At 52.6% G+C, this 57671-nt stretch carries 45 protein-coding genes (2 of these 45 only partly in view); 33 read left to right on the top strand and 12 right to left on the bottom strand.

Annotated elements, in window-relative coordinates; all coding sequences use genetic code 11:
* Positions 1-1692, bottom strand: the 5' portion of a protein-coding gene (locus tag D8U18_RS22215) for a hypothetical protein (RefSeq protein ID WP_131108414.1). 2442 nt of this gene lie to the left of the window's left edge; 1692 of the gene's 4134 nt are visible here — the first part of the coding sequence; it begins with the start codon at positions 1690-1692; the stop codon falls past the left edge of the window.
* Positions 1693-1912: 220 nt separating this feature from the next.
* Here D8U18_RS22215 and D8U18_RS22210 point away from each other — a divergent pair, with 220 nt between their 5' ends.
* Positions 1913-4369, top strand: a complete 2457-nt coding sequence (locus D8U18_RS22210; RefSeq protein WP_130904146.1) for an EAL domain-containing protein — start codon at positions 1913-1915, stop codon at positions 4367-4369.
* Between the two features lie 44 nt (positions 4370-4413).
* The gene (locus tag D8U18_RS22205) at positions 4414-5208 is read left to right on the top strand and encodes an iron-containing redox enzyme family protein (protein WP_130904145.1); all 795 of its coding nucleotides are present in this window, start codon (positions 4414-4416) and stop codon (positions 5206-5208) included.
* A gap of 74 nt (positions 5209-5282) precedes the next feature.
* Here the strand turns inward: D8U18_RS22205 and D8U18_RS22200 are convergent, their stop codons facing one another.
* The 5 genes from D8U18_RS22200 to D8U18_RS22180 all read right to left on the bottom strand — a co-directional run bounded on the left by D8U18_RS22200 (position 5283) and on the right by D8U18_RS22180 (position 10271).
* Entirely contained in the window at positions 5283-6209 is a 927-nt protein-coding gene (locus D8U18_RS22200; RefSeq protein ID WP_056856464.1) for a GGDEF domain-containing protein, read from the bottom strand.
* Between the two features lie 364 nt (positions 6210-6573).
* Complete coding sequence (locus D8U18_RS22195; protein ID WP_056856463.1) at positions 6574-7314, bottom strand: YciK family oxidoreductase; 741 nt, start codon at positions 7312-7314, stop codon at positions 6574-6576.
* Positions 7315-7503: 189 nt separating this feature from the next.
* Positions 7504-8175 (bottom strand): N-acetylmuramic acid 6-phosphate phosphatase MupP, encoded by a 672-nt coding sequence (gene mupP / locus D8U18_RS22190; protein ID WP_056856462.1) that lies wholly within the window; start codon positions 8173-8175, stop codon positions 7504-7506.
* A gap of 4 nt (positions 8176-8179) precedes the next feature.
* Entirely contained in the window at positions 8180-8878 is a 699-nt protein-coding gene (gene ubiG / locus D8U18_RS22185) for a bifunctional 2-polyprenyl-6-hydroxyphenol methylase/3-demethylubiquinol 3-O-methyltransferase UbiG (RefSeq protein WP_056856461.1), read from the bottom strand.
* Between the two features lie 58 nt (positions 8879-8936).
* Complete coding sequence (locus tag D8U18_RS22180) at positions 8937-10271, bottom strand: TRZ/ATZ family hydrolase (protein ID WP_131108413.1); 1335 nt, start codon at positions 10269-10271, stop codon at positions 8937-8939.
* A gap of 105 nt (positions 10272-10376) precedes the next feature.
* Here D8U18_RS22180 and mtnA point away from each other — a divergent pair, with 105 nt between their 5' ends.
* The 12 genes from mtnA to D8U18_RS22120 all read left to right on the top strand — a co-directional run bounded on the left by mtnA (position 10377) and on the right by D8U18_RS22120 (position 25938).
* On the top strand, positions 10377-11453 hold the full coding sequence (mtnA, locus tag D8U18_RS22175) for an S-methyl-5-thioribose-1-phosphate isomerase (RefSeq protein ID WP_056856459.1): 1077 nt from the start codon (positions 10377-10379) through the stop codon (positions 11451-11453).
* 425 nt (positions 11454-11878) lie between these two features.
* On the top strand, positions 11879-14533 hold the full coding sequence (gyrA, locus tag D8U18_RS22170) for a DNA gyrase subunit A (protein WP_131108412.1): 2655 nt from the start codon (positions 11879-11881) through the stop codon (positions 14531-14533).
* A 252-nt stretch (positions 14534-14785) separates the two neighbouring features.
* Positions 14786-15871, top strand: a complete 1086-nt coding sequence (gene serC / locus D8U18_RS22165; RefSeq protein ID WP_056856457.1) for a 3-phosphoserine/phosphohydroxythreonine transaminase — start codon at positions 14786-14788, stop codon at positions 15869-15871.
* On the top strand, positions 15871-16965 hold the full coding sequence (gene pheA / locus D8U18_RS22160) for a prephenate dehydratase (protein WP_007939916.1): 1095 nt from the start codon (positions 15871-15873) through the stop codon (positions 16963-16965). The genes serC and pheA overlap by 1 nt, the downstream gene beginning before the upstream one ends.
* Before the next feature lie 13 nt (positions 16966-16978).
* Positions 16979-18091 (top strand): histidinol-phosphate transaminase, encoded by a 1113-nt coding sequence (gene hisC, locus D8U18_RS22155; RefSeq protein WP_056856456.1) that lies wholly within the window; start codon positions 16979-16981, stop codon positions 18089-18091.
* 28 nt (positions 18092-18119) lie between these two features.
* A complete protein-coding gene (locus D8U18_RS22150; protein WP_241664348.1) occupies positions 18120-20327 on the top strand; it encodes a bifunctional prephenate dehydrogenase/3-phosphoshikimate 1-carboxyvinyltransferase in 2208 nt (735 codons plus the stop codon).
* Positions 20324-21013, top strand: coding sequence for a (d)CMP kinase (cmk, locus tag D8U18_RS22145; RefSeq protein ID WP_131108410.1), 690 nt, complete (start codon positions 20324-20326; stop codon positions 21011-21013). The genes D8U18_RS22150 and cmk overlap by 4 nt, the downstream gene beginning before the upstream one ends.
* Positions 21014-21132: 119 nt before the next feature.
* Complete coding sequence (gene rpsA / locus D8U18_RS22140) at positions 21133-22824, top strand: 30S ribosomal protein S1 (protein WP_034151020.1); 1692 nt, start codon at positions 21133-21135, stop codon at positions 22822-22824.
* Positions 22825-23071: 247 nt separating this feature from the next.
* Positions 23072-23350: a hypothetical protein gene (locus tag D8U18_RS22135; protein ID WP_056856453.1), complete on the top strand. Its 279-nt coding sequence runs from the start codon at positions 23072-23074 to the stop codon at positions 23348-23350.
* 150 nt (positions 23351-23500) lie between these two features.
* The gene (gene ihfB, locus D8U18_RS22130; RefSeq protein WP_056856452.1) at positions 23501-23797 is read left to right on the top strand and encodes an integration host factor subunit beta; all 297 of its coding nucleotides are present in this window, start codon (positions 23501-23503) and stop codon (positions 23795-23797) included.
* A gap of 28 nt (positions 23798-23825) precedes the next feature.
* Positions 23826-24053 (top strand): LapA family protein, encoded by a 228-nt coding sequence (locus D8U18_RS22125; protein WP_131108409.1) that lies wholly within the window; start codon positions 23826-23828, stop codon positions 24051-24053.
* A gap of 286 nt (positions 24054-24339) precedes the next feature.
* Entirely contained in the window at positions 24340-25938 is a 1599-nt protein-coding gene (locus tag D8U18_RS22120; RefSeq protein WP_131108408.1) for a hypothetical protein, read from the top strand.
* 517 nt (positions 25939-26455) lie between these two features.
* On the opposite strand, the gene D8U18_RS22115 is transcribed toward D8U18_RS22120, so the two are convergent.
* Positions 26456-27457, bottom strand: coding sequence for a Wzz/FepE/Etk N-terminal domain-containing protein (locus D8U18_RS22115; RefSeq protein WP_082557662.1), 1002 nt, complete (start codon positions 27455-27457; stop codon positions 26456-26458).
* 792 nt (positions 27458-28249) lie between these two features.
* On the opposite strand from D8U18_RS22115, the gene D8U18_RS22110 reads away from it, so the two are divergent.
* The 7 genes from D8U18_RS22110 (at position 28250) to D8U18_RS22080 (ending at position 37250) form a co-directional block, all read left to right on the top strand.
* Positions 28250-29452, top strand: a complete 1203-nt coding sequence (locus D8U18_RS22110; protein ID WP_131108407.1) for a hypothetical protein — start codon at positions 28250-28252, stop codon at positions 29450-29452.
* 56 nt (positions 29453-29508) lie between these two features.
* The gene (asnB, locus tag D8U18_RS22105) at positions 29509-31377 is read left to right on the top strand and encodes an asparagine synthase (glutamine-hydrolyzing) (protein ID WP_131108406.1); all 1869 of its coding nucleotides are present in this window, start codon (positions 29509-29511) and stop codon (positions 31375-31377) included.
* 5 nt (positions 31378-31382) lie between these two features.
* The gene (locus D8U18_RS22100; RefSeq protein WP_131108405.1) at positions 31383-33275 is read left to right on the top strand and encodes a heparinase II/III family protein; all 1893 of its coding nucleotides are present in this window, start codon (positions 31383-31385) and stop codon (positions 33273-33275) included.
* On the top strand, positions 33272-34489 hold the full coding sequence (locus D8U18_RS22095; RefSeq protein WP_056856446.1) for a glycosyltransferase family 4 protein: 1218 nt from the start codon (positions 33272-33274) through the stop codon (positions 34487-34489). Before D8U18_RS22100 ends, D8U18_RS22095 begins: the two co-directional genes overlap by 4 nt.
* A gap of 272 nt (positions 34490-34761) precedes the next feature.
* Positions 34762-35358, top strand: coding sequence for a sugar transferase (locus tag D8U18_RS22090; RefSeq protein WP_056856445.1), 597 nt, complete (start codon positions 34762-34764; stop codon positions 35356-35358).
* Entirely contained in the window at positions 35355-35972 is a 618-nt protein-coding gene (locus D8U18_RS22085; protein WP_056856444.1) for a NeuD/PglB/VioB family sugar acetyltransferase, read from the top strand. The genes D8U18_RS22090 and D8U18_RS22085 overlap by 4 nt, the downstream gene beginning before the upstream one ends.
* A gap of 99 nt (positions 35973-36071) precedes the next feature.
* Positions 36072-37250, top strand: a complete 1179-nt coding sequence (locus D8U18_RS22080) for a DegT/DnrJ/EryC1/StrS aminotransferase family protein (protein ID WP_131108404.1) — start codon at positions 36072-36074, stop codon at positions 37248-37250.
* 226 nt (positions 37251-37476) lie between these two features.
* Here the strand turns inward: D8U18_RS22080 and D8U18_RS22075 are convergent, their stop codons facing one another.
* The 4 genes from D8U18_RS22075 to wecB form a co-directional block, all read right to left on the bottom strand.
* On the bottom strand, positions 37477-37938 hold the full coding sequence (locus D8U18_RS22075) for a DapH/DapD/GlmU-related protein (RefSeq protein ID WP_082557660.1): 462 nt from the start codon (positions 37936-37938) through the stop codon (positions 37477-37479).
* Positions 37939-37954: 16 nt separating this feature from the next.
* Positions 37955-39199 (bottom strand): hypothetical protein, encoded by a 1245-nt coding sequence (locus D8U18_RS22070; protein ID WP_131108403.1) that lies wholly within the window; start codon positions 39197-39199, stop codon positions 37955-37957.
* A 123-nt stretch (positions 39200-39322) separates the two neighbouring features.
* A complete protein-coding gene (gene wecC, locus D8U18_RS22065) occupies positions 39323-40588 on the bottom strand; it encodes a UDP-N-acetyl-D-mannosamine dehydrogenase (protein WP_056856441.1) in 1266 nt (421 codons plus the stop codon).
* 9 nt (positions 40589-40597) lie between these two features.
* On the bottom strand, positions 40598-41725 hold the full coding sequence (gene wecB / locus D8U18_RS22060; protein WP_131108402.1) for a UDP-N-acetylglucosamine 2-epimerase (non-hydrolyzing): 1128 nt from the start codon (positions 41723-41725) through the stop codon (positions 40598-40600).
* Positions 41726-42962: 1237 nt separating this feature from the next.
* On the opposite strand from wecB, the gene D8U18_RS22055 reads away from it, so the two are divergent.
* From D8U18_RS22055 to rffA, 8 genes are all read left to right on the top strand, one after another.
* On the top strand, positions 42963-44957 hold the full coding sequence (locus tag D8U18_RS22055; RefSeq protein WP_056856892.1) for a nucleoside-diphosphate sugar epimerase/dehydratase: 1995 nt from the start codon (positions 42963-42965) through the stop codon (positions 44955-44957).
* Between the two features lie 95 nt (positions 44958-45052).
* On the top strand, positions 45053-45745 hold the full coding sequence (locus D8U18_RS22050) for a WbqC family protein (RefSeq protein WP_131108401.1): 693 nt from the start codon (positions 45053-45055) through the stop codon (positions 45743-45745).
* Complete coding sequence (locus D8U18_RS22045; RefSeq protein ID WP_056856439.1) at positions 45742-46683, top strand: glycosyltransferase family 2 protein; 942 nt, start codon at positions 45742-45744, stop codon at positions 46681-46683. The genes D8U18_RS22050 and D8U18_RS22045 overlap by 4 nt, the downstream gene beginning before the upstream one ends.
* Positions 46680-47342: an acetyltransferase gene (locus D8U18_RS22040; RefSeq protein ID WP_056856438.1), complete on the top strand. Its 663-nt coding sequence runs from the start codon at positions 46680-46682 to the stop codon at positions 47340-47342. The genes D8U18_RS22045 and D8U18_RS22040 overlap by 4 nt, the downstream gene beginning before the upstream one ends.
* A gap of 30 nt (positions 47343-47372) precedes the next feature.
* Positions 47373-48293, top strand: coding sequence for a hypothetical protein (locus D8U18_RS22035; protein ID WP_056856437.1), 921 nt, complete (start codon positions 47373-47375; stop codon positions 48291-48293).
* Between the two features lie 5 nt (positions 48294-48298).
* On the top strand, positions 48299-48709 hold the full coding sequence (locus D8U18_RS22030; RefSeq protein WP_056856436.1) for a GtrA family protein: 411 nt from the start codon (positions 48299-48301) through the stop codon (positions 48707-48709).
* Positions 48710-48777: 68 nt separating this feature from the next.
* Complete coding sequence (locus D8U18_RS22025) at positions 48778-49572, top strand: class I SAM-dependent methyltransferase (RefSeq protein ID WP_201783982.1); 795 nt, start codon at positions 48778-48780, stop codon at positions 49570-49572.
* A 76-nt stretch (positions 49573-49648) separates the two neighbouring features.
* Positions 49649-50791: a dTDP-4-amino-4,6-dideoxygalactose transaminase gene (rffA, locus tag D8U18_RS22020; protein WP_131108420.1), complete on the top strand. Its 1143-nt coding sequence runs from the start codon at positions 49649-49651 to the stop codon at positions 50789-50791.
* A gap of 981 nt (positions 50792-51772) precedes the next feature.
* On the opposite strand, the gene D8U18_RS22015 is transcribed toward rffA, so the two are convergent.
* The gene (locus D8U18_RS22015) at positions 51773-53794 is read right to left on the bottom strand and encodes an acyltransferase family protein (RefSeq protein WP_131108400.1); all 2022 of its coding nucleotides are present in this window, start codon (positions 53792-53794) and stop codon (positions 51773-51775) included.
* 113 nt (positions 53795-53907) lie between these two features.
* Here D8U18_RS22015 and D8U18_RS22010 point away from each other — a divergent pair, with 113 nt between their 5' ends.
* The 4 genes from D8U18_RS22010 to D8U18_RS21985 all read left to right on the top strand — a co-directional run.
* Complete coding sequence (locus D8U18_RS22010) at positions 53908-54330, top strand: cell wall hydrolase (protein WP_347237908.1); 423 nt, start codon at positions 53908-53910, stop codon at positions 54328-54330.
* 741 nt (positions 54331-55071) lie between these two features.
* A complete protein-coding gene (locus D8U18_RS22000; protein ID WP_131108399.1) occupies positions 55072-56340 on the top strand; it encodes a right-handed parallel beta-helix repeat-containing protein in 1269 nt (422 codons plus the stop codon).
* 518 nt (positions 56341-56858) lie between these two features.
* The gene (locus D8U18_RS21990) at positions 56859-57194 is read left to right on the top strand and encodes a helix-hairpin-helix domain-containing protein (RefSeq protein ID WP_056856433.1); all 336 of its coding nucleotides are present in this window, start codon (positions 56859-56861) and stop codon (positions 57192-57194) included.
* Between the two features lie 208 nt (positions 57195-57402).
* A protein-coding gene (locus tag D8U18_RS21985; protein ID WP_131108398.1) for an SDR family oxidoreductase crosses the window boundary here: on the top strand, positions 57403-57671 show its beginning. Its footprint extends 526 nt past the window's final position; the window shows 269 of its 795 coding nt (coding positions 1-269); the start codon lies at positions 57403-57405; its stop codon lies off the right edge, out of view.

Genomic DNA, 57671 nt, shown 5'->3' with positions numbered 1-57671 from the left:
GCGGACGCCTTCGACGGTTGAAAACCTCAAGTGGTCTCTGCGACGAATCATGCCGGCACTGGGTATCAATTCGTAGTAGGTGATTTCATGATTGTGGGTCACCTGTAGAACGAAACCTTTTCGTGGCCGGATATCGCCGCTTGCTTCGATGCGTGCCTGCTCCAGATGCAGGCTCAGCAGGCGGACGTCACCTTCTACGAGGGCCTGGCGGTCGGCCAGTGGCAGCGAGGTCAGCAGACTGGCGATCAGAGTCTGATAGGCCGTCCTGATTTTCGAGAGGTAGTGTGCAAAGTCCGTTGCAAACTGCTGGTTGATATCAGGCAGCGTCTTGCCCCCGTATCGGGTTAGCACAGGCCTTTCGATGCCCCTGTGGTCTTTGCGAAACGGCTCATGATGCACGGTTCGCATGTCGTCGATTTTGATCCAGAGACTGGTTCGTGTCTTGCCATCGGATTGGGTGACAAAAAATTTTCTGCCGTCATCGAGCTGACCATCGGCATAGACATCGAGGAATGCATCGCCTGGCAGGTTCAACGAGGGCATATCCTTGGAGCCCAGGCTGCTTGGTGGATCATCGCGCAACAACTTGCGCCCGTCCGATTCGAACATTGCTTCGCCAAACACATCATCTTTCGCCTGCTTGGCCATTTTCAGCCTTTCAGGGGGTGGCAAATCGAGGGTCATGACAGCTTTGTTCAGGCTCTCGCTGTGGCTTTCCAGGGCGGCCGTCGCCCGCGTCATATCGTTCTCGTCGTAATCCGAGTTTGCGCGCGATTGAACGATGCCACAGCAGATCGCCCATTCCAGTGCCGGTCCCATCCTCAGTCGAGTAATCTGCTCAAGTTGTTCGGACGAGGCGTCGGCGCTCCGGGATAGGGGCAGGTCGACGAGCTGTTGAAAGGACAGGGTTTGCGATCGATTCAGGCCGAGTTCATCTGCCAGCAGCACGCCGTGCATGAAGTTCACCCACACCACCGAACTTTTGTAGGGAAGATCGGGCGGGATGTCGCGCACAGCGAAGTCCTTCGAGAGGCGGGTCTGGTACACGCGCGCCAGTAATATCGCATCCTTGATATTGGTGAGCCGCCGGGTGTGCAGCAAGTGCTGTTCGAATTCGCTGCGCAGGCTCTGGTAGCTTTTGCCCCAACGTGCCGGATCTTGCCAGCGGAAGCCGGCGAGTACATGCGAGTCGTCAGCCGACGACTCCTGAAAATAGAGGCATATGGCTTTGCAAATCAGTTGATTGCGTACGGACGTCGACGTCTGTTCGCCGGGGTGCGCGCCATACCACTTGAGTTTCTTCAGCAGTTGGTCTGCAAGTTCCTGTGTTCGGGGCGCGCTCAAGATTTCCTGGAGAATTACCGAGGGCGTTGTACGCAATTGCTCTTCGGAGGCCAGACGCAGTACATCGCCGCCCAAATGACGGATCAGCGACGATTCACTGCTGATAAAGGTTTTAACGGTATCGACGATTTGAGCATTGATGAGTTTTATCTTGTACTGGTTGATGGTCAGAGACTGTGCAAGCGTGGGGGCGTTGCGTTGCAAGGTCTTGAAGCGTTGTTGATCCTGAGCTGTAGGGCGGGCAATGAAATAATCGATATCCGGACCGTCATCCAGTCCCAACTCTTGTCGGGCACGAACTTCTTTGGCAGCCGGTGTGTCGGGTTTAGCTAAAGGTGTCGATGTCATGTGGCACTCCTCGTGAAATCAATTCCCGCAACAACACGTAGGGGAATTCTCGAGTGCCCAGTAAATCGATCTCGAAATCTGCTGTGGCTGTACATATTTATGGCTGTGTTTAGAGTGACCGAGGCTGAACCTCCGCTTGCCGGAACCTTGAACTCACCCTAGTCTAGCTACAGCGAATTCGTCCGGATGACGGTCAAGCAGTGCTATTACAAGGGAACACATGAATCAAACGCGGACACTCGGATCGCCACGGCTGTTGGGCATCGTCTGGCCTTTTATCGCCGTTGTGCTGTTCCAAGCCTTGTTGGGCGGCGTTAGCCTGTATGTGCTGTCGGCGGTTCGCGGCTATGTTGCCGGCGAAAGCCTCTGGTCCAAGGGCCAGAAAGACGCCATCTATTACCTCAATCTCTATGCCGACAACGGCGATCAGGACATTTTCCGCAAGTATCAGCAGGCCATTTCCGTTCCTCAGGGCGGTCATGAATTGCGCGTCGCGCTGGATCAGCAGCCGCCCGATATCGAAGCAGCGCGGCTGGCCATTCTCAAGGGCGGTAACCACCCGGACGACGTCTCCAGTCTGATCTGGCTGTACCTCAATTTCCGTCATTTCAGTTATCTGGAGAAAGCCATCGACCTGTGGACGGTGGGTGACGATTACCTGGTCAAGCTCGACGACGTTGCACGTGACATGCACGAGCACATCACCGCCCACCCGACTTCGGCGGCGGACATCCAGCGCTGGAAAGCGCAGATCTTTGCCATCAATGATGAAGTGACACCGGCGGCGAAAGCCTTCAGTGACGCGCTGGGCGAAGGCTCGCGGATGATTCTTCGCTTGTTGCTGCTGACCAACCTCGCCACCGCCCTGGGCTTGATCGTGCTGGCGTTGATGCGTACTCACAAACTGCTCAAGCAGCGCCATGAATTTGCCGATGCCTTGCAGCTGGAAAAGGACCGGGCGCAAATCACCCTGCAATCGATTGGCGACGGGGTGATTACCACGGATGTGGATGGCGCCATCGCCTACATGAATCCGGCCGCCGAGGCGTTGACTCACTGGAAGGCCGAGCAGGCCGCAGGATTGCCGCTCGCGGCGTTGTTCAATCTATTGGATGAAAACGCCCAGTCCGATGGTTTTACCTTGATCGAACATATTCTCAGTGGGCAACTCAGCGGTGGCAGCGAGCATTCAAAACTGATTCAACGCCTCGATGGCAGCACGGTTTCGGTGACGCTGGTGGGGGCGCCGATCAGCAATGCCGGCAAGGTCAGCGGCACGGTGCTGGTGTTGCACGACATGACTCAGGAGCGGCAATACATCGCCAATCTGTCCTGGCAGGCGACTCATGACGCCTTGACCGGCCTCGCCAATCGCCGTGAATTCGAATATCGCCTGGAGCAGGCGCTGCATAACCTCACGCGCCAATCAGGGCGGCATGCCTTGATGTTTCTCGATCTGGACCAGTTCAAACTGGTCAACGATACCTGCGGCCACGCCGCGGGTGACGAGTTGCTGCGGCATATCTGCGCGCTGCTGCAATCGGGTTTGCGTGAAGGCGATACGCTGGCCCGGCTGGGGGGGGACGAGTTCGGCATCCTGCTGGAAAACTGCGGGCCAGAGGCCGCGGAGAAAATCGCCGAGTCGCTGCGCCAGACTGTGCAGAATTTGCACTTCGTCTGGAAGGGCCGGCCATTCGTGACCACCGTGAGTATCGGTCTGGTGCACGTTTCGCAGAATCCGACCACGCTTGAAGCCTCGCTGCGCGCTGCCGACATGGCGTGCTACATGGCCAAGGAGAAGGGCCGCAATCGGGTTCAGGTCTATCACCCCGATGATTCGGAATTGTCCCTGCGCTTCGGCGAAATGGCCTGGGTGCAGCGCCTGCACATGGCGCTGGAAGAGGACCGCTTCTGTCTGTACGCACAGGAAATCGCGCCCCTGGGCGTCGACTCGGGCGGCGGGCACATAGAGATTCTGCTGCGTCTGCATGATGAAGCCGGGCGCATGATTCTGCCCGACAGCTTTATTCCGGCGGCGGAACGTTACGGCCTGATGAGTTCGATCGATCGCTGGGTCGTACAGAACGTATTCAAGATCATTGCCCAATGCCGGGCCGAGCCGCATTGCGGGCCGCTGGCCATGTGTGCGATCAATCTGTCAGGCACAACCATCGGAGATGAGGCGTTTCTCGACTTCCTGCGCGAACAGTTCGTGACGTATTCAATTCCCGCTGAAATGATTTGTTTTGAAATCACCGAAACCAGCGCCATTTCAAATCTTGGCAGTGCAATCAGATTCATCAATGAACTCAAAGGCTTAGGTTGTCTGTTTTCGCTCGACGATTTTTGCGCCGGTATGTCCTCATTCGCGTATCTGAAACATTTGCCTGTAGACTTCCTGAAGATTGACGGGAGTTTCGTAAAGGACATGCTGGACGACCCGATTAACCGCGCCATGGTCGAGGTGATCAACCACATCGGGCATGTCATGGGTAAGCGCACAATTGCCGAGTTTGTCGAAACGACTCAGATCGAACAGGCTTTGCTGGAGATTGGTGTAGATTATGCTCAAGGGTATGTCATTGAACGCCCGCAGTTGTTTACCTGCGATAGTCTCCAGAGTCGTCCGGCCAGGCCTCAGCCTTTGTTGTTCAAGGCCCCTGGCACGTTCCGTTGAAATCTCTCGCTGATCTAATAATCACAATCAAAAGGAGCTCGACAGTGATCGACACATTCAACCGAACCGGACCGCTCATGGAAGCTGCGAGTTACCCTGAATGGGCTCAGCGCCTGATCAAGGACTGCAGCGAGAGCAAGCGCCGGGTGGTCGAACACGAACTGTATCAACGCATGCGAGATAACAAACTCAGTGCGAAGACCATGCGCCAATACCTGATCGGTGGTTGGCCGGTGGTCGAACAGTTCGCGTTATACATGGCCCAAAACCTGACCAAGACCCGATTTGCCCGCCATCCGGGCGAAGACATGGCGCGTCGCTGGCTGATGCGCAACATTCGGGTCGAATTGAACCACGCCGATTATTGGGTGAACTGGAGCCGTGCACACGGCGTCAGCCTGGAAGATCTGCAGGCACAACAGGTTGCCCCGGAACTTCACGCCCTCAGCCATTGGTGCTGGCACACCAGTTCTTCGGATTCGCTGATCGTTGCCATTGCCGCCACCAACTATGCCATTGAAGGTGCGACCGGCGAGTGGTCGGCGGTGGTTTGCTCCAACGGCGTGTACGCCGCTTCTTTCCCTGAGGAAGAGCGCAAGCGTGCGATGAAGTGGCTGAAAATGCATGCCCAGTACGACGATGCCCATCCTTGGGAAGCGTTGGAAATCATTTGCACTCTGGCGGGGATGAATCCGAGCAAAGCCCTGCAGGTGGAGCTGCGTCAGGCAGTGTGCAAGAGCTACGACTACATGTACCTGTTCCTGGAGCGCTGCATGCAGCTTGAGCACGCAGAGAAGGCACCGGTAACCCGTGAGCGACTGGAATTGGCCGAAAGCTGATCCCGAGAAGCCGCTGTAGAACTGTGGGAGCCAGCTTGCTGGCTCCCACAGTCTTTTGTGCAGCGAGCAACGGCTCAGCCCGCCATCGCCAACCGATTGCGCCCCTCGCGCTTGGCCACATACAGCGCATTATCAGCCCGTCGCACCAGGCTTTCGGCAGACTCGCCAGGCAGCAGGGTCGAGCAACCGAGGCTGACGGTCAGTTGAATCGAGCGCCCATCGGCGATGTATTCCTCGCTCTGAGCGGCAAACCGCAGGCGTTCACCGACCAGGGCAGCAGCTTCCCGGCTGGTGTTCGACAGCAGAATCAAAAACTCCTCGCCGCCGAAACGAAACACCATGTCGACGTTGCGCAACTGATGTTTGATCGAAGCAGCAACTGCCTTGAGCACGTCATCACCCGCACTATGACCATGGGTATCGTTGATCTGCTTGAAATGATCGATGTCCAGCATCAACAACGACAACGGTTGCAGATGGCGCCGTGACAGATCGATTTCCCGCTGCAACGTCTGATCCATCGCGATGCGGTTGCCGGTGCCGGTCAACGGGTCGCGTAACGCGCTTTGAGTGGCTGCGCGGTACAGCAGGGTATTGCGCATCGGATACAGCAACGTCGCCAGCAGCGATTCCAGGTTGCCCTGTTCCTGCTCGCTGAAGCGCTGGTTGCGGCGAAACACCAATTCACCCAGATGTTCACCCTCATGGCTGAGGCTGTAGCTGATCGAGTGGTGGCCGCGTTGACCGAACTCAAGGCGCAGGTCGCTGCTCTTGTGCTCGTAGCTCAAGGCATCCAGCGGGACCAGGCGCTGAACTTCAACAAAGAACAGGCCGAGAATGCGTTGGGGTTCAAGACTGGTTTGCAGTTGCAAGCTCAACTGCTGGCGGAGTTTCGCAAGGCTGGCAGGTCTTTCTGGAGAGGGTTGCTGCTGACCAAAACCCAGGCGCTGCAATTTGGCGCTATCGAAGTCAATTGCGTTGGTCTGGGAAGGTGATTTCATATGGCGTGCGCCCTTGAGCAGTAAGGCTGTGTCTTACAAGCTGGGTGAGAGCGGCTTTAGGCTGCGCGTCAGTACTGGTCCGTCAGCCCCGTAGGACATTTCGTACAAGTTTAATCGGCTTTGTAGAAGATTTGGAGCCTGTCGACTGCAGCTCCGCCCGGTTCGCGTTCACACGGCGTATGTGAGCAAGTGCAGAGCGAAAGTCGTGCCAAATCAGGGGGTGTTGATAAATTCTTATAAATCAATTGTTTAGAAGATTTAAGAACGGTTGTGGTGCATACGCTGACATAAGTTTGACTGGAGTTTCACTTCGGCCTCGGTGCCGCGACGGAAATTCGCCGCGGCACAAAAGCGACGTACGGCATTACTGGGCGTTAAAAGCTTGCCCGTTGATGCCTGTGCTGTCCGGACCCATCAAATACAGGTAGACCGGCATGATCTCCTCGGGCGTCGGATTGTTGAGTGGGTTTTCTCCCGGATAGGCCTGGGCGCGCATGCTCGTGCGGGTGGCGCCCGGGTTGATGCTGTTGGAACGCACTGGCGCCACGGTGTCGACTTCGTCTGCCAGGGTTTGCATCAAGCCTTCAGTGGCAAACTTGGAAACGCCATAGGCGCCCCAGTACGCGCGGCCCTTGCGTCCAACGCTGCTGGACGTGAATACCACTGAGGCGTCCTTGGACAGCTTGAGCAGCGGCAACAATGTGCTTGTGAGCATGAACATGGCGTTGACGTTGACTTGCATGACCCGCATGAAGTTTTCGCCTGACAGTTGTTCAATCGGCGTGCGCGGGCCAATGATCGATGCGTTGTGCAGCAGGCCGTCGAGGTGACCGAACTCGGTCTCGATCATCGCCGCCAGCTCATCGTATTGATGGGGCAGGGCGGTTTCCAGATTGAACGGAATCACCGCCGGTTGCGGGTGACCTGCGGCTTCGATTTCGTCGTAGACCTGAGTCAGGTTGGCTTCGGTCTTGCCCAGCAACAGCACGGTTGCGCCGTGAGCCGCATAGGTTTTAGCGGCGGCAGCGCCGATGCCACGGCCAGCGCCGGTGACCAGAATGACCCGATCCTTGAGCAAGTCGGGGCGGGCGGAATAATCGAACATAAAAAACCTCACGACAATTCAACAATAAGGCCGGCACTGAACCTGTGGCGAGGGAGCTTGCTCTCGCTCGGCTGCGAAGCAGTCGTAAAACCTGCAAATTCAGTGTGCCTGATAGATTGCAGTGGCAGATTAAAGGGCCGCTTCGCAGCCCAGCGGGAGCAAGCTCCCTCGCCACAAAAGCATCTCTACTCAGCAGCTACACAAAGCGCTATCAAGCACTTTGCGTAACTCCAGTGGATGATCGACCACCACATCCGCTCCCCAGTGCCGCGGGTTGTCGTCCGGGTGGATATAGCCGAACGTCACTGCCGCAGTCTTGGTCCCGGCATCGCGACCCGATTCGATATCGCGCAGGTCATCGCCCACGAACAGCACGCTGGCCGGATCCAGATCGAGCATCTTGCAGGCCAGGATCAACGGTTCCGGGTCCGGTTTGCTGTTCTTCACATGGTCCGGGCAGATCAGCAAGGCCGAGCGTTCGGCCAGCCCCAGTTGTTGCATGATCGGTTCGGCGAAGCGCAGCGGCTTGTTGGTGACCACGCCCCAGATCAGGTTGGCCTTCTCGATGTCCGCGAGCAGTTCGCCCATGCCATCGAACAGTTTGCTGTGCACCGCACATCCGACGAGGTAGCGCTCCAGGAACTCCAGACGCAACGCCTCGAAACCCGGTGATTCCGGGTCCATCGAGAACGTTACCGCGACCATCGCCTTGGCGCCGCCGGAGATCTCGTCGCGGATGTGTTTATCGTTGATCGGTGGCAAGCCACGGTCGGCACGCATCGCCTGGCAGATCGCAATGAAGTCCGGCGCCGTGTCGAGCAGGGTGCCGTCCATGTCGAAAAGAACTGCTCTGATACGCATCGGCTTACTCCTCGCGCAGGGTCTGGATCATGTAATTGACGTCCACGTCGGACGCCAGTTTGTAATGCTTGGTCAGCGGGTTGTACGTCAGGCCGATGATGTCCTTGACGGTCAGCCCGGCCATGCGGCTCCAGGCACCCAGCTCGGATGGGCGAATGAATTTCTTGAAGTCGTGGGTGCCGCGCGGCAGCAGCTTCATGATGTATTCGGCGCCGACGATGGCGAACAGGTACGCCTTCGGGTTGCGGTTGATGGTGGAGAAAAACACCTGGCCCCCCGGCTTGACCATACGGAAGCAGGCGCGGATCACCGAAGACGGGTCCGGCACGTGTTCGAGCATTTCAAGGCACGTGACCACATCGAACTGTTCCGGCATTTCTTCGGCCAGGGCTTCGGCGGTGATCTGCCGGTATTCGACGCTCACGCCGGATTCCAATTGATGCAACTGCGCGACCGCCAGTGGCGCTTCGCCCATGTCGATACCCATTACGGTGGCGCCGCGTTGAGCCATGGCTTCGCTGAGAATGCCGCCGCCGCAACCGACGTCGAGGACTTTCTTGCCGGCCAGGCTGACGCGTTCGTCAATCCAGTTGACCCGCAACGGGTTGATGTCGTGCAGAGGTTTGAATTCGCTTTCGCGGTCCCACCAGCGATGGGCCAGGGCTTCGAATTTGGCGATTTCGGCGTAGTCGACGTTGCTCATGGGTTAAGTCCTCTAAAACTTGAAAAATCCTGTTGCCCCGGGGTTGAGTCCGGGGTGCTTACGATTCGGTACGGCCGCTGATGCGTTGGCCCCAGGCCTTGGCAGTGGTGACCAGTTGCTGTTCATCCAGGCGTGTCAGGCGACGGTCGTCGAGCAGTTGCTTGCCGGCGACCCAGACATGTTTCACGCAGTCCCGGCCGGTGGCATATATAAGCTGTGAAACTGGGTCATAGATCGGTTGCTGGGCCAGGCCGGAGAGATCGAACGCGACGATGTCGGCGGCTTTGCCGACTTCCAGCGAGCCGGTGTCGGCTTCGATCCCCAGGGCGCGGGCGCCATTGAGCGTGGCCATGCGCAGGGCGCGATGAGCGTCCAGCGCGGTGGCCGAACCGGCGACGGCCTTGGCCAGCAGCGCGGCGGTGCGGGTTTCGCCCAGCAGGTCGAGGTCATTATTGCTGGCGGCGCCGTCGGTGCCCACGGCAACATTGACCCCGGCCTGCCACAAACGCTCTACCGGGCAAAAACCGCTGGCCAGTTTCAGGTTCGACTCCGGGCAATGAATCACATGGGTGTTGCTTTCTACCAGCAGCGCCAGGTCTTCTTCGCTGATCTGGGTCATGTGAACGGCCTGGAAGCGCGGCCCCAGCAAGCCCAGGCGAGCGAGGCGGGCCAGGGGGCGTTCGCCGCGCTGTTCGAGCGCTTGCTGCACTTCGAAGGCGGTTTCATGCACGTGCATGTGGATCGACGCGTCGAGCTCTTCGGCGATCACGCGGATTTTTTCCAGGTTTTCATCGCCCACGGTGTAGGGTGCATGGGGGCCGAAGGTGATTTTGATGCGGTCGTGATGCTTGAGATCGCCAAACAGTTCGATGCCCTGACGAATGGCTTCGTCCGCGCTGCTGGCGCCGGGGATCGGGAAGTCGAGGATCGGAATCGCGATTTGCGCACGAATACCGCTGTTGTGGACGCACTCGCTGGCAACCTTCGGGAAGAAGTACATGTCAGAGAAGCAGGTGACGCCACCTTTGAGCTGTTCGGCGATAGCCAGATCGGTGCCATCGCGTACGAATGCTTCATCGACCCATTTGGCCTCGGCGGGCCAGATGTGGTTTTCCAGCCAGGTCATCAACGGCAAGTCATCGGCCATACCGCGGAACAAAGTCATTGCCGCGTGCCCGTGGGCGTTGATCAGGCCCGGGCTGAGCAACATGCCCGGCAACTCGCGGACTTCGCGTGCATCAAGCTTCAGTGCAATTGTGCGTGGGCCGATAAAAACGATGCGCCCGTCGCGGATGCCCAGGGCATGTTCCTTGAGGACAACGCCGGCAGGTTCGACGGGTACCAGCCAGGTCGGCAGCAACAACAGGTCGAGCGCAGCGGCAGTGTTCGGCATCGAAGGTCCAGTGCTTTTGTAAGGGATGGCGAAGTATACCCGAGCGTCTTCGCGGGGGGATCGCTATAATCGGCGGCTTTTGTGTTCATGAGTGCGGGGTGTGGGATGCGCGATCGACTGTTGGCTGCGGAGAAGGTGAAGGCCATCGATTGGCGTGATGGCGCCCTCTATCTGCTTGATCAGCGTGTTTTGCCGTTCGAGGAAACCTGGATCGCCTATACCAGCGCGGCCGGCGTGGCCGAAGCCATTCGTACCAGGGTGGTGCGCGGTGCGCCTGCGATCGGCATCAGCGCCGCCTATGGCATTGTGCTGGCGGCCCGCACCCGGATTGCCGAAGGCGGCGACTGGTATGCGGCGCTGGAAGAGGATTTCGCACTGCTCTCCGACGCCCGTCCCACTGGCGTAAACCTGTTCTGGGCACTGGGCCGCATGCACGATCGGCTTGATCGCCTGAAAGAAAATGCCGACCCGCTGGTGGCGCTGGAAGCCGAGGCGATCGCCATTCACGAAAGTGATCGCGAAGCCAACCTGACCATGGCGCAACTGGGCGTGGACCTGATCCGCAAACACCAGGGCAATGCCCAGGCGATCCTGACCCACTGCAATACCGGCGCGCTGGCCACCGGCGGCTTCGGCACCGCGCTGGGGGTGATTCGCGGTGCTTTCATCGAAGGCATGGTCGAGCGTGTGTATGTCGACGAAACCCGTCCCTGGCTGCAAGGTTCGCGGTTGACCGCGTGGGAGCTGGCCAACGAGGGCATTCCCGTAACCCTGAATGTCGATTCCGCCGCGGCCCACATCATGAAGACCAAGGGGCCTACCTGGGTCATCGTCGGCGCCGACCGGATCACCGCCAACGGCGACGTGGCCAACAAAATCGGTACTTATCAACTGGCGGTCAATGCCATGCACCACGGCGTGCGCTTCATGGTGGTGGCGCCGAGTTCGACCATCGACATGCATTTGGCCAGTGGTGATGACATTCCGCTTGAAGAGCGTGACGGTCGCGAATTGCTGGAAGTCGGCGGCAAGCGCCTCGGTGCGGGAGTGGATGCGTTCAACCCGGTATTCGACGTGACCCCGGCGGATCTGATCGACGCCATCGTCACTGAAAAAGGCATCGTCGAACGCCCGGATACCGCGAAAATAGCGCAGCTGATGTGCCGCAAGCGCCTGCATTAAAGGATTGTTGTGCCTGAAAGGTCGCCATCGCTGGCAAGCCAGCTCCCACAGGGTTTGCGCCCGCCATTAATCCTGTGGGAGCTGGCTTGCCAGCGATGGGGCCTTAAAAGTCAATAAACAACCACAAGCCAGGCCTCAAATCTGCATACAAAGAAGCTCTAAGCCTCTCTCGTCCCCTTCAAGCCTGTCACCGGTCAACTAACTACTCTCCATGCGCATCTGGGGGATAGGTGCGTGGCGGCTCTTGTGATAACATCCGGCGGTTTCCAGGGTTGCCCCGCGGGGTGACCTTTACTGCGCAGATCCGTGGCATAACTCGTTGATTTGTCGTAAGTCGGTGCATGGCACTCAGCCGGCAGCGGCGAGCTTCGTTGGTCCCATATGGATATGACGAAGTTTCACCAGAAAAAGGAATCAGGCTTCTCATGGGCGAACTGGCCAAAGAAATCCTCCCGGTCAATATCGAAGACGAGCTGAAGCAGTCCTACCTCGACTACGCAATGAGCGTAATTGTCGGGCGGGCACTGCCGGATGCGCGCGATGGCTTGAAGCCCGTGCACCGGCGTGTGCTGTTCGCGATGAGCGAGCTGGGCAACGACTTCAACAAGCCGTACAAGAAATCTGCCCGTGTTGTCGGTGACGTGATCGGTAAGTATCACCCGCACGGTGATACCGCGGTGTACGACACCATCGTTCGGATGGCGCAGCCATTCTCCCTGCGCTATCTGCTGGTAGACGGCCAGGGCAACTTCGGTTCGGTGGACGGCGACAACGCCGCGGCCATGCGATACACCGAAGTGCGCATGACCAAGCTGGCGCACGAGCTGCTGGCTGACCTGCACAAGGAAACCGTGGACTGGGTGCCGAACTACGACGGCACCGAAATGATCCCGGCGGTCATGCCGACCCGTATTCCCAACCTGTTGGTCAACGGCTCCAGCGGTATCGCCGTGGGCATGGCGACCAACATCCCGCCACACAACCTCGGTGAAGTCATCGACGGTTGCCTGGCGCTCATCGACAACCCTGAGCTGACCGTCGACGAGCTGATGCAATACATCCCCGGTCCGGACTTCCCGACCGCGGCGATCATCAACGGTCGCGCCGGCATCATCGAAGCCTACCGCACCGGTCGCGGGCGCATTTACATGCGTGCCCGCTCGATCATCGAAGACATCGACAAGGTCGGTGGCCGTCAGCAGATCGTCATCACCGAACTCCCTTACCAGCTGAACAAGGCCCGTCTGATCGAGAAGATCGCCGAGCTGGTAAAAGAGAAGAAGCTTGAAGGCATCACCGAACTGCGCGACGAGTCCGACAAGGACGGTATGCGCGTCGTGATCGAGTTGCGTCGCGGCGAAGTGCCTGAGGTCATCCTCAACAACCTCTACGCCCAGACCCAGCTGCAAGCGGTATTCGGCATCAACATCGTCGCGCTGATCGACGGCCGTCCGCGGATCCTCAACCTCAAGGACCTGCTGGAAGCCTTCGTTCGTCACCGTCGCGAAGTGGTGACCCGTCGTACCGTGTTCGAACTGCGCAAGGCGCGCGAACGTGGTCACATTCTCGAAGGTCAAGCGGTCGCCCTGTCGAACATCGACCCGGTCATCGCCCTGATCAAGGCTTCGCCAACGCCGTCGGAAGCCAAGGAAGCGCTGGTCAGCACCCCTTGGGAATCCTCGGCGGTAGTGGCGATGGTCGAGCGTGCCGGCGCCGATTCGTGCCGTCCGGAAAACCTCGATCCGCAATACGGCCTGCGCGAAGGCAAGTACTTCCTCTCGCCAGAACAGGCGCAAGCCATTCTGGAACTGCGTCTGCACCGCCTGACCGGTCTGGAACACGAGAAGCTGCTGGCCGAGTACCAAGAGATCCTCAACCAGATCGGCGAGCTGATCCGCATCCTCAACAGCGCCACGCGTCTGATGGAAGTGATCCGCGAAGAGCTGGAAGTGATCCGTGCCGAATACGGCGACGTGCGCCGCACCGAGATTCTCGATGCGCGTCTCGACCTGACCCTGGGTGACATGATCCCGGAAGAAGATCGCGTCGTGACCATTTCCCACGGTGGCTACGCCAAGACCCAGCCATTGGCTGCGTACCAGGCTCAGCGTCGTGGCGGCAAAGGCAAATCGGCTACCGGCGTCAAGGACGAGGACTACATCGCTCACCTGCTGGTCGCCAACAGCCATACCACGCTGCTGCTGTTCTCCAGCAAGGGCAAGGTGTACTGGCTGAAAACCTACGAAATCCCAGAAGCGTCCCGCGCCGCCCGTGGTCGTCCGCTGGTCAACCTGCTGCCGCTGGATGACGGTGAATACATCACCACCATGCTGCCGGTCGAGGAATACACCGAAGGTCACTACATCTTCATGGCCACCGCCAACGGCACCGTGAAGAAGACCCCGCTGGAATCCTTCAGCCGTCAGCGCAGCGTCGGTCTGATCGCGCTGGAACTGGACGAAGGCGACGTGCTGATCTCTGCGGCCATCACCGATGGCGAGCGCGAAGTGATGCTGTTCTCCGACGGCGGCAAGGTCACTCGCTTCAAAGAGTCCGACGTGCGTGCCATGGGCCGTACCGCTCGCGGCGTGCGCGGCATGCGTCTGCCGGAAGGGCAGAAGCTGATTTCCATGCTGATCCCGGAAGAAGGCAGCCAGATCCTCACCGCTTCGGCGCGTGGTTATGGCAAGCGCACCGCGATCACCGAGTTCCCTGAGTACAAGCGTGGCGGTCAGGGCGTTATCGCCATGGTCAGCAACGAGCGTAACGGCCGTCTGGTCGGTGCGGTGCAAGTGCTCGATGGCGAGGAAATCATGCTGATTTCCGACCAGGGCACGCTGGTGCGTACTCGTGTCGACGAAGTCTCCAGCCTGGGCCGTAACACTCAGGGCGTGACCCTGATCAAACTGGCCAATGACGAAACGCTGGTCGGCCTGGAACGGGTTCAGGAGCCTTCGGAAGTCGAGGGCGAAGAGCTGGAAGGTGAAGAGGGTGCAGTGTTCGAAGGTGACGTCGTAATCAATGATGTCGCCGAAGACCAGCAGCTCGACGCCGCCGCTGACGAAGAACCACAGGAATAAGCGGGTAAACAGGGGGCGGATGAGAATTCGCCCCCTTGTTGTTTGTCCGGTATGAAAATCTGCAACACTGCGAATGATCGTTCCCACGCTCCGCGTAATGATCGTTCCCACGCTCTGCGTGGGAATGCATCCAATGACGCTCTGCGTCATGGGACGCGGAGCGTCCCCAGCGGCATTCCCGCGCAGAGCGTGGGAACGATCATTCGCAGACCAAAAGATTCAAGTGACCACCAGATCAGAGCGAGATTGGATGTGAGCAAGAGAGCCTATAACTTCTGTGCCGGTCCTGCGGCGCTTCCCGAAGCTGTCCTGAAGCGCGCCCAGGGTGAACTTCTCGATTGGCACGGCAAGGGCCTGTCGGTCATGGAAATGAGCCATCGCAGCGATGAGTTCGTGTCCATTGCCACCAAGGCAGAGCAGGATCTGCGTGATCTGCTGAATATCCCCTCGAACTATAAAGTGCTGTTCCTGCAAGGTGGCGCCAGCCAGCAATTTGCGCAGATTCCGCTGAACCTGTTGCCGGAAAACGGCTCTGCCGACTACATCGACACCGGTATCTGGTCGCAGAAAGCCATCGAAGAAGCTTCGCGCTATGGTCACGTCAACGTCGCCGCAACCGCCAAGCCTTACGATTACTTCGCCATTCCCGGCCAGAACGAATGGAAGCTGTCGAAAGACGCGGCCTACGTTCACTACGCGCCGAACGAAACCATCGGCGGCCTGGAATTCCAATGGATTCCAGAAACCGGTGATGTTCCGCTGGTCGCCGACATGTCCTCGGACATCCTGTCTCGCCCGGTGGATGTTTCCCGTTTCGGCATGATCTACGCCGGCGCGCAGAAAAACATCGGCCCGAGCGGCATCGTCGTCAACATCGTGCGCGAAGACCTGCTGGGTCACGCCCGTTCGCTGTGCCCGACCATGCTCAACTACAAGGTCGCGGCCGATAACGGCTCGATGTACAACACGCCGCCAACCCTGGCCTGGTACTTGTCCGGCCTGGTGTTCGAGTGGCTGAAAGAGCAGGGCGGTGTCGAAGCCATCGGCAAGCTCAATGAAGTGAAAAAGCGCACGCTCTACGACTTCATTGATGCCAGCGGTCTGTACAGCAACCCGATCAATCACTCGGACCGCTCGTGGATGAACGTGCCGTTCCGCCTGGCTGACGATCGCCTGGACAAGCCGTTCCTGGCCGGCGCCGACGAACGCGGCCTGCTGAACCTCAAAGGGCACCGTTCCGTGGGCGGCATGCGTGCCTCCATCTATAACGCCGTCGACATCAACGCGATCAACGCGCTGGTTTCGTACATGGCAGAGTTCGAGAAGGAACACGGCTGATGTCTGAGCAAGAACTCAAGGCACTGCGCCTGCGCATTGATGCTCTGGACGAAAAAGTCCTGGAGCTGATCAGTGAGCGCGCGCGCTGCGCCCAGGAAGTCGCGCGAGTAAAGATGGCCTCGCTGGCCGAAGGCGAAGTGCCGGTGTTCTATCGTCCCGAGCGCGAAGCTCAGGTGCTCAAGCGTGTCATGGAACGCAACCAGGGGCCGCTGGGCAACGAAGAGATGGCGCGTCTGTTCCGCGAAATCATGTCGTCGTGCCTGGCGCTGGAGCAGCCACTGAAAGTGGCTTACCTCGGCCCTGAAGGCACCTTCACCCAAGCGGCAGCGATGAAACACTTCGGCCATGCGGTGATCAGCAAGCCGATGGCGGCGATCGACGAAGTGTTCCGTGAAGTGGCGGCCGGTGCGGTGAACTTTGGCGTGGTCCCGGTGGAAAACTCCACCGAAGGCGCGGTCAACCACACCCTCGACAGCTTCCTCGAACACGACATGGTGATCTGCGGTGAAGTCGAACTGCGCATTCACCATCACCTGTTGGTCGGTGAAAACACCAAGACCGACAGCATCAGCCGTATCTACTCCCACGCCCAGTCCCTGGCCCAGTGCCGCAAGTGGCTGGACGCCCATTACCCGAATGTCGAGCGCGTGGCAGTGTCCAGCAACGCCGAAGCGGCCAAGCGGGTCAAGGGCGAGTGGAACTCGGCGGCGATTGCCGGCGACATGGCGGCCGGTCTCTACGGGCTGACCCGTTTGGCCGAGAAGATCGAGGACCGTCCGGACAACTCCACGCGCTTCCTCATGATCGGTAATCAGGAAGTGCCGCCGACCGGCGACGACAAAACCTCGATCATCGTGTCCATGAGCAACAAGCCGGGCGCGCTGCATGAATTGCTGGTGCCGTTCCACGATAACGGCATCGATCTGACGCGCATCGAGACCCGTCCGTCGCGCAGCGGTAAATGGACCTACGTGTTCTTCATCGACTTTGTCGGCCACCACCGCGATCCGCTGGTAAAAGGTGTGCTGGAAAAGATCAGTCAGGAAGCAGTGGCACTCAAAGTGCTGGGTTCCTACCCGAAAGCAGTTCTCTAAGGGGCGGTAGCAAATGAGTGGCAACTTCCTCGCTCTGGCACAGCCGGGCGTGCAACAACTTTCGCCTTACGTTCCGGGCAAGCCCGTGGACGAACTGGCGCGCGAGCTGGACCTCGATCCGGCCAGCATCGTCAAACTGGCGAGCAATGAAAACCCGCTGGGCGCGAGCCCCAAGGCGTTGGCAGCCATCCGTGATGCATTGGCCGAGCTGACCCGCTATCCGGACGGCAACGGTTTTGCGCTCAAGTCCCTGTTGGCCGAGCAATGTCGCGTCGAGCTGAATCAGGTGACGCTGGGCAATGGCTCCAACGACATTCTTGAGCTGGTGGCGCGCGCCTACCTGGCGCCGGGCCTCAACGCCGTGTTCAGTGAGCACGCGTTCGCGGTCTACCCGATTGCCACTCAGGCGGTGGGTGCCCAGGCCAAGGTCGTTCCGGCCAAGGAATGGGGGCATGACCTGCCGGCCATGCTGGCGGCCATCGATGCCAACACCCGCGTGGTGTTCATCGCCAACCCGAACAACCCGACCGGCACCTGGTTCGACGCCGAGGCGCTGGACGAATTCCTGCAGGATGTCCCGGAGCACGTATTGGTCGTGCTGGACGAGGCCTACATCGAATACGCCGAGGGCAGCGACCTGCCGGACGGTCTGGATTTCCTCGCGGCTTATCCGAACCTGCTGGTCTCGCGTACGTTCTCCAAGGCCTACGGCCTTGCATCGCTGCGCGTCGGTTATGGTTTGTCCAGCGCCGTGGTGGCCGATGTGCTGAACCGTGTGCGCCAGCCATTCAACGTCAACAGCCTGGCTCTGGCCGCGGCTTGCGCGGCGTTGAAAGACCAGGACTACCTGGCTGAAAGCCGCCGCCTGAACGAAGCCGGCATGCAGCAACTGCAAGCGGGTTTCCGGGAGCTGGGGCTGAGCTGGATTCCTTCCAAAGGCAACTTCATTTGCGTCGATCTCGGTCAAGTCGCGGCCCCGGTGTTCCAGGGCTTGCTGCGCGAAGGCGTGATCGTGCGTCCGGTGGCCAACTACGGCATGCCGAACCACTTGCGCGTGACCATCGGTCTGCCGGCAGAAAACAGCCGCTTCCTTGAGGCGCTGACCAAGGTTCTGGCTCGTGGTTGATGTCACTGCACTGCAATCTGCTGAACCTATGATTGGGCGCCTGGTGGTAGTCGGTCTGGGGTTGATCGGCGGTTCGTTTGCCAAGGGTTTGCGCGAAAGTGGCGTGTGCCGCGAAGTGGTCGGGGTCGATCTCGATCCACAGTCGCGCAAGCTGGCGGTGGAACTGGGTGTGGTGGATCGCTGCGAAGAAGACTTGGCCGTTGCTTGCCAGGGTGCCGACGTGATCCAGCTCGCCATCCCGATCCTCGCCATGGAGAAAATGCTTGGCCGCTTGGCTGGCATGGACTTGGGGCAAGCGGTTCTGACCGATGTCGGCAGCGCCAAAGGCAACGTCGTACGTGCCGCCACTGAGGCGTTCGGCGGCATGCCGTCGCGCTTCGTGCCGGGACATCCGATCGCTGGTTCCGAGCAGAGCGGGGTGGAAGCCTCCAATGCTGAGCTGTTCCGTCGCCACAAGGTGATCCTGACGCCGCTGGAGCAGACCGATCCGCAAGCTTTGGCCGTGGTCGATCGACTGTGGCGCGAATTGGGCGCCGATGTCGAGCACATGCAGGTCGAGCGCCACGACGAAGTCCTGGCGGCGACCAGTCACCTGCCGCACCTGTTGGCCTTCGGTTTGGTCGATTCGTTGGCCAAGCGCAATGAAAATCTTGAGATCTTCCGTTACGCTGCGGGCGGTTTCCGCGATTTCACAAGAATCGCCGGAAGCGACCCGGTCATGTGGCACGACATCTTCCTCGCCAACCGCGAAGCTGTCCTGCGCACACTCGATACATTTCGCAGCGACCTCGACGCCTTGCGCGACGCGGTCGATGCAGGGGATGGGCACCAATTGTTGGGCGTTTTCACTCGCGCCCGGGTTGCCCGCGAGCATTTCAGTAAAATCCTGGCCCGTCGGGCCTATGTGGACGCTATGAATTCCAACGATCTGATTTTCCTGGCTCAACCTGGTGGCCGCCTGTCCGGTCGGATTCGCGTACCAGGTGACAAATCGATTTCCCACCGTTCGATCATGCTCGGCTCCCTGGCCGAAGGCGTCACCGAAGTCGAAGGCTTCCTTGAGGGCGAAGACGCCCTGGCGACCTTGCAGGCGTTCCGTGACATGGGCGTGGTCATCGAGGGCCCGCACCACGGTCGCGTGACCATTCACGGTGTCGGCCTGCATGGCCTGAAACCCGCGCCTGGCCCGATCTACCTGGGCAATTCCGGTACTTCGATGCGCCTGCTGTCCGGTCTGCTGGCCGCACAGGATTTCGACAGCACCCTGACCGGCGACGCTTCGTTGTCCAAGCGCCCGATGAATCGCGTGGCTAATCCACTGCGTGAAATGGGTGCGGTGATCGAAACCGCCGCTGAAGGCCGTCCACCAATGGTCATCCGTGGTGGCAATAAGCTCAAGGGCCTGACGTACACCATGCCAATGGCCAGTGCCCAGGTGAAATCCTGCCTGCTGCTGGCGGGTCTGTATGCCGAAGGCAAGACCACCGTCACCGAACCGGCACCGACCCGCGATCACACCGAACGCATGTTGCGCGGCTTCGGCTACCCGGTCACTGTCAATGGCGCGACCGCCTCCGTCGAGTCCGGCAGCAAGCTGACCGCGACCCACATTGAAGTACCGGGCGACATCTCGTCGTCGGCGTTCTTCCTGGTGGCTGCATCGATCGCTGAAGGTTCAGACCTGGTACTGGAGCATGTCGGCATCAACCCGACCCGTACCGGTGTGATCGACATCCTGCGCCTGATGGGCGCCGACATCACCCTGGAAAACCAGCGTGAAGTGGGCGGCGAGCCGGTAGCGGATTTGCGCGTACGGGCGGCTAAACTCAAGGGTATCGAGATTCCTGAAGAGTTGGTTCCGTTGGCTATCGACGAATTCCCGGTCCTGTTCGTGGCAGCTGCCTGCGCCGAAGGCCGTACTGTGCTGACCGGCGCCGAAGAGCTGCGGGTCAAGGAGTCGGACCGTATCCAGGTCATGGCCGATGGCCTGCTGGCGCTGGGCGTCAAGTGCGAGCCAACCCCGGACGGCATCATTATCGACGGCGGCTCGATCGGCGGCGGCGAAGTGCATGGTCACGGCGACCACCGGATTGCCATGGCATTCAGCGTTGCATCGCTGCGCGCTACGGCACCGATCCGCATCCATGATTGCGCTAACGTCGCGACGTCGTTCCCGAACTTCCTGTCGTTGTGCGCACAGGTCGGTATCCGCGTTGCCCAAGAGGCTCAGTCGTGATCAAAATTGCACCGGTCATCACCATCGACGGGCCGAGCGGCTCCGGCAAGGGCACGGTCGCCGGGATCCTGGCCAAGCGTCTGGGCTGGAACCTGCTGGATTCCGGTGCACTTTATCGGCTGCTGGCATTCGCCGCGCATAACCACGGCGTTGACCTGACCAACGAAGAATTGCTGAAAAAACTTGCCGCTCATCTGGATGTGCAGTTCATCGCGGCGACCGAAGGTCAGCTGCAACGCATCATCCTGGAAGGCGACGAAGTCAGCGATGTGATCCGCACGGAAAGCGTCGGCTCCGGTGCCTCTCAAGTGGCTGCATTGCCCGCCGTACGCGAGGCGCTGCTGCAGCGCCAGCGTGCATTCCAGGAAGCGCCGGGCCTGGTGGCCGATGGCCGGGACATGGGAACGGTGGTTTTTCCGGACGCGCCGCTGAAGATTTTCCTGACCGCCAGTGCCGAGGAGCGTGCGCGCCGTCGATACTTGCAGTTGAAGGGCAAAGTCGATAGTGTTAGTCTGTCGAGTCTGCTAGATGAGATACGTGCACGCGATGAGCGTGACACCCAGCGAGCGGTAGCCCCGCTCAAGCCGGCGGCTGACGCCATACAGCTGGATTCCACGGAATTGTCCATCGATCAGGTGCTGGAACGCATCATGAGCGAGATCGCCATTCGCGATATTGCCGGGTGACCAAGAAGGCCGCAGGGGACCAGTCATAGTCCTGGGGCGCTTCTTCTAAATGAAACTAACCCACACCGTCTGGGGTGTGGAGATGGGCGTATTCTTCGCCCTCATCAACAGGAATTAAAATGAGCGAAAGCTTTGCGGAACTCTTTGAAGAAAGCCTAAAAACCCTGAACCTTCAGGCAGGCTCCATCATCACCGGTGTTATCGTTGATATCGATTACCAAGCTCGCTGGGTAACCGTTCACGCTGGCCTGAAGTCTGAAGCACTCATCCCGCTTGAGCAGTTCTACAACGACGCTGGCGACCTGACTATCAACGTCGGTGACGAAGTTCACGTTGCGCTGGACTCGGTTGAAGACGGCTTTGGTGAAACCAAGCTGTCCCGTGAAAAAGCCAAGCGCGCTGAATGCTGGATTGTTCTGGAAGCTGCCTTCGCAGCCGAAGAAGTGGTCAAGGGCGTTATCAACGGTAAGGTTAAAGGCGGCTTCACTGTCGACGTTAACGGCATCCGTGCGTTCCTGCCAGGTTCTCTGGTTGACGTCCGTCCAGTGCGCGACACCACGCACCTGGAAGGCAAAGAGCTGGAATTCAAGGTCATCAAGCTGGACCAGAAGCGCAACAACGTTGTCGTTTCCCGTCGCAGCGTCCTGGAAGCCGAGAACTCCGCCGAGCGCGAAGCTCTGCTGGAATCCCTGCAGGAAGGCCAACAAGTCAAAGGTATCGTCAAGAACCTCACCGATTACGGCGCATTCGTCGATCTGGGTGGCGTCGATGGCCTGCTGCACATTACCGACATGGCTTGGAAGCGCATCAAGCATCCTTCCGAAATCGTCAACGTTGGCGACGAGATCGATGTCAAGGTTCTGAAGTACGATCGCGAGCGCAATCGTGTTTCCCTGGGCCTGAAGCAACTGGGCGAAGATCCATGGGTTGCTATCAAAGCCCGTTACCCAGAAAGCACTCGCGTTACCGCTCGTGTAACCAACCTGACCGACTACGGCTGCTTCGCTGAGCTGGAAGAAGGCGTTGAAGGTCTGGTACACGTTTCCGAAATGGACTGGACCAACAAGAACATCCACCCTTCGAAAGTCGTACAAGTCGGCGACGAAGTGGAAGTCATGGTTCTGGACATCGACGAAGAGCGTCGTCGTATCTCCCTCGGCATCAAGCAGTGCAAATCTAACCCATGGGAAGATTTCTCTGGCCAGTTCAACAAGGGCGATAAAATCTCCGGCACCATCAAGTCGATCACCGATTTCGGTATCTTCATTGGTCTGGACGGCGGCATCGACGGTCTGGTTCACCTGTCCGACATCTCCTGGAACGAAGTGGGCGAAGAAGCCGTACGCCGTTTCAAGAAGGGCGACGAGCTGGACACCGTTATCCTGTCGGTTGACCCAGAGCGTGAGCGCATCTCCCTGGGCATCAAGCAACTGGAAAGCGATCCGTTCTCCGAGTACGTTCAAGAGAACGACAAAGGCGCAATCGTTAAGGGCATCGTGAAAGAAGTTGACGCTAAAGGCGCCATCATCACCCTGGCCGACGATATCGAAGCGACTCTGAAAGCCTCCGAAATCAGCCGTGACCGCGTTGAAGACGCGCGCAACGTTCTGAAAGAAGGCCAGGAAGTTGAAGCCAAGATCATCAGCGTTGATCGCAAGAGCCGCGTAATCCAGCTCTCGATCAAGTCGAAAGACGATGCTGAAGAGAAAGAAGCAATCCAGAGCTTGAAAGACAAGCCTGCTGCTGACATCGCTGCTGGTCCTACCACTCTGGGCGACCTGTTGCGTGCACAAATGGAAAAACAGAACTAAGTTCTGACTTTCTGTAAAAAAGGGCGACTTCGGTCGCCCTTTTTTATGCCCGGAATTTGTAGCTTCTCCCCCGTAGGCGCTGCCGAAGGCTGCGATCCTTCCAACATGCGCGCACGATCAGCAAACCCACGAAACCAACACCCCCGCAAAACTGTCTCTTTCTTTAACAGGATCAACCGCTTATTTGCAGCTAGTCTTACGCTCAAGCGAACCAAGCCAGGGCGGCATGCCTGGCATAAGGAAGTGAATGAACAAGCTCATCGTCGCAATAGCTTTACTGACACTGGCGGGCTGTACCACTAATGCCAAGACCCATGCGGTACGAGGTGTCAGCGGCATAGAGGTTGATTGTTCGGGATTGGGCTCGGGCTGGGAAAAATGCCAAAAGCGCGCAGCCAAGGAGTGCAAGGGCGCTGGCTATAAAGTCGTCACCCGGTCAGACGATGCAAAGGAAGAAGATGAATTCCCGTTCGGCTTCAATCCGGCAGGCTACCTGACACGAACCATGCTGGTCATCTGCAGGTAACGTCGCCAATCAGGATCGGCGTAGTGACATTCAGAACCGCCACCTTCTTGTGCTGGAAGACATGTCAAAACTCGGGCTGTTCAAATTCATGCGGGCGTGCTAAAACCTCTGGAGAGATTTTCCTAGCTGCTTGAAAAAGAAGGGAAAAATATGACGAAGTCGGAGTTGATCGAACGAATTGTCACCCATCAAGGGCTGCTCTCATCCAAGGATGTCGAGCTGGCCATCAAGACCATGCTCGAACAAATGTCCCAATGCCTGGCCACCGGTGATCGGATCGAGATCCGCGGGTTCGGCAGCTTCTCCTTGCACTACCGCGCGCCGCGGGTAGGGCGCAATCCGAAGACTGGTCAGTCGGTTAGCCTGGATGGCAAGTTTGTTCCGCATTTCAAGCCGGGGAAGGAGCTCAGGGATCGTGTCAACGAGGATGAGGAGGAAGGGAATTGATAGTTGTAGCAGGCAATGGAGATAACTCGTGAGTAATCTCAAGCGTTTACTCCTCGGGCTAATCCTTTTATTGCTCGTCGTTACCGTATTGGTATTCGTTCTGGAAAACCAGCAGCCCGTTACCCTGGCATTTTTCGGATGGGTCGCGCCGCGGTTACCATTGGCTGGTGTTACTATCGGTTCATTGCTAATTGGGCTAGTAATTGGGCCGCTGATAGGTTTATTACTTAATCGTGCAGGTCGTAGTGGCAACTGAAATAGCTGAACTTATCCCTTCAAGAAGTTGCACAATTTATATTTTCACGCTGAGTTACAGCTCAAGTGTAGAGGTGTTATCTGACAAACGAAAAAGAAGCGACCAGTTAGGCGCCGGGCAGTTAGTTGATAGTTTGGTATACTAACACTGGCAGATGATCCATTGAAACTTTAGACTAAGGTGGGTGTTTGGTGTTGGACTTGAGGTCTTGATGTCAGTACTTTTGTAGAGCAACCTGTTACAAATGGAAGTTAAAGTTGGATAGTTATTACGGAACTCACGCTCTATGTTTGTAGCAATGATAAAAAAAATATCGAAAACATCATCGTTAGGTTTAATTTTCAGCATATCGATTGTCGTTTTAGCGTATTTATCTTACGTTTTTCCAATGATTTATGCATATTTCGAATCGGTAAATTTTATTTATGTAAACGCATGGGATGAAGAAACCTATCTTAGTTATCAGGGGGCGCATGGCTCATTAACTATTCCAGGATATTGGACTTCAGGCGGAATCGTATACGCACTACAAAATCTAGGGTTCAGTGGAGGGGAGATAAATATAATATTTGACTGTTTGTTGACTCCTGTAACTTTTTCTTTGATTTTTTTTATACTCCGGTACTTGAAAGTTGAAAGTAGTCAAGCATTGATCTATGGGGTTGTGATTTTATTTTCCCCTATTCTTTTTAATTTCGGCAATCCGTTGCTATCGGGTTTTACCAGGGAGTACGGGATTTTAGGGTATGGTTGGGAATACTATCAGTCAGCCTTGCGCACACCAGAGCCGCAACTATCATATTTTTTTGTTGTATTGGCCGTCGCTGGGTATTTGAAGACCAGAAAAATTAGTTTTTTGTTTGCAGTGGTGCCGCTTCTTTATTTTTATGTGGGTGTTCCGTATGCATATTTTCTTGTTAGCGGTTTAATACTGCTGTATTCAAAATTTATTGAACGAAGTTTTGGTTTTTTAAGGGTTGGTATAATTTGTATAATATCTTATCTGGTCGTTTCAATTGGATTCATTGTTTTTGATTTTTTGTTTTTGTCTAAAGATGTATTCATCACGGGTATACCTCAAGGGTATATAAAAACCCATGTGCCAGTATTTCCGGTTTCAGCAGGACTCATGTTTTTCTTTTTGTTGGTGGAAAGGGCTATTTTGAGTCCGGAAGCTTTCAAAACAAGTAAACAGGTGCATGTGCAACTGTATATTGCCATCTCGATATTTTTTATATGCAACTTGCATATGATTTCAGGGGTTATGCTCTCCTATAAAAACTATCTTGACTATTCTACCGGCTTAATTGCTGGCGTTGGGATTGTGATTTTTCTGGACTTTCTGAGATGTCATTCGATCAAGTGGGCGAATGCAGTGTGCTTTGTGTCAGTTTCACTCATTTTATACCTGACATTTAAGGCTTATGGCTTCAGCTTTAGTGCGATGGAGTATAATTTCTTTCGCGGATTACAATTCAATTCGATCGAAGAGTATGAAGCTGCCACCGATGATCCAATGTCTACAATTATTCAGGATAGTGATCTTGCTGCTAAGTTGCCTTACTCAGTTCCTAAAATGACAGCCCCATTATTTTCCTATCAATATAATTATCCAATGGTGGCTAATGGCTGTCGCTCAGTACTTCAGCGTATGGAGTTTGTAGTTGGTTATTTGAAAAGCAATCCCCAGAATGTTCCCTTAGTAAATTTCCAATATCTTGAAGCGTCAATAAAAGCATTTTCCGGACAAAAATACGTACCGCTTGAATTGCAAAAAAACGGGCCGGACAAGAAATCCTGCAAAATAATCAATCCGGAGGGAAGTTTTCGGATATTGGATTATCGTTACAAGGATAACGGATGGCTGAGAGTAAAATTGTTCTGAGTTTTAACGCGTTTCATAGAAAAGCTGACGAAAAAAAAAGGCGATCAATGAGCTGGTGTGTTTTATGAAGTTCATTTCAGAAGCTTGGCTTTAAATGCTCAACATTCGCTCTAGGTGAGTCTTAATTTGGACTCGATGTAAAATTATCGTGATGCATTATAGAGGTGCAGTCTGGGGAGCACAGGTAGACGCTTGGTCACGCTTCAAACTAGCGTAACTCATACGCTAAATGTGTACGTAGTTGGCGGCACAGTTCTGGTGTTCACGCAATCAGGTTGAGTCAGTTGATCTGGAAGTTTGTATGGAGGCAGAGGGGCTGGAAGACTGAGCGAGTCTCTCTCCCGTGTAGCAAATCAGGGTTCGTCAATATGAGCAATAATAACCCCAACTGCCGATCCTAAAGTCCGGTTCAGCTTACATTAACGAGCGTTGTTCTCGAAGGGGCTTAGACCTCCAACATGACACGGATGCAAAACCGTCAAATCATGCTGGAGGTAAAAAACTAACGTCGATTAAGTCAAGTTAGGGGCTGCTGTTTGCGGGCAAAGCAACGAATCAATGCGATAACCACGCCTACTAGTGCACCAAAAATAATTCCTATGGCGATAACCATGGAGCTCCTTGGTTTAATTGGGCCCAAGGACTCGATCGGCCCTTCTTGTGAATACACGGAGAACTCTGTTGGTTTTACATTAATCGAGCTGAAAAACTCTTTCTGGAAAACTGATTCACGAAATTTTTTAATGTAAGGATCGTCATTGGTGCGGTGTTGTAGGCTATTTATCTCTGCTTTTAATGCGAGGGTTCCTCTAAGGTAGGCAAGATCTTCTGGGTCATTAGCCGTTAAAGAAGAGGAGGGCTTTTCGATATTGAGACTTTCTGCTATGCGTAACGAATCCTGCAGTCGAGAGATCTCGTCCAAACGCTTTGTTTTCGTAACTTCCCTGCTTGCTGCAATTAGCTGCTCATAACGCTGGGCAGCTGATTCAGCTTCAAAAGACAGATTCTTGAGAACCTTTTGTTTTGTGCTATCGCTAGCTGTTTTTAAAAGGCCTTCAAGATACATTGGTAGCTCTTCAGGGGTTGACCCTTGCGCGGTGATAGTAAATCGACCAGGAGCGACACCACTTACAGTAATATGATTGGAAAGCTCAGCAGCGGAACTGAAGGCAGCAGATGAAGTTTCAGATTTTGACGGCAGATATACATCTTTATAGAGATCAATTCGTACTTTGTCTGACTGAAGTTCGCGGGTGAACAGAATATAAACTTCATCAGGCACAAATTGCTTGATGCCAGAGTAATTGAGAACGGCAACATCACTAGATAGTGGCGCCTGCAGATTGATCCTGGCTACATAAGCTGGCTTGCTGAAGTAAGCGTAGAGTGAGGCTACGACGGCAAAAATTATGGCGGTCAAGATTATCAACATTTTTTGCTGCCATAAAATGCGAATAAGATCTACGAGATCGACTTCATTTATGGGCTTGCTTGGAGTGACGGGCGAGTGGTTGTTCACTGATCAGATCTACCTTAAATTTGGAACGTAAAACAGACCTCGATCCCGCTGCGGTCTATTGGTTTGAACGAAATCACTTTTTTCAAAGGATACAGCGTTGTGGGCAATCGTACTGAATGCGCATTTTGCCATCAAGTATAAAGATTACAAGGATAAGCGAAAAGTCCTACAGAAGTCTTGCCCGCAACGCAGAAGCTGACGGAGGTCGCGTTCGACTATCGGGGGCAGACAGCAGTCCCGTGTTGGCATTGGTTGGCTAATTTTTTACCAGTGTTGCGCGCGTGGGTTTTGGTGGATGTTAGGGGTGCAGGAAGGACGTACCGTAATATATAATAGCTTGATGCCTTGCTAGGGCAGGAAACCAAGTCGGTGCAGGTATGCTTTCCCGCTATTCCAAAGGCGATAGGGGGGGGTGGCCGACCGATTGCTCGTATTAATAAGGCGGGCAATGCAGCAGATCCGAAAATCGGCCAGATTGGTAGGGGCTCAGATTCTTGCTGTGAGGAAAGCAGGTAAGTGAAGATTACTGTTGTCGGAAATCTCAGTTTTAAGCTGTACAGATCGGGCTGATCCCGCCATGCTTGCGGCGCGCAAGCTTGGATGAAGATCCTGGGCCCGCGTGTTAGCAGGCATGTTTATAAATTTTTGATTTGGCAGCAATGGTAATCGGATGGCTTTTAAGATTTTCAACGCATGTCTAGAAGCAAAGAAAATGGCTAATTTTGCACAAGCAACAGATGAACAGTTGGGTGCGAGGATCTGTGTTAGTTTGTCAAATGATAGGAAAATGGAATGATCGAGCAGCGAATCTCAACCGGACTGGCAATAGGTGCGATAATCGCCGGTTGTGGTTTTTTGCTTTTAAATCCGCTAAGGCTCGCATTTATTGCTAATACTTTCGTACCTTTCTTGCTTTTTAATCTCGCAGTCATGCTGGCATGCGGCATGCTTTTTTTACTTAGAGCAGACAGAATAAAAGTCCGCCCAATTGAACTGGTATTGTTCCTTTTGGTGATAGGGACTGCACTGATGACCAACTATGGTGGCCGTAGTATTCCAGATATCCTCACTGACTTTCTTCGGCCCGTCCTTTTTCTCACTGTAGTTATTTTTATTCGTAATTATATAAATTTAGAAAAATTTGGTTTGTCCCGGACTGTTCGTTTTTGGTTGAAAGCAACCGGCTGGGTGACGGTAGTTGTGGTTCTGTGCAGTTTGCTGATAAGTCGTTATCTAATCCCTCTTTATCCTGCGTTCTCGAGTATCGACTCAATTTTTGGTTTGGCGTGGCTACTAGCATCAGGGAATATTTTTTCGCAGATTAGTTACATGCTTATATTAGTTGTTTCTGGCAAGCGAGGGGTATATCTGGCTGGGTTTTTAGTGTTGTTAATTTGTTATAGATATAAAAAAATGACTTTGCCATGGTGGATCTCTTTAATTGCTATATTCTGTTTTATTTGTTTGATGACAGTGTTGAACCTGGATACGCTTGCAGCGATTTTTCTCAAGAGTAATACGAACCTGCCCAGCGATTCATCGGGAATTATAAACCTGTTGAGTGGTGGCCGTATTGAGGAGCTCCGCGGTGCGATCGCTGCAGTTCATACTCCTCTAGAGTATTTTTTTGGCGCTGGGCTTGGATTTGCTTTCAAAGTGGAAGGTTTCGAGGATGCTTCGGGGCTTCATAGAAATCTTCACTTTACACCTGCAAATCTAGCGATCTACTACGGCATTCCTTTTGTCGTTGCATTCGCCTACTATTTGGCAGGGTTTTTCTTGGATGCATTAAAACTCATCAAGGAAAATAGCAACCCAGTTATCTATTGTTACGCCGTCTACTGCATAGCTTCGATGTTTTTCTTGTTTACCGAGTTTAGTATTTTTGCTTACGTAAATTTTGCAATTAGTTGCGGTGTCGTTTCAGGTGCAACTAATCAACGGCGGAAGTTGAATCGAAGTAGCTACGCTTGCCATACTGCAGCATCAAAATAATTTTTATCCGTTTCTTGAAAGTTCGACGGAAGAGCATTGATTTATAGGGGGTTTACGTGTGCGGTCTTTTTGGTGCTGTGATCTATAATAAGTCTACAAATCGTCAGCAATTATTAGCTCGAATTGAAGAGGCCCAGAGCGTGCAAGCTCACAGAGGCCCGGATATGAATGGTCATAAGGTTTATGAGCTAAACGATGTAACAGTCGTGTTGGCTCACCAACGACTTTCGATCCTAGATCTCTCAGATAATGGGCGTCAGCCAATGAGTTCATCTAATCTTGAGAGTGAAATTGTCTTCAATGGCGAAGTTTACAATTATAAAGAGATTGCGTTAGCGAAGAAGATGAATAATCTTCGGAGCGGAACAGACACTGAAGTGATTCTGGAGGCATTGTCAGGTGGCAATTACGCAGAAGCGCTGGCAGAGTTTAATGGTATGTGGTCGATCGCGCTCCTTGACACAAATAAGCAGACACTTTTACTTAGTCGTGATCGCGCGGGAGTAAAACCGCTGTACCATACTGTTGTTGATGGGAACTTATATTTCGCTTCTGAAATTAAAACGTTGCTGGTGCTTAGTGGTGGCAAATTTAACTTAAACTTAGGAGTTGTAGGTAAATATATTGAGCAGTCAGTTCAAGATGACACGACAGCAACTTTTTTTGAGGGGATTAACAGTCTCGAGTCCGGTGAATACGCGGTTTTGGATCTCAAGAAAAAAGAGATCAATATATCCAGTTCGTCTTATTGGACGCCTTTTAGTGCATTCGACAAGTCTTATTATCAGAATCCTGAAGCTAAATTTCGCGAGCTTTTCGAAGATGCGGTGAAGCTAAGGTTGAGGGCTGATGTTCCAGTTGGTGTTACCCTTTCCGGGGGGCTTGATTCATCTCTAATTTGCCAAGCTGTAAGAAGCCAGCTAGGTCATAGTAATTTTTTTGTGCTTTCCGCAGTTTCTCCTGGAAAAAAAGGGGATGAATCTCCTTTTATCGATATCGTTGCTGATCACTTTGACCTTGATGTTTCAAAAGTAGATCTGGGTTGGTCTGCAGATGAAACTCTAGCTTTAATGCACAAGGCTACGTGGCATAACGATGCCCCACTAGGAAGTTTGTCCAATGTCGCATTTTATTTATTGATGTCCCAAGCCAGAGAGCTCGGTGTAAAAGTTATTCTGAGTGGGCAGGGGGCAGATGAAATACTTTGTGGATACAAGAAGTATTTGGGTTTTTATATTAAACATCTCGTTAAAGACAGGAAATACTTCACTGCCCTAAAGGTCCTATTGTCTTTTGCTCGCACCGGTACAGTGCTGAATCAATTCGGTTTTGCAGAGGCGAAGCGATATTTGGAAGGAAAAGGGGTTAGCAGTACCACGATTATGTCTGAAAAAGTAATCAGTCACTTCAAAAAAGCCCCCATTGGTGCTATAGGGAGATCATTAGAAGACCGCCAATGGCTCGATTATAAAAAATACTCCGTACCGTATCTAACTCACTATGAAGACAGGATGTCAATGGCGTTTGGTCGTGAGATTCGCTTACCATTTCTGGATTATAGACTGGTCGAGTTTATGCTGAACGCACCAGCTAACTTAAAGCTGTGCAAAGGTTGGACTAAATATCTTCTTCGAACCGCATATGAAGCGCTATTGCCCAAAAGTATTACTTGGCGCAAAGATAAGCAAGGATTCACTAGTCCTCAGGATGAATGGTTGAGGGCCGAGCTTAAATCGGCAGTAGAGTCGTATTTTTCTTCCTCTGCATTGATCTATAAATATGATCTTATTGATAGAGTTAAATTAGAGGAAAAGTATGCAGCTTATTGTAGCGGTGATCGAAATGTTTGGTATCGAGAGATCTTCAATCCATTAGGTCTAGAAGTCTGGCTTCGTGAGTTCCAAGCTTTTATTCGAACGGAATAAGCGTAATGTCATCTCTATTGATGAAGTATATCGGTTGTCGACGGTTGTTATTGAAGATTTTATTGATTAAGCGTTTGGGGTTGATCAATATACTTCGGGTGATCCGGCATCGCTTGCGTCTTCGCAATAAATACTACGAACAGGCATTGCCTGTAGTTGCTGTACCTACTGATGTGGGATTCTGGGTACACGAAGACGCCCGTTCCCGTCCCTCGATTGACCTCACACTGCAAGCATCCGTATTGGAGCGTGCGAATGAGGTCACATGCGGTTGGTTTCGTCGCTTTGAAGATGATCGGACGTTCGAGGGAAAGGCACCCGAATGGCATAAGGTAAGTTACGCCAGTTCAAAGGATGAGCATTTTTCGCGTGTGAAACTGAATGAGAGTCCGGGGGCCGATGTGAAGCTCTGCTGGGATCTCTCGAGGTTTAAATGGGTAACTCAATTAGCGATCGCAGCCGCAGTGTCGACCGACGAAGACAAACGTCGAATGTACTTGGACAGGAGTGAAGATCTATTGGGTTCATGGGTTGCCGAAAATGGTTATTTCATGGGCGTCAATTGGGCTTGCGGTCAGGAGGTCTCCATTCGCGGGTTGCACCTGATGGTGAGTACATTCATTTATGAGACTCACTTTAACAGTCGTCCTGCCAAGAGGTTATTGGCGTTGATGCAAGCTTCCTATGAGCGAGTGAAATTAACGATCGATTACTCGCTGGCGCAGGATAATAATCATAGTTTGACTGAAAGCCTGTTCCTTTATTTTAGCTTTAACTTTCTAAAGCACTACGGGATTAATGTTGCGACACCAAAGGAAAATGCCAAAAATTTAAGGCGTATTGATCGGGTAATGGCGAGGCTAATCCAGCGCGATGGTTCTTTTGCTATGTATTCGGTTAATTATCATCGCGCGGTCTGCGATATATTGTCTTTGTCAAAAGTAATTGATGAGGCGCTAAATATCGGTTATTGGCGGTCCAAGGATAAGTTGAATTGTGTGAAAAATATGCATGCATTTCTTTCTACGCTGGTAGATCCTGTTTCCGGAAGAGCCCCGAATATTGGGCATAATGATGGATCGCTACATGCAGTTCAATTTACATCGTTTGATGATTTTTCACCTTCTGTCGTTTTTATGGGAGCGGTGTTTTCGCTGCCAATTAATCATATTTTTGATGCAGCTTGCAGTAATGTTTATTGCTTTGGTTTTGAGCCAAAATTTGTCCAGATGAAAGCTGAACGCTTTTTGCAATTTAGAGAGTTCGGCATGCTGGTAGTATCGATGTCGTCTTACAGGGCTTTCTTCAAGTACCCCAATAACAAGTTTCGACCACAGCAACAGGATTTTTTACACCTTGATTTGTGGGTGCGTGGTGTGAATGTATTTCGCGACTCAGGTTCCTACAGCTACAATCCGGATGATCCCTTGCTCATTGAATACTTTGATGAAGCGCCTGCTCACAACGTTCCCTTTCTCTCAGAAGGTCGATTCGTTGACCGGCTGAGCCGTTTCCTATATCTAGAATGGCCGGGCACTGATCTTGAAACGACTGAAAATCATGAGCTTGTTTCAGTCTCTGCGCGAGTAAGTAACCTCAAAGGACAGGCCTTTGTCCGAAAGTTGCAGTTTTCGGGGGGAAGCATTTTGATCTCTGATCAAGGGCCAGATGATGACGATTGGTCGGTAGCTTATAATTTAACCACCGCTCCGATCATCTCCGATTTGGGCACTGTAGTTGCTCCAGGTGTCTTTTTAAAATGTGACGCACCCGTAAGTACGAGTGAATCTTTTTACTCGACACGTTATCTAGATAAACAAGTCGGTGCGCGGCTCATCATGACTCAAAAAGCAAACACTTTAATAATTGCTAAAGTGGATATTCAGGATCAAATATGAGAGTTCTTTATTTTCACCAACACTTCTCCACACCAAAGGGGGCGGTAGGGACGAGATCGTATGAGATGGCTCAAAGGCTGATCGCCAGGGGGCATCAAGTGACCGTGGTTTGTGGTAGTTATAGTGGTGGACAAACCGGGCTGAGTACTGATTTCGTTTCTGGCAAACGCACTGGCATGGTGGCTGGTATTAGGGTTATTGAGCTTGATCTTGCGTATTCCAATAGTCACGGCCTCTTTAAACGCACTATTAGTTTTATGAAATTTGCAATACGAAGTATTGGGATAGCGTTGACCGAAAAATACGATCTGGTATTCGCTACAACCACTCCATTAACCGCCGGAATTCCAGGCATTTTCGCTCGTTGGTTTCGTAATAAGCCCTTTATTTTCGAGGTAAGGGATCTTTGGCCAGAATTGCCGAAAGCAATGGGAGTTATTCGTAACCCTCTGATTCTTGGCGCGCTGTCAGCTCTGGAATGGATAAGCTATCGCTCGGCTCACAGACTTATTGGGCTTTCTCCTGGAATTGTGGAGGGGATTTCACATCGAGGGGTGCTTCGAGAAAAAATTGCCATGGTTCCGAATGGATGTGATTTGGATATTTTCAATATTCCAACAGATCCTTGGCTACCAGAGGGTGTGAGCCAAAGTCAGCTGGTGGCAGTATTTACAGGCACTCACGGAGTAGCTAATAAGCTGGATGCCGTGCTCGATACTGCTCTTGAGCTCAAGTCTCGTGGGCGAGACGATATACGGTTAGTTTTAGTAGGACAGGGCAAATTGAAACCTGCCTTGGTAGAGCGCGCGCGGGCGTTGAATTTGGACAACGTTATTTTTCACGATCCAGTCAATAAAGAACGATTGTCTGGACTAATGGCTTCCGCTGATATTGGTCTCCAAATTTTGGCAAATGTTCCTGCATTTTATTATGGGACGTCGCCTAATAAATTTTTCGACTATATCGCTTCCGGTCTTCCAGTGTTGAATAATTATCCAGGCTGGCTTGCCGAGCTGATCAGGACTAACGACTGTGGCTATGTGGTGCCCCCTGAAAATCCTAAAGCATTCGCAGACGCTTTAGAGCATGCTGCTAACGATCGTGAGGCGCTTAAATTGAAGGGGCTGAAGGGGCGTCAGCTTGCTATCAATCATTTTGATCGCAGAATATTGGCTGATCAATTTGTTGATTGGCTCGAAGGGGCGGTGCGGTGATTATGGGGTTCAGTCTCACCGCCTGCAGTCGCATCCGGAGTCGTTTGCGCTCCTTGAACTCTGCTTAAATAAGTCGCGGGTTGCTCGCGGCTGGTTCCACTGATCAGGCTTCACATTTGTTGTATTGTTTGTGCCAGAGGTACCACCCCTTTCACGAGGTCATGAGATATATTTGGTACCTAAGCTTTGCGCTGGCCATTGTTTAAAAGTCAAAAGAGCAGGCGTAGACGACGGTTCATTCGCTCTCATCCATCAGGCATTCAGGTCTTCAAATGTTCAAACGGTTCTTCGATATCACTGCTTCATTGTTAGCACTTATTATTTTGGCGCCGGTTATGGCAATCGTTGCATGGAATATTCGTCAAAAACTTGGCTCGCCAGTGCTTTTCAAGCAAATCCGTCCTGGCTATGGCGGCAAACCCTTTGAGATGGTTAAGTTCCGTACTATGCGAGATGCATTCGATGCCCAAGGCAACCCCCTTGCGGATGCGGAGCGTATGACCCCGTTCGGAAGCTTCCTCCGGGCCTGCAGCCTTGATGAGCTTCCAGAGTTGTGGAACGTACTCAAAGGTGAAATGAGCCTCGTCGGGCCGCGCCCATTGTTAATGGAGTATCTGCCTTTATATAGTCCGGAGCAGTTTCGCCGTCATAACCTTCGCCCCGGTGTCACTGGTTGGGCGCAGGTCAATGGGCGAAATGCATTATCTTGGGACGAAAAATTTAAATTGGATGTCTGGTATGTTGATAACCAGTCCTTTTGGCTAGACATCAAGATTATTCTCATGACACTTAAAAAAGTGGTGGTCAGAGAAGGGATCAGCGCGGATGGCGAAGTTACTATGTCCAAGTTTACTGGTAACAAGCCATGAAGAAACTGGCAGTGCTTGGTGCCAGTGGGCACGGGAAAGTCGTTGCTGACACCGCCCATTGCTGCGGATGGGATCTGGTGGAGTTTTTTGATGACGCTTGGCCTGCCCGTAGCGAAAATGGGCATTGGTCAGTCGTAGGAGATTCGAAGGCCATGCTCGCTCGACTCCTGGAGTACGACGGTGTGATCGTGGCAATTGGCGATAATAAGGTTCGTAACGATAAGCTCGTGACCCTGATGAGCGCGGCCGCTCCTGTTGTATCATTGATTCATCCAATGGCGTTCGTTAGCCGATACGCTACCATTGGTGTTGGCTCTGTCGTTTTCGCTGCAGCTGTGGTCAATGCCGACGCGAAGATAGGTCTCGGAGCGATCCTCAACACAGGCTGCAGTGTTGACCATGATTGCCAGTTAGGGGAGGCTGTACATGTGAGCCCAGGAGCCAGACTGGCAGGTTCTGTCAGTGTGGGCGACCGAAGCTGGATCGGAATAGGCGCTAGTGTTAAGCAATTAATCAGAATCGGTTGTGAAGTCGTCGTCGGTGCTGGGGCGTCGGTTGTGAGCCATGTAGCTGACGGGGTAGTCGTTATCGGCGTACCTGCTAAAGTACGTTGAGTTTGAGTAAGGCTGCGGCCATAAAAAGATATTTGGCTGAGCCGGATGTGAATGAATAGCGTTTCATAATTTTAATTCTGAAATCAATGGAAATAAGCTGTGTTGAACTCTCATTTTTCTCCCTGGCCTTCTTTCTCCGAAGAGGAAGCCAATGCAGTTCGTGACGTTATTCTTTCCAACAAAGTCAATTACTGGACGGGGCAGGAGTGTCGCGAATTTGAGAAAGAATTCGCTGCGTGGACTGGTACTCGTCACGCTATAGCCCTGGCAAACGGCACAGTTGCCTTGGATCTTGCATTTCAGGCATTGGGAATCGGAGCGGGGGACGAGGTCATCGTCACCTCAAGGACTTTTCTTGCATCTGTTTCTAGTATCGTCAATGCCGGAGCGATTCCGGTGTTTGCAGATGTAGACCGCGACTCGCAGAATATTACAGCGCAGACAATTGCTGCTGTATTAACGTCTCGTACTCGGGCTATTGTTTGTGTTCATCTTGCGGGTTGGCCCTGTGATATGGACCCGATCATGGCTCTAGCCCAAGAGCATGACCTCAAGGTGATAGAGGATTGTGCTCAGGCCCATGGCGCGACATACAAAGGCCGTTCAGTCGGCTCCATTGGCCATGTTGGGGCTTGGTCGTTCTGCCAAGACAAGATCATGACCACTGGTGGTGAAGGTGGGATGGTCACAACTAACGATCACAGTTTGTGGGCAGCGATGTGGTCCTACAAGGATCATGGCAAGAGTTGGGAAGCTGTCTACGAGCGAGAACATGCTCCCGGTTTTCGTTGGCTGCATGAGAGCTTCGGCACCAACTGGCGTATGTTGGAAGTGCAGGGTGTGTTGGGTCGAATCCAACTGCGCCGCATGAAGCACTGGCAGGAAGTCCGATTGGCCAACGCTCGTAAAATTTGGGCTGCCGCGGAACAATCGATCGGTTTGCGAGTACCACATATTTCAGAAGATTATACTCACGCAGCATACAAGTGCTATGTGTTTGTCGAACCCCATGCTTTGAAGTCTGATTGGAGTCGGGATCGAGTCCTTAATGAGATCGCCGCGCGTGGAGTTCCGTGTTTCTCTGGTTCGTGCTCAGAGGTTTATCTGGAAAAAGCCTTCGACAATACAGCTTGGCGACCTGTGGTACGTCTCCCTCTTGCCCGGGAGTTAGGGGAAACCAGCTTGATGTTCATGGTTCACCCGACCCTTACCTCTTTAGAGATCGACAAGACATGCGAAGTCTTGATCGAAGTCATGAAGGAAGCTCTCGCAGATTAACTCTATCTCTACATCAGGTGTAGTTGGAGTAACAGGTGTTAAGAGTCGAGCTGATAAAGCTCGGCTCTGTTCGTTCCTCTATACTACCGACCTGAGACAGGATCTTTTGAAATTTAGGATAGGAAAGTTAAGGGGTATTACAGTCTTTTACTTAGATGATAGAGGTGCAAGGCTCGGCATAATGGCATTGCCTCATTGTTTTCACCTCCATCATGCCTGCACGGAATTACGGTCGTATTGCTCTGTAATCCAAAGGTGTTTGTCCGACAACTCGGGCTGGAATGCCAACTATAATTGAGTTAGAAGGTACGTCTTTAAGAACGACTGCTGACGCTCCAATTTGGCAGTTGTCACCGATTTTGATGTCACCAATAATCTTCGCTCCCGCACCGATGTAACAGTTATCTCCGATCACGGGGCATTTATTAATCTCACTAGTAACATAGCCTTCCGCTGCCCCGATTGTAATACCCTGTCCCAAAACGCAATTAGTTCCGATTTTAGCGTTCGCATGAACCACAACGCCTATAGCGCCATAGGCAAAAATAGAACCTTTTCCTATGTTCGCGGAAACTGGGATATAGGAGTTAAAAAAGAGAAAGATTAAATTTCGAATGAGGCCAGGTACGATTGGCACTCCGCGTTTATGAAACCAGTTCCCAATTCTATAGAGTTTTACAGCATTCATTATTAATCTCTCCCTATTAAAACCGCAGCGTGCGCAAGTCCGCCGGGCGAAGCCGGAGTACTACTACAGCAATGAACAAAAGTGAGCACATGTAGAGTGTGCCCCAGATCAAACTAACATTCTTCATAATTACGGCTATCGGCGAAAGTATCGACACCCAGAATACAACAGGTAAACGAATTCCTGGTTTACATAGCAAGTGCAAAATCAGTAAATAAGCAGAAAAGCCGACCGTGTAAAAAATCTCTGCCTGTTTTAGCCCTTTAACGAACAGGATCATTCCCGCCACGGCGAATATTCCAGTGACCAAGTTTGCTACTATTACCTTGCGATGAAGACCTGTTGCGACGAGATATCGCTCACTAACTACTGCCCAGTATAGGACTGGCAAACAAGGGAGTAACGCAAAGTAACCAGAATATTGTGGAAACATCCATCCTAGTGCATAACCAAACAAGCCAACCAGCGCAAAATACAACAGCGAAATTGACATGATTTTTCTATACTGCTCTTGTCGTTCGCCACCGGACACGAACGAGACAAATACGGCCCTCACATTTATCGGGAATAAGCTCGTAGCTGATTGAATGATCGAAACTATCACGCGGAAAAGTCCAAGGTCTCGAATAGGCAGGCTTTTAGATAAAATGTAGGGGAGTATGTTCGTGAAAAGATTGAAAACCAACGTGATGGTGATCATTCTGGGTAATAACAGAAGTACTTGGTGGCAGGTAGACAGCAGAAGCTTGCCGACAGGGATTTTTGCTCCGTGGGTAATCAGCACGGCAATGGAGTACAGACATGGTATAAGATTGGTGAGTAACAGTATTTCTACAATGCTCAGGTTTGCAATTTTCTGGTTGGTGATAATAAGAAGGGTAAAGAATACTATTAAAAAAATTACAAGATACCCAACGATCCAGCGCTGCAAGCGTAGTCCGAATAATGAAAGCAAGCATGCCGAGCTTAATAGCATTACACCAAGCAAATATTTATTGCCGATATCCTCTACGAGGCTGATTATGCTAAATAATACAAATATCAACAATGCCATGAATAGTGAAGTTACGAGTATGTATTTGGCTTCTATGCTCGCAATAAGTTGTTCGTTGACTATATCAAGAAGCTTCTGAAATAAAAATACTAGTACGTTGGCCTTAATAAAGGCGCCATATGCTTCCAGTCCATAAAGCCCAGGGATAACGAAGTTAACCACAAGACCACTTATAAGTGTCAGAACTTGAATTAGCAAATTGACCATGCAAGAACCTCTTATACCTCATCAAGACTAATCGAGCATACGATCAATTGACAAAAATCAACGTCGCCTCAAGGTAAAAGAGCCGGTGGGATCCCATCCGGCTCTCGTACATTAGGTCAACATTTAGGTCCAAATTCCGCGGGTATCAATAACTTTTACTGAGGACAAGCGGTCTTTCGGGATTCCCTTGAATGCACTGTGATCGACGAGCAGAACCACCACGTCGGCCGTCGTCAAAGCCTGATCGACATCGCTGAGTTTTACGGCTTCTTTCAAACGAGCTGGGAGGCATTCGATATTTGGTTCAACTGCTAGAACACTCCCTGGATGAACTTCTGCTATTTTTAAGGTGATCTCGAGTGAAGGGCTTTCGCGCAGATCGTCAATGTCTGGTTTAAATGCCAAGCCTAGGCAGGCGACAGTGACGTCTTTGGCTGTTTTAGCCGGGTGTTCCTGCAAAAATTTGCCAATTGCAAGCTGGACTTGATCGAGTACCCATTGTGGCTTGCTGTCATTGACCTCGCGCGCGGCTCGTATCAAGCGCGCTTCATCAGGTGTCCGGCTCACGATAAACCAAGGGTCAACCGCGATGCAGTGCCCGCCAACGCCAGGTCCCGGTTGCAATATGTTGACTCGTGGGTGGTGATTCGCAAGGCGGATCAACTCCCATACGTTAATATCAAGCTTGTCGCAAATGATCGATAGTTCATTTGCAAAAGCGATGTTCACATCGCGGAAGCTGTTTTCGGTGAGCTTGCACATTTCCGCAGTTCGCGCATCCGTGATGATGCATTCACCTTCAACAAATGTTTTATAAAGGTGCATTGCAGCATCCGAGCATTTGGCGGTCATGCCACCAATGATCCGATCATTTTCGATCAGCTCACGTAATACGTGACCGGGTAGAACGCGCTCCGGGCAATGCGCAATGCGAATATCAGAAAGTTCGCCGTGAGTTTGCGGGAAACTCAGGTCCGGTCGCGCTTCGGCCAACCACTCAGACATTTGTTCGGTTGCACCTACAGGTGAAGTCGACTCGAGAATTACCAAGTCGCCTTTCTTCAATACTGGGGCGATGGCTTTGCTCGCCGACTCGATGTAAGACAAGTCCGGTTCATGGTCGCCTTTGAATGGCGTCGGAACAGCGATCAGGAAGGCATCTGCCGATTCGGGTGTGGTGGTCGCGCGCAAATACCCCTCAGTTACAGCTGCTCGGACAACGATATCCAGATCTGGCTCAATAATGTGAATATCGCCGCGATTGATCGTGGACACCGCGTGCGGATTCACGTCGACGCCAATAACTTTTTTCTTGCGTGCGGCAAAAACAGCAGCAGTAGGAAGGCCAATGTAGCCTAGGCCAACCACGGAAACAGTTTCAAAACTCATATGTGGACCTTATTGAATTTTGGAAAGAACTTCGAGAATGCGAGCGCAGGCCTTGCCATCGCCGTAGGGATTGTGAGCATAGCTCATCTGCTCATATGCTTTCGGGTCAGTCAGTAGGCGGGTCAGGTTACTTGTGATTGCATCGACTCCGGTGCCTACCAGTTTTACAGTACCGGCCTCGACAGCTTCCGGTCGTTCGGTTGTATCACGCATCACTAGAACGGGTTTGCCGAGTGAAGGTGCTTCTTCTTGAATGCCGCCCGAGTCACTTAGGATGAGGTAGGAGCGATGCATTAGATACACGAAAGGTAGATAGTCCAGCGGTTCGATCAGGTGAATATTTTCAATGCCCGCCAGAAGGCGGTTCACGGGTTCCCGCACATTGGGGTTCAGGTGCACAGGATAGACAATCTCGACGTCTGGAAAGGTTTTTGCAATATTAGCCAGCGCTTTGCAAATGTTGTCAAATCCATCGCCGAAGCTTTCACGCCGGTGGCCAGTAACAAGGATCACTCGCTTGCCTTCACTTATGAACGAGAATTGTTCATGGAACATTTGCTGTAAATCCGAATCGCTCTCGACCCTTTCGACCACGTCAAGCAAGGCGTCTATTACAGTGTTTCCCGTCACGTGAATTGAAGATACATCCACTCCTTCATTGATTAGATTCTGTCTGGAGGTATCGGTGGGGGCAAAGTGTAGCGCGGCAAGCGCTCCTGTCAGTTTGCGGTTTGCTTCTTCTGGCCAAGGCGAATACATGTTACCTGTTCGCAGCCCTGCCTCAACATGGGCTACCGGTATTTGCTGATAGTATGCCGCCATTGCTGTTGCGAAAGTCGTCGCCGTGTCACCATGTACCAAGACAATATCTGGTTTAAACTCAGCAAAGATCTTTTTCATTCCATGCAGGATTGCCGTCGTGACGTCGGTCAGGTCCTGGCCCGGCTTCATAATGTTGAGATCGAAGTCGGGAGTAATCTGGAACAGATCCAATACTTGATCGAGCATCTGCCGATGCTGACCGGTCACGCACACTTTGGCTTCGAATCTTTCGTCGGCTGCGAGGCTCAGCGCCAAGGGAGCCATTTTGATTGCCTCAGGGCGCGTGCCGAATACACACAGTGTTTTCAAAGTCATTGCAATACCGCTATTGAAAAAAAGGAAGGTTTAACGTGTATACATGCGATACCAGTTGTCTTGCATGATGAATTATACGACTCAATAATCGGTGTTTCTCTCGTTCAACCCGACGGTAAACAATAGCGGATCGAATCATGATAATTTTTTCTTGACACTCGCGGGGGCCGTTAATTTTCTGCATATCATGATCTCAAGGATCTAGCCGGCTTTCTGCTGACAATTTATCGGCGCCATGCTGTCTTGAGGACAAAATCAAATTCAATGCCGGATCACAAGCGATGCCCGCCTTCGTTGGTAGAGAAGTCGACACCGTCCTTTGACCTTCCACCCATCGGATTGCTGCTGGGTTTGTAACCCTCGACGCTTGTACGATAAGCCTCTTATGGCGGCGCGAGCACGCTTCTCTGGACCTGATTTCAGCGCTCATAGAAGGCACGGGTTCAAACTCTCCATGGCAGAGCCTTTGTAAATCTCTTTGCCACAATTATTTACGAGATGCATCTTTTTCATCAAGGGCAACCGCTGGTGCATGGGGGCGTAGATCTCGAAAGCGGTCAATGCCAACTTTTCTGCAAGCTTGTTTTTTCCGACATCGAATGTGCCCCCGTACGAGTGTGACGTGAATTATAACCACCTTTGCTCGGCGCTTTCCAAAATTGTGGCGTTGAGAGGCGTTGCCCGCATTTTTTGCGCAGGAAGGCTAGCAGCAATCACGCAGATCCATAGCATTTTTCGTGTATTAATCATTCAAAAGGATAGGCGTGGGCCGTGGACGAACCACATGAAAGACTCTAGCTTTGCCAGGGGGGGGGGCGCTACCTGTCGGCGGTGAGTGAAGGGTTGGATGTTACCAGGGCTCAAATCAGAGTGATGCGCTCCAGCGGGTCGTTGAATTGCAGTGGGCGCTGAACTGGGGGGGCGATGATGGGGGAGGAGTACCAGAGGCTCGGGAGTATCCGCTAAGGTGCAGTCAGCTTCATAAAGGAGGGCGAAGGACGAAAAAGCATTGCTTCAAGGCTTCAGGCATCTGGTGGAAGACATTTTATCTAGATGGAGGGTTTTGCAGGATTTTTGCCTGAACCAATGTATCATGAGAACCATACAAAGACTTGTAGATGGAAACAGAAGGATTCAGGTTCCGAGCTGTACCATTTCGTACCTGGGTGTTTCATTTTTGAGTCTGAAGGCATGGTTTTTTCGGTTCAAGAGCTTGAAAGGGGTGTTCGATAGGTTTATGGATAAGATCAGAATTTTTTTGTTGAGCCTTCCTCGACGCTGCAAGCGGGTTCTGCAGGTAACAGTAGATGTGTTTCTGGTCTGGTTATCGTTATGGATGGCATTTATCGTACGCCTCGGTATAGATGAGCTGGATAGCCCTTTTCAACAGCATCTTTGGCTATTTATAAGTGCGCCTATCGTAGCTATTCCTCTTTTTATTCGGTTTGGCATGTACCGAGCTGTTATGCGCTATGTCGGTAATGACGCGCTTATAGCAATTGTAAAGGCAGTTACTCTGTCGGCGCTTATTCTTGGTGTCTTTGTATATTGGTACAGTAATCATCAAACAATTGTACCGCGATCAATTATTTTCAATTATTGGTGGCTAAGCCTAGTGATGATTGGCGGATTGCGAATCGCTATGCGGCAGTATTTTTCTGGTGATTGGTTTATCGCAGCTCAACATGTTCCGTTTGCAAATGCTGACAATGGATTACCAAGGGTCGCAATCTATGGTGCCGGAGCAGCAGGTAACCAATTGGTCGCTGCGTTGCGCATGGGGCGAGTCATGCGACCAGTAGCATTCATAGACGATGACAGCAATATTGCCAGTCGCGTCATTGCGGGCTTGCAAGTATTCAAACCTAAACATATTCAGCAAATGATAGACACTACCGGTGCTCAAGAAATTCTCTTGGCGATTCCGTCCGCCAATCGAGGGCGGCGTCGAGAAATACTCACTTTCCTAGAGCGGTTTCCTTTGCACGTGCGTAGTGTCCCGGGATTTATGGATTTGGCTAGTGGCCGGGTTAAGGTCGATGATATCCAGGAGGTGGATATCGCCGATTTGCTGGGCAGGGATGCTGTGCCTGCCCAAGGAGATCTGCTTGAGCATTGCGTAACCCGTCAGTCTGTAATGGTCACAGGAGCTGGTGGTTCAATAGGCTCTGAATTATGTCGCCAAATTCTCGAATTACGACCAACCACACTGTTGTTGTTCGAGCATAGCGAATTTAATCTTTATAGTATTTTTTCTGAACTTGAACAGAGAATCTCCCGTGAGTCCCTTTCTGTAAACCTGCTCCCTATTCTTGGCTCTGTTCGAGACGAGAGAAAGTTGCTAGATGTAATGAAAGCTTGGCATGTCGATACGGTTTACCATGCCGCAGCCTACAAACATGTCCCGATGGTTGAGCACAATATCGCCGAGGGCGTTCTCAATAATGTCATTGGTACTTTAAATACTGCACAAGCGGCTTTGCAAGCAGGCGTTGCTAACTTTGTCCTCATTTCCACGGATAAGGCTGTGCGACCAACCAATGTCATGGGAAGTACCAAGCGGCTCGCAGAGATGACTCTTCAGGCGCTCAGTCGTGAGAAAGCCCCTGTATTATTCGGTGATCAATCGTCCATATCTCAAGTCAATAAAACCCGCTTCACTATGGTCCGGTTTGGTAACGTATTGGGATCCTCAGGTTCGGTGATCCCACTTTTTCATAAGCAGATAAAGTCAGGGGGGCCGCTGACCGTTACGCATCCGAAGATCACCCGCTACTTTATGACTATTCCCGAAGCCGCTCAATTGGTCATTCAGGCGGGTTCCATGGGGCAGGGTGGGGATGTCTTTGTGCTAGATATGGGCGAGCCGGTAAAAATTGTGGACTTGGCGGAGAAAATGATTCATTTGTCGGGATTGAGTGTGCGGTCAGAAAGAAACCCACATGGTGATATCCACATTGAGTTTTCCGGTTTGCGCCCGGGCGAGAAGCTGTACGAAGAGTTGTTGATTGGCGATAACGTAGCCGCTACACAACATCCAATGATTATGACTGCAAATGAAGATCATATTGGTTGGGAGGTCCTCAAGGCTAAGCTGAGCGAGTTGCTGAGCGCTGTCGACAGGGATGATTACGCACGTGTTCGTCAGTTGCTACGTGACACGGTCAGTGGATATGCGCCTGACGGGGAAATCGTTGATTGGATTTATCAACAACGGCGCTTGGAGCCTTAATAGAACTTAGACGGGTGGCAAGGTGAGCTTGGCCACACTATGACATGAGATAAAGTGCGGGCTAATAACGCGCGTCGGTGCGCTTGGACTTGAAAGTGAAGAAAGTTGCCATATTGCAATCTAACTACATCCCATGGAAAGGATATTTTGATCTTATTTCGGCTGTGGATGAATTTATCATTTATGACGATATGCAGTTCACGAAACATGACTGGCGTAATCGCAACCAAATCAAGACTCCTCAGGGAGTGCAATGGTTATCTATTCCGGTAGGCCAGAGTATTCATCGCCGCATTCGTGATGTAGCGTTGGTAGATGGCTGGCAGGTGAAGCACTGGAAAACGTTGCAGAGCAACTATCGGCGAGCGCCTTTCTTCGATGAGGTCGCACAGTGGCTCGAGCCGCTCTATCTGATGGAGACCCATACGGGGCTGTCGCCGATGAATCGTAAGTTCATGGAAGCGATTTGCCGATATATTGGTATTGAAACCCGCATTACGAATTGTTGGGACTATACGTCTGCCGGCGACAAAACCCGGACTGCGCGCCTGGTAGACCTTTGTCAGCAGGCCGGTGCGACGCATTATCTGTCGGGGCCGGCGGCAAAGGATTACATCGAGGCGCTGCTGTTCGACAAAGCCGATATTGCGCTGCAATGGTTCGATTACGCCGGCTTTCCCGAGTATCCGCAACTCTGGGGGGAATTTACCCATGGCGTCACCGTCCTGGATCTGCTGTTCAATTGCGGCAAGGACGCGCGCCGTTACATGAGGCATGTCAAAGCATGAAGCTGTCCATCGTCGCCACGCTTTACAGCTCGGCCAGGTTCATCGAGCAATTCCATCTCCGTGCAAGCCAGGCTGCACAACAAATGGTCGGAGATGATTACGAGATCGTACTGGTCAACGACGGCTCGCCCGATTCAAGCCTGGAACTGGCCGTCCAGTTGAGCGAAGCCGATCACCACGTGGTGGTCGTTGATCTCTCACGCAACTTCGGCCACCACAAAGCCATGATGACGGGCCTGCAACATGCCCGAGGGGAACGTGTCTTCCTGCTCGATAGCGACCTGGAAGAAGATCCTGCATGGTTGCTCTCGTTCAGTGAGCAGATGGAGCGTGAAAAGGTCGATGTGGTCTACGGGGTCCAACAGCAGCGAAAAGGCAGGCACTTTGAGCGCTGGACCGGACATGTGTTCTACAAACTTTTCCGTTTCCTCAGCGGGCTTGATATGCCCGACAATATAGTTGTCGCCAGACTGATGTCGCGCCGCTATGTGGACGCGTTGATTCAGCACGACGAACGCGAGTTGTTCATGGCGGGTCTGTGGGTCATCACTGGCTTCGATCAGCGTGCGCAGTCCATCGTCAAGCACAGTCGTGACGAGACGACCTACACGCTGGGAAAGAAGGTAGCGCAACTGGTCAATTCGATCACTGCCTTCAGCAGTGCACCGCTGGTGGGAATCTTCGGCGTGGGCTGCGCGATCTTTCTGCTGTCGGCCGCCTACACGAGTTTTCTCTTCGTCAACTGGCTGCTACTGGCGAACCCACCTAGCGGCTATACGTCGCTGATGGCTTCGATCTGGCTGCTCGGTGGCCTGATCATCGCATTCGTAGGCGTGGTCGGGATCTATCTCGCCAAGATCTATTCCGAGGTCAAACAGAGACCCTACACTATCGTCCGGAACGTCTACCGTCAGGCTAAGACGCGGAGCATTGAATGAAAAAACTCATTATTTTTGGTCTCACCGACGCCGCTGAGCTCGCACTCTATTATTTTTCCAACGACTCGGGCTATCAGGTCGAAGCGTTTGCTGTTGATCCCGCCTTTATGCCGGCCGATAAGAGTTTCATGGGATTTCCGGTGGTGGCATTCGATGAAGTCACTCAGATCTACCCGCCAGACCGGTACGTCTTTTTCGTCGCGCTTGGCTATTCCAAGCTCAACCAGATCCGTAAGGAAAAATATCTGGCAGTCAAGGGGCTGGGCTACGAAATGGTCAGCTACATAAGTTCTCGAGCCACGGTGCTGACAGAGGACATCGGCGAGAATTGCTTCATCCTGGAAGATAATACCGTTCAGCCCTTTGTGCGCATCGGCAACAACGTGACCATGTGGAGCGGCAATCACGTCGGACATCATTCTCAAATCGAGGACCACTGTTTCCTGGCCTCGCACATCGTCGTATCCGGCCGTGTAACGATCGGGGAAAGTTGTTTTCTCGGCGTCAACGCAACCCTTCGCGATCACGTTACCATTGGCGAGAAATGCATCATCGGCGCCGGCGCTCTGATTCTTGGAGATGCTGCTGCCGAAGGCGTGTACATCGGACAAGCCACCGAACGGTCGCGCGTGCCGAGTACTCGCGTCAGGAACATCTGAAGAACCTCATAATTGGCGTGAAAAAATCCCATGTGGAAAAAACTAGGAAAGATATTCTGCGCAGAAGGGCAGAGCGATTGGTTGTATTCTCACGCGATGATTCCCATTGCGGAGCAGGTGAACGGCGACCTGTATCGCATCTATTTTTCATCGCGCGACAAGAATAATCGCGGACACGGCGGCTTCCTCGAGATCGACATGCGGGACCCGACCAAGGTCTTGCGCGTCCATCCGGATCCGGTCCTCGAGCCAGGCGACCTCGGATGTTTCGACGACAGTGGCGCCTTGCCCAATTCGATCGTCAACGTCGGCGGCCGCAAGCTGCTGTACTACACCGGGATCAACCTGGGCGTAACGGTGAAGATCCGCAATTCCATTGGCCTGGCCGAATGGAACGAGGCCACCCACCGCTTCGAGAGGTTGTTCCGCGGCCCCGTCATCGACCGCACCCGCGATCTTCCTCACTTCGTCGCCACCCCCGAGGTGCAGTTCGAGGCCGGACGATTCAGGGCCTGGTTCACCTCCTGTGTGCGATGGGAGCAAGGCCCTTCGGAAGCGAAGCACTTCTATCATCTCGAGTATGCCGAGTCTTCCGACGGGATCGAGTGGGAGCGTGACGGCAAGGTTGCCATCGAGTTCCGCGACGAACACGAGTACGCCCTGGGTGTGCCGCGCGTGCTCAAGGATGCGGACATGTACCGGATGTGGTTCTGCTCCCGGGCCACGAAGGACTGCCCCACCTACCGGATCCGCTACGCGACCTCGTCCGATGGCGTGAAATGGACGCGACACGATGAGCAGGTGGGAATCGACGTATCGGAATCGGGTTGGGATTCGGAGATGATCTGTTACCCGTACGTCTTCGATCATGCTGGTCGACGCTACATGCTTTATAACGGCAACGGCTATGGCAAGACGGGTTTCGGAATTGCCGTCTGGGGAGATGAGTGATTCCAATGCAGCGCTGGCGGCCCGTGATCAGGCCAATTCTCCGCTACGCAGTCGTCGGCGTCGCCTGCAATGCCATCGGTTATGCGACCTACCTGGCATTGACGTGGGTGGGCATCCCATTCAAGCTGGCCATGAGCTTCCTGTACGTACTTGGCATCTGCATCAGCTTCCTGGGCAACCGTAACTGGGCGTTCGAGCATCGCGGCAACGTCGTGGGGACGGCATGGCGTTTCGGCCTGGCGCACGCAGCCGGCTATTTGCTCAACCTGGCCTTGCTGACGGTGTTCGTCGACAAGCTGGGATATCCTCATCAGTGGGTCCAGGCCGCCGCCATTTTCGTTGTAGGAGGTTTCTTGTTCGTTGTTTTCAAGCTATTCGTCTTTCGTCATGACCAACCGGATGGGAATCAGGTGTGAAGATCTGTTCTGAATGCGAGACGCAGTACGTCTCGGAGCAATGGATATGCGTCCGGTGTGGACATCAGGTGGCTCGAAAGAACGGTTTTGCCGCGTTTGCGCCAGAACTCGAGGACAAGCAGGAGGGCTTCAAGGCCGACTTCTACGAGACCTACGCGCATCTTGAAAGCGGCCATTTCTGGTTTCGGGCGCGTGCCAGGTTGATTACATGGGCGCTGACGAAATATGCGCCGCGCATGCGTTCATTTCTGGAAATCGGATGCGGTACTGGCTTCGTTCTGAGTCGGGTTTCCGTGGCGTTTCCGAAGGCCAGGTTGCTTGGCAGCGAGATGTTCTCGACCGGGCTGAAGTTTGCCTCCTCGCGTTTGCCTGGTGCGGAGTTCGTGCAAATGGATGCGCGCGATATCCCTTACGTCGACGAGTTCGAAGCGATTGGCGCGTTCGATGTCATCGAGCACATCGAGGCGGATGCTGTGGTGCTCCAGCAGATGCACCGTGCCCTGAAGCCCGGGGGAATCATGCTGTTGACCGTACCCCAGCATCAGTGGCTATGGAGCCAGGTGGATGAATATTCCTGCCACGTGCGGCGCTACGAAGCCGCCGATCTGCATCGCAAGGTGGAAGAGGCGGGGTTTTCCGTCGTGCGCAGCACATCGTTCGTCTCGTTACTGCTGCCAGCGATGATGATTTCACGCGGCGCCAAGAAGCAACAGCGGGGCGATACGAGCGAGACCGCCGAATTAGCGGTACCCAAGGCGCTCAATGTGCTGTTTGGTTTCGTGATGTGGCTGGAGTGTTTACTCATCAAGGTCGGAGTGAGTTTTCCGGTCGGTGCTTCCAGGCTGCTTGTCGCCCGGAAATAGAGTGGATGCCCCCACTTTCCATAACGAAGTGATGTTTAGTTCGACCCGACTAATTTTGCGTGCGAAGGCTCAAACGGTGGAAGACAAAAAGATCCAGTTCAATCGCCCCTACATGACGGGGAAAGAACTTTATTACATCGCTGAAGCCAAGTTCGGCAATGTTCTCGCCGGCGATGGCCCGTTCACCAAGCGGTGCCATGAGTGGTTGACCGAACATACCGGTGCGAGCAAAGCCTTGCTGACGCACTCGTGTACGGCAGCGCTGGAAATGTCTGCATTGTTGTTGGACATCCAGCCGGGCGATGAGGTCATCATGCCCTCGTTCACATTCGTTTCTACAGCCAATGCCTTTGTTTTGCGCGGCGGCGTTCCCGTGTTCGTCGATATCCGTCCGGATACCCTGAACCTGGATGAGACGCTGATCGAGGCCGCCATCACGCCACGCACCAAGGCAATCGTGCCGGTTCATTATGCGGGTGTGAGTTGCGAGATGGATACGATCATGGAGATTGCCAAGCATCACAACCTGAAGGTGGTCGAGGATGCAGCACAGGGTGTCATGGCCGCTTACAAGGGCCGGGCTCTGGGCAGTATCGGGGACTTTGGCGCCTTCAGCTTCCATGAGACCAAGAACGTCATTTCGGGCGAGGGCGGCGCATTGCTCGTCAATGATCCTTCGTATGTGTTGCGCGCAGAAATCATCCGCGAAAAAGGCACCGACCGTAGTCGTTTTTTCCGCGGCGAGGTCGACAAATACACTTGGCAGGAAGTCGGGTCGTCATTCCTTCCAGGAGACCTGACTGCCGCGTTTCTCTGGGCGCAGTTGGAAGAGGCCGAACACATCACGCAGTTGCGGCTTGCCATCTGGCAGCGGTATCACGAATTGCTCGCGCCGTTGGAAACCAGCGGGGTGCTACGCCGCCCTATCGTACCCGCCGACTGTCAGCACAACGCACACATGTACTACGTGCTGCTGCCCGCAGACGTGCCTCGACAACCGGTGCTCGATGGCCTTAAGCGAGAGGGAATCAATTCGGTCTTCCATTACGTGCCCCTGCACTCCTCGCCGGCCGGGCGGCGCTACGGCCGTGTCCATGGCTCCATGGATAACACGGTGGGCCTATCGGAGCGCTTGCTGCGACTGCCGCTGTGGGTAGGTTTATCGGTCCAGCAGCAAGAACGTGTGGTGCAAGTCTTGCGGGACATACTGTGTCGCTGACTCGACAAGCACGCTTGCCAGAGTTCAACGCGATCCCGAGTCCAAGTTTTATCGCTACAGCTTTAGAGTCGGAGCGTTCTTTGTAGCTCAAGAAGGCAAGCACTCCGCCAGTGTGCGTGCTCGTCGCGTGGGAAACCCGCCTCACGCATGTTGGTGCATCATTCCAAAATGGCATTTTACGTCGCTCCGCGACAGTTGACCCTCGCGGTTTCGACCAGGCAGCTGTTGGCTACCAATGGCACAGCGGTGGCAGTAGGTAATGTCTATAGCGGTGCAACCATGCCGGCAGGGTGTACCGCATCGACACTGGTCAGCGTGTGCGCCCCAGGCGAGCTTTATATCGTATCAATCGCTACAGCAGTGCCGCCTAATGTTAGAAGTGTTAATGGCTATGTGAGAGTCTCGCCGGGTAGTGTGGGTAGTCGCGGAACGAAGGCGAATCTTCAGTCATATCCGGAAAATTTTAGGTTTTTTATCGCAACTGTACAGACTATCTGGTGCGCCGCAACGGTAAGCGCCGAGACGCTTACCACTAGCATTGTTCTGACATCACACACTTTTTAGTGTGGTCAAATGCCATTTATACCGTTCTCCGATGCCACACAATTATATGTCGATTCGGTGTTCGGTAGCCCATAAGATCCGGATGAATATCCAAATCAATGAAAGGTCGCTGAAGACGACTTTCGTTGTATCACCTTTATGGCGCCGCAAGAGGCAGAGACCCGCTGGAAAAGCTGAAAATTTCCTCTTGGAAAATCCCGATCTTGCTGCAATTCTGAATAACTGTCGGCAGACATGCAAATACCCGAGCAGCAACTCATTAGTTTCCGAGCGCCGGCAAACAATTCAACGTTTTTGCGCTCTGGAGAACGGATATGACCCTATCAGCAAAAGAGTAGCCCGGTTATCCGGGCTTTATAGTTAGGCCAAAAAAACATAGGTAGTCTGCTCGCTGTGATGCGCTGGTGACCCTTTGGTTTAATCTATAGCCGCAGGCTCTCCCGTAACAAGTCCTACAAGAAATTTTTTGGCTAAATACTCAGATGCAATTGGAGTTAGATGACCATAATCCCAACTGGTAATACCCGTTTTAATATCGTCTCCGAGATACGTCATACAGCCTTCGCTATTGCAAAATACGTTAATGATGTCCGCGTATATCGCGCCTGAGTTGGCTAGGTTTTTCCTAAGTTCGGCATTGCGCTCAATGACAGCCATGTCTAGACCTTGGCGCGTAAATCTCGGTGTGCTAACCCAAAGTGTTTTCATTATGGTTTTAGGTAAATCCACGGTCCAGTGTGGTGTTGGGCCAGTAAATATAACTCGTTCAACCCCTGCGTCTTTCAAGATCATGAATATACGGCGCAGCTTGACTTCGTCGTGTTTCTCGTTCTGGCCAATGATGACAACATCAGGTCGGAGATTTTTTATCTGCTTTAAAGCGAACCAATTTGATTGGGCGCAATAATCTGTAGTAGAAGGCTGCGTAGCGTCTGGAGAAGCTGGGCAGCCTGAGGTTGCCACTTGTAGGATCTCCCATGTTTTTGGTAATTCTTTTCGCAGTCCTGAATATAATTGCTGAGCATGCGAGTCGCCCCAAATAAACAGGGTTTTGCTTTTCGGTAGATTTTTTGTATAACAATTACTGTCAATTTCGGGAACAGGCACATTCGTCGATCTACCATTCAGGTACTCGGATACGTTATAAAAGTTGCACTCGCCGCGAAAATTTTTGGTTAACTCTAGTTTTTCGAAGTATTTTCGAGCCGGAGGAGAATTTTCAAAATACTCAGCGAACTCCACTCGGTCTTTTAAACGAAACTCCAAGCCCTCGGTTTTATAGGTCACGTACCCTGCTATACAGCAAATAAGCATCAATGCGGTAAGTGTGAAGACCTTAACATTGTTGTGTTGAAATTGACGCAGTGGCCTTTCTATAAATACGTAGGTTAACCACGCCAAGGCTATTGCGATGAATACTGTAACAACTAATGTGATGGTTGAGGCTTCGCCGCCTTCCATAATATGGATGAACGATAGGAGCGGCCAGTGCCACAGATACAGGGGAAAGCTAATAAGCCCGATCCAAACTAGTAACCGACTGGATAACACCGCTTTGTTGAACCAGGCATAAGGCCCAGCAGCTATGATAAGAGCTGCACCGATGGAAGGCAGAAGCGCCCACCACCCTGGAAACTGGTTGCTTTTCGTGGTGAGGGAAAACGCGATGACGAGGCATACGAGGCCGGATGCAGATTGAGTATTCCGAATGACCGGCCCGTCGATGCTCCGCCATCTGTAGAATATTTGGTTCTTATACATTGACACATATGCCAAAAGTGATCCTATAAGAAGCTCCCAAAATCTTGTTTGCGGTGAATAGAATGTCGCAACCGGATCTGTCACGACGCCCATCACATTCAAAGCAAATGACGCGCCACCAACAGTGATTATTAATGCTAGGGCGTTAATTCTTAATTTATAGGCAGCCCAAAGCATCAGTGGCCACAGTAGATAAAATTGCTCTTCAATGCCGAGTGACCACAAATGCAGTAGCGGTTTCGTGTCGGCGCTATTATCAAAGTAACCAGCCTCGGCGCGTAGAACGTAATTTGATATGAACGCAGAGCCGCCGGCTATGTGTTTCCCTAGTTGCATGTATTCGTCAGCAAGGAGAATGAACCATCCGAGTGCCCAAGTTCCGGCAAGCACTAACAGTAGCGCAGGGAAGATCCGGCTGACTCGTCGACTGTAGAACTCATAAAAGCTGAAGCTGTTTCTTTCGAGGCTTCCGAAAATTATGCTTGAGATCAGGAATCCGGAGATTACGAAAAATACATCGACGCCAACAAAACCACCTTGTATCAGTGACGGAAATGCGTGGAACGCCACGACAGACAGGACTGCTATAGCACGCAGTCCATCAATGTCGGGACGGTACTTCGGGTGGCTGAGTCGTTTGTCAGTAGCGAGCAGCGGTGCATCAGATAGAACAGTCATTGTTGGGAAGTAATCCGTTTAAGTAACACGCCATGTTTGAGCGCCGAACATCGTACCAGCACAACAAACCTTTGCCGCCATGGAGTAGAAGTTTTTTTGCCCGGAGGAAATTTATGTCCGTTAACGATATAGATCGCGACGTGCCTTCCAGAATCATTTGGGAGAAGCGCGCGGCGAAGGCCTCCTTGGCCAGACTGCAGTCGCCTGGACAATCAGCAATCGCGTGGATGACGGTAATCCAACTCATGGTGGGCGAAGGCTATGCAGGAGTCTGTCAGAAGCCGTATCAGTTCACCTGCTGGCACAAGAAAGACCCGAACTACCAGTTTCTGATCGAATTGAAACAGATCTTGTTCCGTGAGCTGGCACATTGTCGAGTCGTGGCTAACCAAGTCACCGATGGCAAGGTTCCAGATCCGACTGGAGGCACCACGCATTATTGCGCGATCACGAGGAACACGCCGCCGACCTGGGCTGCGAAGGCGGAGCAAGCGCCGAGGCTGGGCGGTCACGTTTTCTTCAGGGATGTGTCCTGAGCCCGACGATGTCGAGGGGAGCCGGAGCGCTTTCACGGGTATTACTCGGCGCAATCAGTGCTTGGCAGGTTCAGGACTGGTAATACGCGGCTCTCAATTGGCCGAGCAATCGCGATTACACACCGAGACCCTCAATCAACTGGCCATGGTCGGCGCAGTGGCGTAAAGACCGAGCAGGATAAGCATCTGGTACTCGAGCAGCGTCTGATGGCCAGAGACCAAATCACCACGAGACTTTGACCAATGCTAAAAAAGGCCAGGATCGTCTGCGGGGTCGCCTTGCCACTTCCGATCTGCGGCGTCATCCCTCCTCGACCTGAGCTCAGCCGGTGATTGTTCAATGCCTGCCACCGCCGGCGCCGGCCGCTTGGTTCATGGTACCGTACGAGCCGAACGAATTATCACCATCCCGATCAGGGTGACCGGGCGGTGATTGCGCTGCGGCCCTGCCAAGCGCATTTGCGCGAGGTCGTACAATAATCGCTATCAGGGCTATCAAAAGTCGTTGCGATGATGACGTTGGGCGTTGTGGAAGTGTTTTGCTGCGGATGGGAGGAATACAAACCGCTAGAGATAGCTTCGCCGGAAGGCGGCGTGCCTCTAAATGGAAATTGGCAACAAAAATGTCGCATAATTGACTCAGTTCGGCTTGAAATGCATTTGTGCCGACGGCGAAGCGACTATTTGAAAATCGAAAACGTTGCTGAATGATTTTGTCTCAATTGGTGGTGTTAAATATTTATGCGTTTTTGTTTATCCGTTGTGTGTTTGCTCCTATTGTCAGGAGTGGTACAAGCAGGGGGGGCTCTAATTATAGATTCGCCGAAAAATTATACTTCCTCAGTCAATGCTATTGTTATACCAAAGGAGGGTTTAACGATTAGTGCGCCGGTACGTGTTTCGGGAAAGCTTAAAATAACGGGGCAAGGGCGGCTTCATATTAAAGGCTTTGGTAGGTTCATTGTTGAAAAAAATGCGACCTTGGATATGCGTGGTGTTTCCGTTCTTGTTTCTGAATTGGAAGTGCAAAATGATATAGATGGTGGAAATATTATTCGGCTAAACGGAGGTGCACTGACTCTCAAAAACAATCGCGTGAAAATAGACGTTGCCTTTGATCCCAGCTTCACAGTATCTGAAATTCCTTGGGGCCAGCGCCCACGTTTTTGGTTTGTTGGTTTAAGTGATATTGCCAAGAAAAAGCGAAGGTCCGTGCTTTTCAATATAGTTGATAATGAATTCGAAAGCAGTCAATTATATGCTGCAGGGGCAATAAAGCTTTCTACTCGAAAGAAAGATGAGTTGTTAAGAGTTTCGGAGTTGGACAATGTTTTTGTGCGTGGGGGAATATTACGAAATAGGTTTGTTGGATTTCATGGCGGCATTTTTATAAATGGCGGTAACAAAGTTCTGATATCAGATAATGTATTGATGAAAAATAGCTATCTCGCTATCATTGCTGGTGGGAAAAATATACAGATCACCAATAATAGAATATTGTATCCCGGAAATGGTACTACTGGTGATGGAATCACGGTGTACGATGTAATGATTGATGGCAGGATTTCGGGTAATCTAATATATGCTGGTAGTTGCTACGGTATATGGGTTCTAGCTAATCATGTAAATGGTCTGGATATTCAGCGAAATACAATATTGAATGGTATTACTTCCGGAATATATATGTCAGCCAAGGATGTGGGTGGTTATATTGGAAATGTTCTCGTGAAGTATAATGTGATAACTGGAAATGCTGGGTTTGCGGTAGCGGTTGAGAATGGACAAGATGTAGCGATTTCAAATAATCACTTTGAAGGTAATGCAGCTGGCTTTTCGGCTCAGCTTTATGTATCGAAGTTAGCAAAAAATATTACGGTTAAAGGCAATACCGCCGCTAAAAAAATTACTCCGGAATGGGCGAAGGATATGGCGTTGTACAGGCATCAAACTTATGAGGATAACGAAGTATTCACTCCAGCTATAAATGCACAGAGCGCGCCATCGCCGTAAATTTCAACAAGGCTCCAAAGCATGTATTAATTTTGTCTCCGTATAGTGGACGTTGCCAATGGGGCGATCAGTCTTGAACCCCTCGAAAGCCGCAGTTTGTTCGCCCTACAGGACACCATTTATCCGCGCGATACTTAGGTGTGGTGAGGGCCAACAATCGCGTGGTCGATACCTGCGTGGAATATCGGTGCCATGCCAACTGCTTACCGCCTCGAAGCAGTTCAGAGTAGGCCATCGATGGATTTTCGAAAGTCCACGGGCTTGGGATAGAGGTACACTTTTTCGACTTTAGCGTCGGGTCGCATCATGACGTGCTGGCTCCAGAGACACATCAGAGCACCGCATCGGGAATGAACTGCGGGGTGGGTTCACGGATCGGTTACTGTTGTTCCGCTTGATTCAGGGTTTGTTTCACATCCTGTAACGGACACATTTTTGACAGGCTCCAGCCATCGCCTAAGTTTAGGAGGCAGCTTCGGAAAAGCTGCTTTCCCAATCGATGTCATGGAGCTTCATTTATGCGTACCGGCTATTTCTCTTCTCTGGTTTTTGCCCTTCTCACCAGCGCCTCTGTCGCCACTATTGCTGCGCCGGCTGTGGAGTCGCAAGCGAGTAGCGCACCGTTGATGCAAGAGGTTTCCTCTTCGACGCAGTCGGCCAAGATCGACCTCAATGCTGCCGATGCCCCGACTTTGCAGCGTGAGCTGGCGGGTGTGGGAGAAGCCAAGGCCAAGGCAATTGTTGCGTATCGTGAAACAAATGGGCCTTTCGCGTCCATTGATGAGTTGCTCGAGGTGAAGGGGATCGGCAAAGCCATTCTGGATAAAAATCGCGAGAAGCTTGAGGTGAACTAAGCTTGTAAGTCAGCGCCAGGGGCCGGTCATTGATCGGCCCCTTTTCTTTCTGGCGCATGCTGCGAGGTTTTGCCTTTTGTCGGCGTCGTTTAAATTATGGCTATCATATGCCATTTAAATTATGCCTATAATTAATGCGATTTCTGTCGAAGCGTCCTGAGCCTCAGGCGCTTGGCTTTCCCTTCAAGCATTTCCCTGGAGCATAGTCATGACCTCTACTCATTCCCAAGGCACGGCCCTCGTCACTGGCGCTTCTTCCGGCATCGGCGCGGTCTACGCGCAGCGTCTGGCGGCGCGTGGTTTTGATTTGTTGTTGGTCGCTCGTGATCAGCAACGGCTGGACGAAGCGGCGAACGCGTTGCGTGCTGAATTTGGCGTGCAGGTGGAAGTGCTGAAAGCGGATCTGACGCAAAAGGACGACGTGCTCAAGCTTGAGCAGCGTCTGCGCAGCGACTCCAGCATCAGCTTGTTGCTGAA

Source organism: Pseudomonas sp. Sample_10, from assembly GCF_004321495.1.
GTDB lineage: Bacteria > Pseudomonadota > Gammaproteobacteria > Pseudomonadales > Pseudomonadaceae > Aquipseudomonas.
The sequence above is the reverse complement of the archived record's forward strand: the minus strand, read 5'-3'. Positions and strand labels throughout refer to the sequence as shown.

Excerpts from the sequence above, each read along its gene's own strand:
- D8U18_RS22135 (WP_056856453.1), top strand. The coding sequence starts at position 23,072 with ATGAACAAGCTCATCGTCGCAATAGCTTTACTGACACTGGCGGGCTGT.
- D8U18_RS22030 (WP_056856436.1), top strand. The coding sequence starts at position 48,299 with ATGCAGCGCTGGCGGCCCGTGATCAGGCCAATTCTCCGCTACGCAGTC.
- wecB (WP_131108402.1), bottom strand. The coding sequence starts at position 41,725 with ATGACTTTGAAAACACTGTGTGTATTCGGCACGCGCCCTGAGGCAATC.
- D8U18_RS22110 (WP_131108407.1), top strand. The coding sequence starts at position 28,250 with ATGATCGAGCAGCGAATCTCAACCGGACTGGCAATAGGTGCGATAATC.
- D8U18_RS22210 (WP_130904146.1), top strand. The coding sequence starts at position 1,913 with ATGAATCAAACGCGGACACTCGGATCGCCACGGCTGTTGGGCATCGTC.
- D8U18_RS22195 (WP_056856463.1), bottom strand. The coding sequence starts at position 7,314 with ATGTTCGATTATTCCGCCCGCCCCGACTTGCTCAAGGATCGGGTCATT.
- D8U18_RS22010 (WP_347237908.1), top strand. The coding sequence starts at position 53,908 with ATGTCCGTTAACGATATAGATCGCGACGTGCCTTCCAGAATCATTTGG.
- mtnA (WP_056856459.1), top strand. The coding sequence starts at position 10,377 with ATGCGCGATCGACTGTTGGCTGCGGAGAAGGTGAAGGCCATCGATTGG.
- D8U18_RS22095 (WP_056856446.1), top strand. The coding sequence starts at position 33,272 with ATGAGAGTTCTTTATTTTCACCAACACTTCTCCACACCAAAGGGGGCG.
- ubiG (WP_056856461.1), bottom strand. The coding sequence starts at position 8,878 with ATGAGCAACGTCGACTACGCCGAAATCGCCAAATTCGAAGCCCTGGCC.
- D8U18_RS22085 (WP_056856444.1), top strand. The coding sequence starts at position 35,355 with ATGAAGAAACTGGCAGTGCTTGGTGCCAGTGGGCACGGGAAAGTCGTT.
- D8U18_RS22040 (WP_056856438.1), top strand. The coding sequence starts at position 46,680 with ATGAAAAAACTCATTATTTTTGGTCTCACCGACGCCGCTGAGCTCGCA.
- D8U18_RS22000 (WP_131108399.1), top strand. The coding sequence starts at position 55,072 with ATGCGTTTTTGTTTATCCGTTGTGTGTTTGCTCCTATTGTCAGGAGTG.
- D8U18_RS22150 (WP_241664348.1), top strand. The coding sequence starts at position 18,120 with ATGATTGGGCGCCTGGTGGTAGTCGGTCTGGGGTTGATCGGCGGTTCG.
- D8U18_RS22035 (WP_056856437.1), top strand. The coding sequence starts at position 47,373 with ATGTGGAAAAAACTAGGAAAGATATTCTGCGCAGAAGGGCAGAGCGAT.
- D8U18_RS22015 (WP_131108400.1), bottom strand. The coding sequence starts at position 53,794 with ATGACTGTTCTATCTGATGCACCGCTGCTCGCTACTGACAAACGACTC.
- D8U18_RS22045 (WP_056856439.1), top strand. The coding sequence starts at position 45,742 with ATGAAGCTGTCCATCGTCGCCACGCTTTACAGCTCGGCCAGGTTCATC.
- D8U18_RS22090 (WP_056856445.1), top strand. The coding sequence starts at position 34,762 with ATGTTCAAACGGTTCTTCGATATCACTGCTTCATTGTTAGCACTTATT.
- D8U18_RS22200 (WP_056856464.1), bottom strand. The coding sequence starts at position 6,209 with ATGAAATCACCTTCCCAGACCAACGCAATTGACTTCGATAGCGCCAAA.
- D8U18_RS21990 (WP_056856433.1), top strand. The coding sequence starts at position 56,859 with ATGCGTACCGGCTATTTCTCTTCTCTGGTTTTTGCCCTTCTCACCAGC.
- hisC (WP_056856456.1), top strand. The coding sequence starts at position 16,979 with ATGAGTGGCAACTTCCTCGCTCTGGCACAGCCGGGCGTGCAACAACTT.
- wecC (WP_056856441.1), bottom strand. The coding sequence starts at position 40,588 with ATGAGTTTTGAAACTGTTTCCGTGGTTGGCCTAGGCTACATTGGCCTT.
- D8U18_RS22070 (WP_131108403.1), bottom strand. The coding sequence starts at position 39,199 with ATGGTCAATTTGCTAATTCAAGTTCTGACACTTATAAGTGGTCTTGTG.
- D8U18_RS22055 (WP_056856892.1), top strand. The coding sequence starts at position 42,963 with ATGGATAAGATCAGAATTTTTTTGTTGAGCCTTCCTCGACGCTGCAAG.
- gyrA (WP_131108412.1), top strand. The coding sequence starts at position 11,879 with ATGGGCGAACTGGCCAAAGAAATCCTCCCGGTCAATATCGAAGACGAG.
- ihfB (WP_056856452.1), top strand. The coding sequence starts at position 23,501 with ATGACGAAGTCGGAGTTGATCGAACGAATTGTCACCCATCAAGGGCTG.
- D8U18_RS22180 (WP_131108413.1), bottom strand. The coding sequence starts at position 10,271 with ATGCCGAACACTGCCGCTGCGCTCGACCTGTTGTTGCTGCCGACCTGG.
- D8U18_RS22075 (WP_082557660.1), bottom strand. The coding sequence starts at position 37,938 with ATGAATGCTGTAAAACTCTATAGAATTGGGAACTGGTTTCATAAACGC.
- D8U18_RS22120 (WP_131108408.1), top strand. The coding sequence starts at position 24,340 with ATGTTTGTAGCAATGATAAAAAAAATATCGAAAACATCATCGTTAGGT.
- mupP (WP_056856462.1), bottom strand. The coding sequence starts at position 8,175 with ATGCGTATCAGAGCAGTTCTTTTCGACATGGACGGCACCCTGCTCGAC.
- rpsA (WP_034151020.1), top strand. The coding sequence starts at position 21,133 with ATGAGCGAAAGCTTTGCGGAACTCTTTGAAGAAAGCCTAAAAACCCTG.
- pheA (WP_007939916.1), top strand. The coding sequence starts at position 15,871 with ATGTCTGAGCAAGAACTCAAGGCACTGCGCCTGCGCATTGATGCTCTG.
- D8U18_RS22100 (WP_131108405.1), top strand. The coding sequence starts at position 31,383 with ATGTCATCTCTATTGATGAAGTATATCGGTTGTCGACGGTTGTTATTG.